General features: G+C 41.4%; 63 protein-coding genes, 2 pseudogenes and 1 riboswitch (1 of these 66 running past the window's edge). Of the genes and pseudogenes, 41 read left to right on the top strand and 24 right to left on the bottom strand.

The genetic code is table 11. The features are described from left to right. Together G9F50_RS18190 and G9F50_RS18185 are read right to left on the bottom strand one after the other, a co-directional pair. Positions 1-585, bottom strand: partial view of an alpha/beta hydrolase gene (locus G9F50_RS18190; RefSeq protein WP_060563134.1) — the 5' portion only. Its footprint begins 363 nt before the window's first position; the window shows 585 of its 948 coding nt (coding positions 1-585); its start codon is at positions 583-585; its stop codon lies off the left edge, out of view. A gap of 90 nt (positions 586-675) precedes the next feature. After that, entirely contained in the window at positions 676-1095 is a 420-nt protein-coding gene (locus G9F50_RS18185; RefSeq protein WP_060563135.1) for an organic hydroperoxide resistance protein, read from the bottom strand. Positions 1096-1436: 341 nt separating this feature from the next. Here G9F50_RS18185 and G9F50_RS18180 point away from each other — a divergent pair, with 341 nt between their 5' ends. Both G9F50_RS18180 and G9F50_RS20730 read left to right on the top strand, forming a co-directional pair. Beyond that, on the top strand, positions 1437-1877 hold the full coding sequence (locus G9F50_RS18180) for a MarR family winged helix-turn-helix transcriptional regulator (protein ID WP_060563136.1): 441 nt from the start codon (positions 1437-1439) through the stop codon (positions 1875-1877). Positions 1878-2017: 140 nt separating this feature from the next. Continuing rightward, positions 2018-2101, top strand: a pseudogene (locus G9F50_RS20730) (cystatin-like fold lipoprotein); the annotation flags it as partial. A gap of 164 nt (positions 2102-2265) precedes the next feature. Here G9F50_RS20730 and G9F50_RS18170 read toward each other — a convergent pair. Next, on the bottom strand, positions 2266-2709 hold the full coding sequence (locus G9F50_RS18170; RefSeq protein WP_060563137.1) for an Rrf2 family transcriptional regulator: 444 nt from the start codon (positions 2707-2709) through the stop codon (positions 2266-2268). 198 nt (positions 2710-2907) lie between these two features. Between G9F50_RS18170 and G9F50_RS18165 the strand changes: the two genes are divergently transcribed. Both G9F50_RS18165 and cspC read left to right on the top strand, forming a co-directional pair. Further along, complete coding sequence (locus G9F50_RS18165; protein ID WP_060563138.1) at positions 2908-3546, top strand: NAD(P)-dependent oxidoreductase; 639 nt, start codon at positions 2908-2910, stop codon at positions 3544-3546. 561 nt (positions 3547-4107) lie between these two features. Further along, on the top strand, positions 4108-4311 hold the full coding sequence (cspC, locus tag G9F50_RS18160) for a cold shock protein CspC (protein WP_003156143.1): 204 nt from the start codon (positions 4108-4110) through the stop codon (positions 4309-4311). A 601-nt stretch (positions 4312-4912) separates the two neighbouring features. Here the strand turns inward: cspC and G9F50_RS18155 are convergent. Further along, the gene (locus G9F50_RS18155; protein WP_060563139.1) at positions 4913-5374 is read right to left on the bottom strand and encodes a CarD family transcriptional regulator; all 462 of its coding nucleotides are present in this window, start codon (positions 5372-5374) and stop codon (positions 4913-4915) included. A 570-nt stretch (positions 5375-5944) separates the two neighbouring features. Between G9F50_RS18155 and G9F50_RS18150 the strand changes: the two genes are divergently transcribed. Further along, the gene (locus G9F50_RS18150; RefSeq protein WP_060563140.1) at positions 5945-6625 is read left to right on the top strand and encodes an aspartate/glutamate racemase family protein; all 681 of its coding nucleotides are present in this window, start codon (positions 5945-5947) and stop codon (positions 6623-6625) included. A gap of 106 nt (positions 6626-6731) precedes the next feature. Here G9F50_RS18150 and G9F50_RS18145 read toward each other — a convergent pair whose 3' ends face one another. The 3 genes from G9F50_RS18145 to G9F50_RS18135 all read right to left on the bottom strand — a co-directional run bounded on the left by G9F50_RS18145 (position 6732) and on the right by G9F50_RS18135 (position 8937). After that, complete coding sequence (locus G9F50_RS18145; RefSeq protein WP_060563141.1) at positions 6732-7301, bottom strand: DUF2812 domain-containing protein; 570 nt, start codon at positions 7299-7301, stop codon at positions 6732-6734. Next, the gene (locus tag G9F50_RS18140) at positions 7288-7605 is read right to left on the bottom strand and encodes a PadR family transcriptional regulator (RefSeq protein WP_012116900.1); all 318 of its coding nucleotides are present in this window, start codon (positions 7603-7605) and stop codon (positions 7288-7290) included. The genes G9F50_RS18145 and G9F50_RS18140 overlap by 14 nt, the downstream gene beginning before the upstream one ends. A 366-nt stretch (positions 7606-7971) precedes the next feature. Continuing rightward, positions 7972-8937 (bottom strand): patatin-like phospholipase family protein, encoded by a 966-nt coding sequence (locus G9F50_RS18135; RefSeq protein WP_060563142.1) that lies wholly within the window; start codon positions 8935-8937, stop codon positions 7972-7974. 200 nt (positions 8938-9137) lie between these two features. Between G9F50_RS18135 and G9F50_RS18130 the strand changes: the two genes are divergently transcribed. Together G9F50_RS18130 and G9F50_RS18125 are read left to right on the top strand one after the other, a co-directional pair. Beyond that, positions 9138-9614, top strand: coding sequence for a DinB family protein (locus G9F50_RS18130; protein WP_060563143.1), 477 nt, complete (start codon positions 9138-9140; stop codon positions 9612-9614). 35 nt (positions 9615-9649) lie between these two features. After that, a complete protein-coding gene (locus G9F50_RS18125) occupies positions 9650-10015 on the top strand; it encodes a cupin domain-containing protein (protein ID WP_015416896.1) in 366 nt (121 codons plus the stop codon). A 104-nt stretch (positions 10016-10119) separates the two neighbouring features. Here the strand turns inward: G9F50_RS18125 and G9F50_RS18120 are convergent, their stop codons facing one another. Continuing rightward, on the bottom strand, positions 10120-11316 hold the full coding sequence (locus G9F50_RS18120; RefSeq protein WP_060563144.1) for a diaminopropionate ammonia-lyase: 1197 nt from the start codon (positions 11314-11316) through the stop codon (positions 10120-10122). Between the two features lie 141 nt (positions 11317-11457). Here G9F50_RS18120 and G9F50_RS18115 point away from each other — a divergent pair, with 141 nt between their 5' ends. The 4 genes from G9F50_RS18115 to G9F50_RS18100 all read left to right on the top strand — a co-directional run bounded on the left by G9F50_RS18115 (position 11458) and on the right by G9F50_RS18100 (position 15238). Then, a complete protein-coding gene (locus tag G9F50_RS18115; RefSeq protein WP_060563145.1) occupies positions 11458-12123 on the top strand; it encodes a GntR family transcriptional regulator in 666 nt (221 codons plus the stop codon). 139 nt (positions 12124-12262) lie between these two features. Beyond that, entirely contained in the window at positions 12263-12640 is a 378-nt protein-coding gene (locus G9F50_RS18110) for a RidA family protein (protein WP_060563146.1), read from the top strand. A 77-nt stretch (positions 12641-12717) separates the two neighbouring features. Beyond that, positions 12718-14028, top strand: a complete 1311-nt coding sequence (locus G9F50_RS18105) for an aromatic amino acid transport family protein (RefSeq protein ID WP_202274281.1) — start codon at positions 12718-12720, stop codon at positions 14026-14028. 49 nt (positions 14029-14077) lie between these two features. Next, positions 14078-15238 (top strand): M20 aminoacylase family protein, encoded by a 1161-nt coding sequence (locus G9F50_RS18100; protein ID WP_060563147.1) that lies wholly within the window; start codon positions 14078-14080, stop codon positions 15236-15238. Positions 15239-15277: 39 nt separating this feature from the next. On the opposite strand, the gene G9F50_RS18095 is transcribed toward G9F50_RS18100, so the two are convergent. Then, positions 15278-16174, bottom strand: a complete 897-nt coding sequence (locus G9F50_RS18095; RefSeq protein WP_060563148.1) for an AraC family transcriptional regulator — start codon at positions 16172-16174, stop codon at positions 15278-15280. A 126-nt stretch (positions 16175-16300) separates the two neighbouring features. Here G9F50_RS18095 and G9F50_RS18090 point away from each other — a divergent pair, with 126 nt between their 5' ends. The 7 genes from G9F50_RS18090 to G9F50_RS18060 all read left to right on the top strand — a co-directional run bounded on the left by G9F50_RS18090 (position 16301) and on the right by G9F50_RS18060 (position 24069). Beyond that, positions 16301-17548, top strand: coding sequence for a Zn-dependent hydrolase (locus tag G9F50_RS18090; RefSeq protein ID WP_060563149.1), 1248 nt, complete (start codon positions 16301-16303; stop codon positions 17546-17548). Positions 17549-17787: 239 nt separating this feature from the next. Further along, complete coding sequence (locus tag G9F50_RS18085) at positions 17788-19176, top strand: aminotransferase-like domain-containing protein (protein WP_060563150.1); 1389 nt, start codon at positions 17788-17790, stop codon at positions 19174-19176. Between the two features lie 92 nt (positions 19177-19268). After that, a complete protein-coding gene (locus tag G9F50_RS18080; protein WP_101536310.1) occupies positions 19269-20567 on the top strand; it encodes an MFS transporter in 1299 nt (432 codons plus the stop codon). A gap of 328 nt (positions 20568-20895) precedes the next feature. Beyond that, positions 20896-21312 carry an NUDIX hydrolase gene (locus G9F50_RS18075; protein ID WP_060563152.1) on the top strand — a complete coding sequence of 139 codons (417 nt, stop codon included), beginning with the start codon at positions 20896-20898 and terminating at the stop codon, positions 21310-21312. Positions 21313-21558: 246 nt separating this feature from the next. After that, positions 21559-21693, top strand: coding sequence for a hypothetical protein (locus G9F50_RS18070; protein ID WP_231945417.1), 135 nt, complete (start codon positions 21559-21561; stop codon positions 21691-21693). Between the two features lie 308 nt (positions 21694-22001). Then, the gene (locus G9F50_RS18065; protein WP_015416897.1) at positions 22002-22322 is read left to right on the top strand and encodes a hypothetical protein; all 321 of its coding nucleotides are present in this window, start codon (positions 22002-22004) and stop codon (positions 22320-22322) included. Between the two features lie 400 nt (positions 22323-22722). After that, positions 22723-24069, top strand: coding sequence for an FAD-binding oxidoreductase (locus G9F50_RS18060; RefSeq protein ID WP_060563153.1), 1347 nt, complete (start codon positions 22723-22725; stop codon positions 24067-24069). A 73-nt stretch (positions 24070-24142) separates the two neighbouring features. Here the strand turns inward: G9F50_RS18060 and G9F50_RS18055 are convergent. After that, positions 24143-24556 (bottom strand): annotated as a pseudogene (locus G9F50_RS18055) (VOC family protein). Between the two features lie 192 nt (positions 24557-24748). Between G9F50_RS18055 and G9F50_RS18050 the strand changes: the two are divergent. Next, entirely contained in the window at positions 24749-25690 is a 942-nt protein-coding gene (locus tag G9F50_RS18050) for a cation diffusion facilitator family transporter (protein WP_060563154.1), read from the top strand. Between the two features lie 63 nt (positions 25691-25753). Continuing rightward, complete coding sequence (locus G9F50_RS18045) at positions 25754-26791, top strand: flavin-containing monooxygenase (protein ID WP_060563155.1); 1038 nt, start codon at positions 25754-25756, stop codon at positions 26789-26791. Between the two features lie 98 nt (positions 26792-26889). On the opposite strand, the gene G9F50_RS18040 is transcribed toward G9F50_RS18045, so the two are convergent. Next, positions 26890-27522 (bottom strand): hypothetical protein, encoded by a 633-nt coding sequence (locus tag G9F50_RS18040; RefSeq protein ID WP_032873053.1) that lies wholly within the window; start codon positions 27520-27522, stop codon positions 26890-26892. 271 nt (positions 27523-27793) lie between these two features. On the opposite strand from G9F50_RS18040, the gene G9F50_RS18035 reads away from it, so the two are divergent. After that, positions 27794-28327 (top strand): cupin domain-containing protein, encoded by a 534-nt coding sequence (locus G9F50_RS18035; RefSeq protein WP_060563156.1) that lies wholly within the window; start codon positions 27794-27796, stop codon positions 28325-28327. Between the two features lie 272 nt (positions 28328-28599). Here G9F50_RS18035 and G9F50_RS18030 read toward each other — a convergent pair whose 3' ends face one another. Further along, on the bottom strand, positions 28600-29127 hold the full coding sequence (locus G9F50_RS18030; RefSeq protein WP_223837449.1) for a DinB family protein: 528 nt from the start codon (positions 29125-29127) through the stop codon (positions 28600-28602). Between the two features lie 245 nt (positions 29128-29372). Here G9F50_RS18030 and G9F50_RS18025 point away from each other — a divergent pair, with 245 nt between their 5' ends. The 10 genes from G9F50_RS18025 to G9F50_RS17980 all read left to right on the top strand — a co-directional run bounded on the left by G9F50_RS18025 (position 29373) and on the right by G9F50_RS17980 (position 37929). After that, positions 29373-30167, top strand: a complete 795-nt coding sequence (locus tag G9F50_RS18025) for a dihydrodipicolinate synthase family protein (protein ID WP_060563157.1) — start codon at positions 29373-29375, stop codon at positions 30165-30167. Between the two features lie 143 nt (positions 30168-30310). Next, positions 30311-30514, top strand: a complete 204-nt coding sequence (locus G9F50_RS18020) for a hypothetical protein (RefSeq protein ID WP_023356738.1) — start codon at positions 30311-30313, stop codon at positions 30512-30514. Positions 30515-30665: 151 nt separating this feature from the next. After that, the gene (locus G9F50_RS18015; protein WP_007409549.1) at positions 30666-31715 is read left to right on the top strand and encodes a Cfr family 23S rRNA (adenine(2503)-C(8))-methyltransferase; all 1050 of its coding nucleotides are present in this window, start codon (positions 30666-30668) and stop codon (positions 31713-31715) included. 109 nt (positions 31716-31824) lie between these two features. Beyond that, positions 31825-32205 carry a hypothetical protein gene (locus tag G9F50_RS18010; RefSeq protein ID WP_060563158.1) on the top strand — a complete coding sequence of 127 codons (381 nt, stop codon included), beginning with the start codon at positions 31825-31827 and terminating at the stop codon, positions 32203-32205. A gap of 87 nt (positions 32206-32292) precedes the next feature. Beyond that, positions 32293-32396, top strand: a riboswitch (TPP riboswitch). 77 nt (positions 32397-32473) lie between these two features. Further along, the gene (locus G9F50_RS18005; RefSeq protein WP_042634877.1) at positions 32474-32938 is read left to right on the top strand and encodes a TIR domain-containing protein; all 465 of its coding nucleotides are present in this window, start codon (positions 32474-32476) and stop codon (positions 32936-32938) included. Beyond that, entirely contained in the window at positions 32935-33945 is a 1011-nt protein-coding gene (locus tag G9F50_RS18000; RefSeq protein ID WP_060563159.1) for a thymidylate synthase, read from the top strand. The genes G9F50_RS18005 and G9F50_RS18000 overlap by 4 nt, the downstream gene beginning before the upstream one ends. After that, entirely contained in the window at positions 33942-34700 is a 759-nt protein-coding gene (locus G9F50_RS17995; protein WP_007409545.1) for a class I SAM-dependent methyltransferase, read from the top strand. The genes G9F50_RS18000 and G9F50_RS17995 overlap by 4 nt, the downstream gene beginning before the upstream one ends. Positions 34701-34714: 14 nt before the next feature. Continuing rightward, positions 34715-35533: a bifunctional hydroxymethylpyrimidine kinase/phosphomethylpyrimidine kinase gene (gene thiD, locus G9F50_RS17990; RefSeq protein ID WP_060563160.1), complete on the top strand. Its 819-nt coding sequence runs from the start codon at positions 34715-34717 to the stop codon at positions 35531-35533. 8 nt (positions 35534-35541) lie between these two features. Continuing rightward, positions 35542-36780: an HAD-IIA family hydrolase gene (locus G9F50_RS17985; protein ID WP_060563161.1), complete on the top strand. Its 1239-nt coding sequence runs from the start codon at positions 35542-35544 to the stop codon at positions 36778-36780. A gap of 186 nt (positions 36781-36966) precedes the next feature. Continuing rightward, complete coding sequence (locus G9F50_RS17980; RefSeq protein WP_060563162.1) at positions 36967-37929, top strand: arsenic resistance protein; 963 nt, start codon at positions 36967-36969, stop codon at positions 37927-37929. A gap of 59 nt (positions 37930-37988) precedes the next feature. Here the strand turns inward: G9F50_RS17980 and G9F50_RS17975 are convergent, their stop codons facing one another. After that, complete coding sequence (locus G9F50_RS17975; protein ID WP_060563163.1) at positions 37989-39038, bottom strand: NAD(P)-dependent alcohol dehydrogenase; 1050 nt, start codon at positions 39036-39038, stop codon at positions 37989-37991. A gap of 159 nt (positions 39039-39197) precedes the next feature. Between G9F50_RS17975 and G9F50_RS17970 the strand changes: the two genes are divergently transcribed. Both G9F50_RS17970 and G9F50_RS17965 read left to right on the top strand, forming a co-directional pair. After that, positions 39198-39602: a MerR family transcriptional regulator gene (locus G9F50_RS17970; RefSeq protein WP_003156088.1), complete on the top strand. Its 405-nt coding sequence runs from the start codon at positions 39198-39200 to the stop codon at positions 39600-39602. A gap of 223 nt (positions 39603-39825) precedes the next feature. Beyond that, on the top strand, positions 39826-41115 hold the full coding sequence (locus G9F50_RS17965) for a Na+/H+ antiporter NhaC family protein (RefSeq protein ID WP_060563164.1): 1290 nt from the start codon (positions 39826-39828) through the stop codon (positions 41113-41115). A 30-nt stretch (positions 41116-41145) separates the two neighbouring features. On the opposite strand, the gene pdxR (G9F50_RS17960) is transcribed toward G9F50_RS17965, so the two are convergent. Then, a complete protein-coding gene (gene pdxR, locus G9F50_RS17960) occupies positions 41146-42528 on the bottom strand; it encodes a MocR-like pyridoxine biosynthesis transcription factor PdxR (protein WP_165406575.1) in 1383 nt (460 codons plus the stop codon). A 117-nt stretch (positions 42529-42645) separates the two neighbouring features. On the opposite strand from pdxR (G9F50_RS17960), the gene G9F50_RS17955 reads away from it, so the two are divergent. Then, positions 42646-43266: an FMN-binding negative transcriptional regulator gene (locus tag G9F50_RS17955; protein WP_060563166.1), complete on the top strand. Its 621-nt coding sequence runs from the start codon at positions 42646-42648 to the stop codon at positions 43264-43266. 47 nt (positions 43267-43313) lie between these two features. Here the strand turns inward: G9F50_RS17955 and G9F50_RS17950 are convergent, their stop codons facing one another. Further along, positions 43314-43676 carry a hypothetical protein gene (locus G9F50_RS17950; protein ID WP_042634883.1) on the bottom strand — a complete coding sequence of 121 codons (363 nt, stop codon included), beginning with the start codon at positions 43674-43676 and terminating at the stop codon, positions 43314-43316. Positions 43677-43882: 206 nt separating this feature from the next. Between G9F50_RS17950 and G9F50_RS17945 the strand changes: the two genes are divergently transcribed. The 4 genes from G9F50_RS17945 to G9F50_RS17930 all read left to right on the top strand — a co-directional run bounded on the left by G9F50_RS17945 (position 43883) and on the right by G9F50_RS17930 (position 46975). Next, entirely contained in the window at positions 43883-44491 is a 609-nt protein-coding gene (locus G9F50_RS17945; protein WP_060563167.1) for a class I SAM-dependent methyltransferase, read from the top strand. Then, entirely contained in the window at positions 44463-45149 is a 687-nt protein-coding gene (locus G9F50_RS17940; RefSeq protein ID WP_012116926.1) for a response regulator transcription factor, read from the top strand. Before G9F50_RS17945 ends, G9F50_RS17940 begins: the two co-directional genes overlap by 29 nt. Then, the gene (locus G9F50_RS17935; RefSeq protein WP_060563168.1) at positions 45146-46219 is read left to right on the top strand and encodes a sensor histidine kinase; all 1074 of its coding nucleotides are present in this window, start codon (positions 45146-45148) and stop codon (positions 46217-46219) included. The genes G9F50_RS17940 and G9F50_RS17935 overlap by 4 nt, the downstream gene beginning before the upstream one ends. A gap of 126 nt (positions 46220-46345) precedes the next feature. Further along, positions 46346-46975: a TVP38/TMEM64 family protein gene (locus tag G9F50_RS17930; protein WP_060563169.1), complete on the top strand. Its 630-nt coding sequence runs from the start codon at positions 46346-46348 to the stop codon at positions 46973-46975. Between the two features lie 90 nt (positions 46976-47065). Here G9F50_RS17930 and G9F50_RS17925 read toward each other — a convergent pair whose 3' ends face one another. Then, positions 47066-48256 (bottom strand): MFS transporter, encoded by a 1191-nt coding sequence (locus tag G9F50_RS17925; RefSeq protein ID WP_060563170.1) that lies wholly within the window; start codon positions 48254-48256, stop codon positions 47066-47068. A 258-nt stretch (positions 48257-48514) separates the two neighbouring features. Between G9F50_RS17925 and G9F50_RS17920 the strand changes: the two genes are divergently transcribed. Then, positions 48515-49093, top strand: coding sequence for a TetR/AcrR family transcriptional regulator (locus G9F50_RS17920; RefSeq protein WP_021495037.1), 579 nt, complete (start codon positions 48515-48517; stop codon positions 49091-49093). 77 nt (positions 49094-49170) lie between these two features. Here the strand turns inward: G9F50_RS17920 and G9F50_RS17915 are convergent, their stop codons facing one another. Then, positions 49171-50055, bottom strand: coding sequence for a DMT family transporter (locus G9F50_RS17915; protein WP_060563171.1), 885 nt, complete (start codon positions 50053-50055; stop codon positions 49171-49173). Between the two features lie 126 nt (positions 50056-50181). Here G9F50_RS17915 and pdxR (G9F50_RS17910) point away from each other — a divergent pair, with 126 nt between their 5' ends. Next, on the top strand, positions 50182-51570 hold the full coding sequence (gene pdxR, locus G9F50_RS17910; RefSeq protein WP_060563172.1) for a MocR-like pyridoxine biosynthesis transcription factor PdxR: 1389 nt from the start codon (positions 50182-50184) through the stop codon (positions 51568-51570). A gap of 65 nt (positions 51571-51635) precedes the next feature. On the opposite strand, the gene G9F50_RS17905 is transcribed toward pdxR (G9F50_RS17910), so the two are convergent. The 7 genes from G9F50_RS17905 to G9F50_RS17875 form a co-directional block, all read right to left on the bottom strand. Next, a complete protein-coding gene (locus tag G9F50_RS17905; protein WP_014417026.1) occupies positions 51636-51935 on the bottom strand; it encodes a spore coat protein in 300 nt (99 codons plus the stop codon). 15 nt (positions 51936-51950) lie between these two features. Next, positions 51951-52148, bottom strand: a complete 198-nt coding sequence (locus tag G9F50_RS17900; protein WP_007409327.1) for a hypothetical protein — start codon at positions 52146-52148, stop codon at positions 51951-51953. Positions 52149-52166: 18 nt separating this feature from the next. Then, complete coding sequence (locus G9F50_RS17895; RefSeq protein ID WP_069006886.1) at positions 52167-53303, bottom strand: zinc-dependent alcohol dehydrogenase; 1137 nt, start codon at positions 53301-53303, stop codon at positions 52167-52169. Between the two features lie 18 nt (positions 53304-53321). Continuing rightward, positions 53322-53690, bottom strand: a complete 369-nt coding sequence (locus G9F50_RS17890; RefSeq protein ID WP_015416918.1) for a spore coat protein — start codon at positions 53688-53690, stop codon at positions 53322-53324. 17 nt (positions 53691-53707) lie between these two features. Next, entirely contained in the window at positions 53708-53953 is a 246-nt protein-coding gene (locus G9F50_RS17885) for a hypothetical protein (protein ID WP_007409324.1), read from the bottom strand. A gap of 132 nt (positions 53954-54085) precedes the next feature. Next, complete coding sequence (locus tag G9F50_RS17880) at positions 54086-55300, bottom strand: MFS transporter (RefSeq protein WP_032866790.1); 1215 nt, start codon at positions 55298-55300, stop codon at positions 54086-54088. Then, a complete protein-coding gene (locus G9F50_RS17875; protein WP_165406574.1) occupies positions 55297-56334 on the bottom strand; it encodes an ROK family protein in 1038 nt (345 codons plus the stop codon). Before G9F50_RS17875 ends, G9F50_RS17880 begins: the two co-directional genes overlap by 4 nt. A gap of 146 nt (positions 56335-56480) precedes the next feature. Between G9F50_RS17875 and G9F50_RS17870 the strand changes: the two genes are divergently transcribed. Further along, a complete protein-coding gene (locus tag G9F50_RS17870; RefSeq protein ID WP_060563176.1) occupies positions 56481-57017 on the top strand; it encodes a sugar O-acetyltransferase in 537 nt (178 codons plus the stop codon). Positions 57018-57113: the final 96 nt, after the last annotated feature.

The raw sequence follows: 57113 nt of genomic DNA, 5'->3' as shown, positions 1-57113 counted from the left end.
ATCGAAAGAAGCGTCTGTTACCGGATAGAAAAGTAATTGTTGCCGGATATTCAAGTCACCTCGTGCTTTGGCCATTAGCGTGACAGCAGCAGCCATATTGCCTCCAACACTATCACCTGCAATTGTTAGACTCTCGGGAATCATGCCGTTCTCACGGCCATTTTCAGATGCCCACTTCACTACTGCATAGATTTCTTCAATGGCTGTCGGATATTTTGCTTCTGGAGATAAGGTGTAATTTGGAAAGACAATAGCAGCTTGTGCTCCGACTGCTAGCTCACGGATGAGCCGATCATGTGTATGCTCATTACCAAATACCCAGCCGGCCCCATGAATGTACACGATGACAGGAAGGTGCGCAGGTGCATTCTGCGGGCGCATTATTCTTACTGATACCTGTCCGCTCGGTCCTCCTGAAATCATAATATCTTCAATATCAACTGGCAGTTTATCAATTGGGTCAGATTGAACCTCATCTACAGCTTCTCGTCCTTTCTCAGGTCCAAGGTCGAATAGATAGGGTGGGTTCGCGGTTGCTTCTGCAAATTCTTGAGCTGCTTTTTCTAATTGTACTTTCTTTAACATCAATCTCACTCCTTATTTGAAGGCTGGTCACCTATATGTTTTAATCAAATTTTTTTATTCTATTGCCTATTGATCTTGGCATCTTTCGTCTTACATTGCTGTTGTAATGATTTGTACATCAATATTTCCGCGAGTAGCTTTAGAATATGGACATACTTGATGAGCTGCATGTGTTAATTCTTCCGCTTGCTCTTGAGATACCCCTTGAATTTCCACCTCCAGAACAACTCCGATTTTATAACCATTATCACTTTCATCTTTTAATAAACTTACTTTACCAGTAACAGCTGATTCGATTTTTAATCGTTGTCTTTGGGCCACTAAATGAAGAGCACTGTCATAACAAGCTGAATAGCCTGCCGCAAATAATTGTTCTGGATTTGTAGCAGTGGATACTTGATTTGGTTTTGGCATAGCTAAATCCAAATCAATAATAAGATCATTAGATGTTACATGACCTTCTCTTCCGCCTTTTGTTGTAGCTTCTGCTGTAAAATATACTGTCATCATCAAACACTCCTATAAATTAAATTTAACACAATTGAATTTTAATCAATATAATCAGCGTTGTCAATTAAATTTTTGAAAATTAAATTGTTCTCAATTGAAATTAGCAATTAAAATCCTCTAAATGATTGATTAGACTAAAATAAAGAACAGTTTTCCGCAGTTTAAAGTTAGTGTACATAATAACCATATTGAGAAAATAGGAGATCATATTATTGGTGATAGATTCTTTCTGATTTTGCATAAGTTATGATTAATTAAATTGTCAGTTATTCAATTTTACTTAATGTAATTCTTATGCTATTATGTGTAGTAATGAATATAAATATTGTGAGGGATTTAACATGAAGAATGATGATAAATTACTGTTAAGTAATCATCTATGTTTTGCGATTTATGCAGCTTCCCGTGAAATGATAAAGTTATACCATCCTCTCTTAAAAGAATTAGGAATTACGTATCCACAGTATTTGATTCTTCTTGTTTTATGGGAGAAGGAAAAAATATCTGTTAAAGGTTTAGGCGAAGAATTATATCTGGACTCCGGAACATTAACTCCAGTTTTAAAACGACTTGAGGAGCGAGGTCTTATTATAAGAGAGCGTTCAAAAGAGGATGAACGAAGTGTAATTATTACGTTAACAACTGAAGGGAATGAGTTTAAAGAAAAAGTCACAATGATCCCTAATGCAGTATTTGATAAAACCGGTTGTAATGAAGAAGAAATTAAAAGTTATAACAAGGAAATTCGTAATTTACTTCACATGCTGACAACTGAGCAATAGTTTTGTGAATATAGATGGCGGGCCCAGCGGATGAATAACCTGCGGAGGTTCAAGTCCTCTCGGCTGATCCTTATGATACCAAGGGTTTTGACACCTTTGGTATTTTTTGTTTATAGAAATTTATCTGTTACTGTCAAGTAATGCGAGCAGATTCAGATGAGTACAAAAGAGATAACGCCATAATTCTTGTATATGATGACGGGAAGTATATTCAGCTTGCGTTTTAGCAGCCGGAAGAAAATTCTCGCAAGCTTACTGCTTAAAAATCCATTTTTTTTTAATCAAAAAATCAATATCAATTCGGGGCTGGATTCAATATGATCCAGTCCCTTTTTGTTTTATTGATTTTTCTTATCCCCAGTCTTATAAAAGATTTTCTGTGAATCATTTAACAATTATCGGCCGATTTTTCTTTTTCGATAATATCCTTTACCACATCCTCAATTGTTATATGTCCAAGAGCTATTTCCAAGGCAGATTGGGCGATTTCAAATATTGGACCAATTGTACTTTGAATGTTCCGGCCTACAGGACATTGAGGATTGGGATTTTCATGTATACTAAACAATTCTTTATCTTGAACAACATTAACTGCTCTATAAACATCAAGTAAGGTGATTTCAGTTAAATCCTTCGCTAATTCAGCTCCCGCAATACCTGGCCGTACATTTACTAAACCTGCTTTTTTCAGCATCCCCATAATTTTTCTTATTAAGGCGGGATTTGTATTTACACTTCCAGCTAAAAATTCAGAAGTGCTAATTCCGTCTTCATTTATTTCAATAAGAGCCAATATATGAATTCCTACAGCAAAACGGCTGCTAATAGACATGATTTCTTCACCATCCTAATTACTTTACACTCTTTATAGTACACTTGTAACTGAATGTATTACAAGTTTATTTCACTCTAATATGCTCAATTAACAAGATGATAAAAGTATTGACAAATAAATAAGGTGTAACTAAAATTATTACATGTAATCAATATGGTTACATGTAAAATTTTGAATGATTAGGAGGACTTTAAATTGAAAATTGGAATCATTGGTGCAACCGGAAAAGCTGGAAGTCTTATCTTGAAAGAAGCGGTAAGCAGGGGACATGAAGTAACTGCAATTGTAAGAGATGCTGCAAAACTTAAAGAGGAAAAGGTTTCAATCATTGAAAAAAATATAATTGATCTTACATCGGATGATCTAAAAAAGTTAGATGTAATAGTTAATGCCTTCGGAGCTCCATTAGGAGAAGAACAGGCACATGTAGATGCTGGCCGGGCATTAATTAGGGCATTAAAAGGAATGGGTACAAGAGCCGTAATTGTAGGCGGAGCAGGGAGTCTTTATGTAGACGAAAATAAAACTGTCAGTGTAATGGATACACCTGATTTCCCGGAGATTTTTATTCCAACAGCTAAAGGGCAAGGTCGTAACTTGCAAGAACTAAAGGAAGCTTCTGATATTAACTGGACATTTATCAGTCCTTCAGCGTTATTTGACCCAGACGGGAAAAGAACTGGATTTTATCAGTCAGGAAAAGATCATCTTCTGGTGAATTCGAAAGGCGAAAGTTATATCAGCTATGCAGACTATGCAATTGCAGTATTGGATGAAATAGAAAATCCAAAACATATAAATGAACGCTTTACAGTTGTGGGAGAAGCTGAATAAGTTACTGAGTAGAAACAAAGGGTGCCATTAGCGTCATCGCTAATGGCATTTTCCTTTTAAGAATGTACGCAGACATTGAAAACTTTGCAATCAGAGTAGCTGATTATTTTTATGAAAAAGGGGATTTATCATGTTCCAATGAATATTATCGAGCTGATGACAGAGCAGGTGCTTAGTGAGTTGGATCAAAAAAATACGTATAAATAGCTCTGGCTAAAACCTTTGCGGGTTAGTTAGAGCTTTTGTAAACCCACTCGTTTTCATGAGTGGGCTTTTTAAAAATACACCTCTCAACATGATATTTATTATTAAGTACGGTAAGGGGTCCGTCAAAACTTCTAAATTACAAATGAAGGTTCTCACTAAAAAACCTGCCGCACGTTTAACAAATAAAACATGAATGAACATATTATTAATTTGCAGTTATTTCCGTTTCGTGCTATGATAAAGGAGAATTATTTTTGTTCGTGTAAAGGATAGTATGAATATCGACTTTTCGTCTTGATGATACTTTGGGCAAGGATAGTAATACAATGTGTAATACACTAGGAGGCAACAAAAATGGAACAAGGTACAGTTAAATGGTTTAATGCAGAAAAAGGTTTTGGATTTATCGAACGTGAAAATGGAGACGATGTATTCGTACACTTTTCTGCAATCCAAAGTGACGGATTCAAATCTTTAGACGAAGGTCAAAAAGTAACGTTTGACGTTGAGCAAGGTGCTCGTGGAGCTCAAGCTGCTAACGTTCAAAAAACTGCTTAATCTTCAATCGTTTATACAAACAGGCTCTTTATATAGGGCCTGTTTTTTTATGTTCTCTGTATCATACTGAATAAAAAACCCTACTCAACGTTCGAGTAGGGACAGATGCTACAAGGTAAGAAAAAGGTTTAAAACCTCAAAGGATTGTTTACAGTATAACATACCGGATTGACGATATGTGGAATATATATAAATGATTTGTTTTTATGTTCTCAAGGTAACTGTATGTTATTCTTTGTTACAATTCGCATATCTCTTTTATGAAAAGAAGATAAACAACTGCTATTCACTGTCGCAAGAGATGTAAGGAATTCTTAAAGATAAAGAGGGGAGTGGTTGTTTTTTCTTCCGGAAATAATCACTTAGACCTAAAACAATGAAAGCCCTGCCTCTCTTCCATCCTTACGGCTCCTTGTCCGTGCCAGTGTGAATCAGGATTACAAAAATCAAGTGACTATTTCATCGAGAATTCAAGTGTTCGTTGAAGAAAAAATAAAACAGATTAGATTGAGGAGTAATAAAAGCGGTTAATGTTTAAAAAGTAAGTTGAAGAAGTTGAATGTCTAATCGTAATATTCTGAAAAATTATCTATCATTAACCTTAACAGAAACTTTTTATTTGTTTTTCAGTGATTCCTTTAATGACTTCCAGTTCACTAATCAAAAATTCATATGCATTATCCAACATTTTTTTTTCGCTTGAGTTAAGTGCTTTCTCTTTCTTCATACGCATTAAATCACGTACAACTTCAGCGCCTTCTTGTATTTCACCCGTTTTTATTTTGTTCGTGTTTACTATATACCTTTGCTTCCACGGCAGTAACCTATCTGATTCTCCATGCTGAAAAATGTGTATAATGTGTTTTAATGCACGTATATCAGTAACTGGCCGTATATTTGAACTCGATATTTTACGCGTTGGAATCATAACTGTCATATTACTGATTGACATTCTTATGACATAATACTGTTGTTTTTCCTCTAAGAATTGTTTTTCTTCTATGGCTTCAATTGTACCTGCTCCGTGCATTGGATAAACAATGTTATCGCCAATTTGAAACATATAATCCACCTCCATATATGGGAACTTAACTTAAGGTTATCATATATGAAGTGAGATATCAAATTTTTAATGATAACATGGTCGTTTATTTGTGTCAATAACTTTTTTGAAAAAAACATCAAAACAAGAGGGAACCTGTGGGATTCCCAAAAAAGGAAAGATCAATTCAATTGGTCCGTGTATATCTTGGAATCTCGACTAATTAACAGAGATCAGTTTTTCGTTGAAAATGAGTTATTAAATCTCCTTTAGGAGTTCATGACTTGACATCAATGACACTTTACTAATCTATATGGGCACAATTTAATCACCGTTTTTTAACCATAATTCATGAAAACATATAGAAATGATGAAAGTGGAGGATAGAGAGTGTAATGAAAACAAGCTTTCATAACCTTAATGTATCTGCCATTCTTCTTCGTGCGGCGGAATTAGATATGATAATTCGATTAATGAAATGAAAAAATAGGAGAAGACAGCCAAAAAGAAATGAGAGCAGATTCAGATGCGTAACACAAGAATAACTCATCGTGATCGTATTCGTACACATTTTTACAGAGGAGGACAGTTATGATTGGAATACTGGCAGGAATGGGGCCAAAATCTACTGGGCCATTTGTAGAAAAGGTAGTAGACGAGTGCCAAAAAATATATGGAGCAATACATGACATGGATTTCCCTCATATGATGATTTATTCTTGTCCGACTCCTTTCTATATGAATAAACCTCTCAATCATACGGACATGGAAAAGGCAATTATTGAGGGGGCTGTAAAGCTTGAAAAAACGGGTGTTGATTTTATTGCAATCCCATGTAATACCGCACATATCTATTTTAACCAAATAAAAAAATCGCTTTCAGTCCCTTTACTAAACATGATTGATGAAACCATAAAAAAAATACCTAAAGGCTCCAAAAAAGCAGCTCTTTTAGCCACTGTTCCTACGGTTCAATCTGGAATATTTCAAAAAGCGTTAAACAGAGAAGGTTATGATTTTTTACATCAAGATAGTTGGCAAATCTATGTCGATCACATAATAGAAAAGATTAAACAAGGTCAAATCGATGAGGCTAGTACATTATATGATGAATTACACCGTGAATTAGCAGAAAAGGTTGATACGGTTATCATTGCATGTACGGATTTAAATATGGTCACGGATCAAAAAAGCAGCGAACTTACCTTTGTTGATTCATCAGCCTGTCTCGCTCAAGCCATTGTAAATAAGTATGTATTATTAACAAAATAAGCCGTCTGATTTATCAGCAAATTCAGGGCGCTTTTTTTCCGTTAAAGCGCCCGGCTTCGGCAAATACATGATCCTCGATTACTTCTTTGAATGTAACTTCCCCGCGTTATTGTTCTTTTAACATTGAATACTTTCGATACGCTTTATAGAAACTGCAGCCAAATAGAACAGCCATAAGGGCGGGAAGCGACCTCAAAAGGGCAAATGGAGTTTCAAATAAAAATGCTTTCCAAAACATTGCGCCTTCCATACTCCACAGACCTTCAGCTAAATACAAACCTGAATTCGTGTAAAGCATATTACAATAAAACAAGCACAGTAACCCAAAACAAGATGAAAAACTCATTAGTCTTTTATAATAATTACTCTTTGATTGGCGATCCGAGAAGATTTCATTTTGATCATCATCTTCTTTTTGCCAATATCGAGTTCCAAGCCCCCAAGGGCCATTTATATAAACCCAGCCGAAGTCTTCATAGATCTCTTTGTAATCTTTGAACTTTTTCTTTGATAAATAATCTTGATAATCCAGTCGCATCACATATTTTTTGTCGGTTTTTTCGAAAGTGTATATTCCTAATCCGCTGATATTTGTACAGCGATAGCCTTTTTGTAATTGCTCGTTCAGCCATTGCTCCTCTTTTTCAATATCAAAAAACATCTTAAATGTCTTCATTCGATTCACTTCCTTCGTACAGGGATAAAATATGAAGTAATCTGTTTTGTTCCATTTTCAAAATGGCGCTTCCTTCCGCAGTTATCATATAAACTTTTCTCCGGCCCGATTCTCCAACAGGTTCAATCCAGCCATGCTTATTCAAGTTTTCAATCGCGCCGTATAATGTGCCGGCTGCTAAAATAACAGTTCCGTTACTCATCTTTTCGATCTTCTGCATGGCGGCATAGCCATGAAGCGGCTCACGCAGAGCTAATAAAATATAATGCATGGTTTCAGACAGCGGTAATAATTTATGTTTCATATCCTCATCCTCTATTCAGTCTGACTATATAGTTAAACTTAATACAGTTCAACTGAATAGTCAATGGTCTTTTCAAAATTTGTCAAAGGAACTTGAAAATCAAATCTAAAAAGTCGCTTTTCTTACGTAATGGGAAGCGACTACTGAGTAGTCCTATTCAATTAAATGGCCCGATTGTTGGATGTAATGCTTAACTTCAGTGCTTGAAATGCCGGGTGGTAATAAGCTAAGCTTTCACTTTATCGAATGCCCAGCGTATAAACACCCCGTAAAGGTCCAAACCCTCTCGGCTGCATTAAAAATACCAAGGGTGTTGAGTCCCTTGGTATTTTTTGTTCATTGAATTATTATAAACTTCTAACTTAGTTAATGGTTGTTGTTCCAGTTTTTCTCTATAAATGTATTCACAGGCTGTAAGTTGGTTTTGTTCGCAATTTCAATGACAGCGGGAACCACGGAAGGGTCTGTTTTGGAGAAGTTAGGAATCCGCGGATCTAACCGGAAAAAGCGATCTCCCAGCAGATTCGCGCTGACCATGGATTCATAGTAGCCATTTCCGCCGGAGATCATCTGAAGAAATGGCAGTAAAGGTTCATTAGGCGACCTGTCCAAAAGGACTCCCCAATTTGGAGGAAGGTTCTTCAGATTTTCGGGACGTATGTTATCCGCACTTACCATTCCCCACCCCCTCGTATCTCTCCTTAACCGAGTCGGGGCTTCACCTGTACCGATGGATAGCGCCGCAATTTGATCCAATGGCACGTTGGCTTTACCAACCGCAAACGCGATACTGGCCGTACTGGGGTTGGTTGCCACTACATATCCGTCCACGTAATTTTGATAGGCTCGCTGCGTCGCGGGAGCACCGCTGCTCCGCAGTATGACATCGCTCACTTTCTCATTTAAATAGGGAGAGCCGGGAAAGTTGTGAAATAATACGGGCGTCCAACGATCCAGTGCTGGGGAGTATAATTTGAATGAAGGGACAACAATTCGTTTTCTTACATCTTTAAGACGAAGGCCTGGCGGGAAAAAGTTTCGTACCGCTTTAATAAAACCGGAGTATGGTAATTGCTGATTGAAAACAGGTCCGCCCGGCCGGGAAGTGCTGAATGCGGGCAGGATTTCATCCTCAAAATACTGAAGTGTTTCCTTCGGAGATCTTCCGCTTGCTAATGCAAGGGCAGTAAACGAACCGATTGAATTTCCCGCAAATACATGGGTTCGGCTTATTAATGCTGGATTTTTTTCAGCCAGTCTGTTCAATAGCTGTAAACTTAAAGCACCTAAGGTACCGCCCCCGTCAAAGGTCATGATCCGATATTTTGCCAAAGCTGATTTCTCCTTTCTGATGAAAACTATCATTCAGTATATGTTCAACCAGAGTCTATTGTATGGATGAATGAATCTCTTCTTATCTTAAAAATGGTTTGATTATCAATCCGGCGAGTCGGGAAAGAATATGTTTTTTATTTGAAGAGGTTTTTTCCGGGAAGAAGGAGAATTATTTAAAAATAAAAGGGGGAAAACACTTGAATACAATTGACCTTATTATTTTACATTTTGAAGAGGTAAGACGGCGAAGCATCAAGTTATGGACAGCTATACCTGAGGAAAAAATGGACTGGCGCCCGGATTCCGAAGCCATGTCGTGTAAAGAAATGATAAGACACATATTAGAAGCGGAATTTCTTTATCATCAAATTTTAATGAAAAACATGAGTGAGTTTTCAGAGGAAACTATTAATCCTTATGATTCAAAAACGTTTACCACAGTAAACGAAGAATTAGAATTTGCAAAACCGTATCGGGCCGAGTTTTTGACATTCATCAAATCGTTAAACGAAACAGATTTAACAAATATAAAGATTGACAGGTCTGATGTTGGATATATTCGCGAACTAGGAGACATGTTATTAAGAATCGCTTACCATGAGTCCGTACATACCGGTCAGCTTTTAGACTATCTCAGAACTGCTGAGGTTGACAGGCCTTTAATTTGGGACTAGTTAAATAATTGAGTTTTACACGGGAAGGGGAAAGAATGGAATATAAACCGATTAATTTTCAAGAGAAATTGGCTGCGTTCCAAGATCAATGGTCTCCAAAAGTAATCGCTGAAATGAATGATTATCAATTTAAACTTGTTAAGGTACAAGGGGATTTTGTTTGGCATAAGCATGACGAAACAGATGAAGTCTTCATTGTCATTAAGGGTAATTTAATCATTGAATTTCGTGATGGAGAAGTAACATTAAATGAAGGTGAAATGTTTGTCATTCCGAAAAATGTTGAACATAAACCTTATGCAGAATCAGAGTGTAACATTTTGCTTGTAGAACCTAAAGGTGTTGTGAATACCGGGCAGGAAATAACTGATCAAACAGCTGAAAATGATGTCTGGGTCTAGCCTGTAACAAAAAACGATCAAAACTCCGAAAGACTCGGAAGCCTTAACTTCACCCAAAGTTAAGGCTTTTTATAAATTGTTAAAACAAACATGTTGCCGTTGTTTTAATGATCTGTTCCCCAAACCGCTTTCCGATAATTTTCCGGATCAGTATCACCTTCTGTATTAATGATTAACACATTAGATGATTGATCTAATTCTAATTTCTTCTTTATCTGTTCCATTGAAGTATTTCTACTTAACTCATGCAGCAAACCTAATGGTACGGAACCTGACTCACCAGAAATAATCTTTGGATCAGGATCAATAGGATTACCCAATATTCTCATCCCCAATGCGCTTATCTTGTCATTACAAGAAAAGAAATAATCACTGCATGTTCTCAAAATGTTCCAACCGAATGGGTTGGGTTCGCCGCAGGCAAGCCCAGCCATCATTGTAGAAAGATCACCGTATACTCGGACAGGTGATCCAGAGGCGCTTTGGGCTGACCGGTACAGACAATTTGCGCTTTCGGGTTCAACTATGGAGATTTTGGGCTTATTCCCGCTTTTTGCATTTAATAGGGAAGCTGCCATTGAAGCAGCGAAAGATCCCACTCCAGCCTGAAGGATAACATGACTGATTGTATTGAAGAAATCTTCATTTTGTTTGTATATTTCTGCAATAATTGTTGTATATCCTTGCATGATAGAGAGAGGAATTTGCTTGTATCCTTCCCAAGCCGTATCCTGAACTAAAATCCAATGATGTTTCTCAGATAAATCTGCCGCCATTTGAACAGTGTCATCATAATTTAAATCTGTAATGTACGCCTCAGCACCTAAATGTTTAATGGCTTCCAATCTCGCGGGAGAAGAACCTTTCGGCATATATACCTTTGCTTTCTGTCCAAAAAGGGAAGCCGCCCATGCCAGTCCCTTTCCGTGATTACCGTCGGTAGCTGTAGCAAATGTAGCAGAAGGAGCGCTTTTTACAAGTTCAACCAATTCGTTAAAATGAATGGAATTAAGGTCGATTTTAAGTTTTTCACTATAGTAAGAAGCAATCGCATATGAAGCACCCAAGCTTTTAAAAGCATTAAGGCTAAAGCGTTTAGATTCATCTTTGACATAAAGACTGTTTATGCCGAGATATTGTGCGAGACCTCTTAACGAGTGAAGCGGTGTTGCTTGATAGCCGGGAATGCCGGAATGAAAATGAAGCGCTTTTTTTGTTTCCTCTGCAGAGAAATAGGAAGATTCCTGAGGTAACGTATCAGATCTGAAATGATTCGAAACCCAATCAATATTCGCAAACAAATTTCTTCACCCTTCCAATATGTGATATATCACATTATACATGGATCGGAATGTAAAGCAACTCTTCTTTTTCGCAAACGATATACTAAAATGTGGTATATTACATGTAAAATGATGTTTTAAAGAGGTGGAAACGTGACAATGAACCAACAGCACCAATTAAAACGAACATTTATGAAAGTTGAAGCTTATCAGTTTCTGAGAGAGTGGATTATAACAGGTAAGCTTGAGCCGGGAGAAAGACTGAGAAATCAAGATCTATCTGAGACACTCGGAATCAGCCGCACGCCGGTCCGGGAGGCGCTGCTTCAGCTTGAAAATGAAGGTCTTGTCATAACGAAAGCTAATCGGTGGACAGTGGTAGCACCTATTGACCTGGAAAATGCGAAAGAGGTTTACTCGGTCGTTTGGTCTCTCGAGTGTCTCGCTTTTGAGCAGGCACTTTCAAGATTTACGCAAGATCATATAGACGAGATGGAAAAATTAAATAAGCAAATGAATGCAATAATGGAGATGGATGATAAGGTAAAAGCGCTGGAATTGGATAATGCCTTTCATCAAAAGATCATTGAAGTCTCAAATAATACTGAACTGCAGAAATTATTGCAAGGACAAAAAACGAAAATACAGAGAATTGAAATTCGGTATTTCAGTCAAAATCATGCAATGAATGCATCCTGCAGTGAACACAATCAAATATTAGACGCAATAAAGAATAAAGATCTTAAACAAGGACTGAATGCCATAAGGAGTAATTGGGAAAACAGTCTGACTCGAATTATTTTAAACAGCCAATTAAAAGCCTGACAACTCGTCAGGCTTTTTTGTATGAATATTCTGTTTGACTAATATGAGATATGTGATATATTACTCTTAACTGAAAGCAATTCAGTTTTTTTGCGAAGAATATTTTGAATTTTACATCGATAAGGAGAAGGTGATTATTATGTTAAAAGCAGTTTTCACAGAAAAAGCACCAAAAGCGATCGGACCTTATTCTCAAGGCATTAAAGTACAAGATTTTTTATTTTTATCAGGACAGCTTCCTGTTAATCCAAACACGGATGAAGTTCCGGCTGATATTAGGGAACAAACGATTCAAGTCTTAAAAAACATTGAATCTATTCTGAAATCAGAGGATTTAAAAATCGAAAATATAGTGAAAACGACTATTTTCCTTGAAAATTTAGGTGATTTTTATGCTGTTAACGAGGAATATGGTAAATATCTTGGAGACCATCGTCCTGCGAGATCCACAATTGAAGTAAGCCGGTTGCCTAAAGATGTGAAGATTGAAATTGAAGTCATCGCGTATTCCGGATAAATATATACGAGTGAAAAGCTGCCCGGCTTCATGGTAATTCGTGATATTCCAGAGCATGACATACTTTTTTCGGGAGGATAAATATGTCTATAGAACAGGATGTGGATGTGCGGTGCCGGAGTTCTTCATCGAATAATGCCTCTTATGAAGATCCGGCTAAATGGTGCAGGCAAAATACAATTTGGGTCTTAGGCCTGTTTGGCACAGCAATAGGCGCGGGCGTGCTTTTTTTGCCAATTAATGCGGGAATAGGGGGCATTCTGCCTCTGATGATCATCACTGTTCTGGCTTTTCCGATTACGTACTTTTCTCACAGAGCTTTGGCCAGATTTGTTTTATCAGCAGGTTCTGCAACAGACGGGATTTTAGCGGTGACAGGAGAATACTTTGGAGCGAAAGCAAGAAGAGTATTCACTGTCATTTATTTTCTTGCGATTTACAGCATCCTGTTAATGTATTCAGTTGCCATTACAAATACAGCTCAAAGCTTTATTGTGAATCAAATGAACATGTCAGAGCCGCCAAGGGGTTTAACTGCCGGATTTCTAATAGCAGGATTACTGTTTATCGTGCGTTTTGGTCAGGATGCGATCATGAAGACTATGAGTTTGTTAGTTTATCCATTTATAGGTTCGTTATGTCTGATGGGGATCTATCTGATACCTAAATGGAATACAGCCATTTTGGATGTCACACACCTATCATTATCCGGATCAGGCCAAGGGATGTTCATGACGGTATGGATGACATTCCCTGTCCTGGTGCTTTCATTTAATCATTATTCAATGATTTCACCATTCGTTGTAGCTCAAAGGCAGTGTTATGGAGACAAATTTGCTGATGATAAATGTGCCCAAATACAAAAATACAGTTATATATTGATGATACTTACTGTTTTATTTTTTGTATACAGCTGTGTATTCAGTTTGTCGCCGGCAGATCTTGCTATGGCAAAGAAACAAAACATCTCAATTCTCACTTATCTCGCCAACCATTTTCATTCAGCGTTTATTGCCTGTCTTTCCCCGATTATCGCATTTGTCGCAATTACGAAATCCTTTTTAGGACATTATATAGGAGCCTATGAGGCCATGCGGGATATCATTGTTGAGGTTTTTCCATCAAGAAATAATAAGAAAAAAACAGATTTTATCATTCTGTTTTTTATGTTTGTCACTTGCTGGCTAATAGCTTATATCAACCCAAGTATTCTAGGCATCATTGAAAGCATCAGCGGACCGATAGGGGCTGTTATTCTATTGTTGCTCCCTATGTATGCCATTCGTAAGCTGCCCGTATTAAAAATATATCGAAATAAAATCAGTAATGTTTTTGTTACGATTATTGGTGTCATCACTGTTTCGGCAATTATTTTTGCTTTATTTTAATTATTTGTGTAAACGCTTTCTATTTAATGATTACATTGGAGTGGTCTTTATGAATGATATCACAATGAAAGATCAATTAATAAAATGGAGACATGACCTCCACATGATACCTGAAACAGCTTTTGAAGAACACATGACCTCAGCGTATATTGCTGAAGAATTCAAAAAAATGGGAGTAAGTGTTTGTTCGGGTCTGGGCGGCACAGGTATAGTCGCCACCTTAAAAGCGGGAGAAGGTTCAAAGGTCATAGGAATCAGAGCGGAACTGGACGCATTACACTTCACTGAAGCAGCAGATCATTCGTATGTGTCTAAAAATAAAGGAAAAATGCATGCCTGCGGTCATGACGGACATATGGCAATCCTTCTTGGGGCAGCTAAAATATTGAGTGAAAGACAACATTTTAACGGCACCGTGCGTTTTATTTTTCAACCGGCGGAAGAACCGGGCAAGGGTGCGAGGGCTATGATTGAGGATGGACTTTTTGAACAATTTCCGCTCGATGAAATTTACGGATTGCATAATATGCCTGGATTGCCGGCGGGTACTTTTGCAACCCGCCCCGGGGGAATTATGGCCGGTGAAGATAACTTTGTCATCCGGATTAAAGGAAAAGGCGCTCATGCAGCCCGCCCCCATATGAGTATTGATCCATTGGTCATAGCGTCGCAAATTATTCTCGCCTTACAGACTATTGTGTCCAGAAATTTAGATCCAAGCGTTCCTGCCGTTATATCCTGTACGGAAATCGTAACAGACGGGGTGAGGAATGCGATTCCGACTTATGTGGAAATCAAAGGTGATACGCGGAGTTATTCTCCTGACACCCGACGTTTTCTCGAAGAAAAAATGAGGACTATCAGTTCCGGGATTTGTGAGATGCATGGTGCGGAGTGTCAGTTTGAGTATACACATGAATTTGCTCCAACGACGAATTGGGAAGAATATGTCGGGTTTACTGTTGAAGCTGCTGCCAACACAGCGGGAAAAGAGAATGTCACTTCTAATATAAATCAGATGATGATTTCAGAAGATTTCTCGGCTTTTTTAGAGAAGGTTCCCGGTGTATTTGTTTTTCTTGGCAATGGTGATGAGAATGATCAAAAGGGCCATATTCCATTACACAGCCCGTCATATGATTTTAATGATGACATTCTTTTAACCGGTGCAGCGTATTTTGCGGAATTAGTTAAAATTCGCTTATCCTAAAACACATGAAACAAAGAAAAACAGCAATTACTGAATCAGTCAGTGCTGTCTTTCTTTGTTTTTTTGTTTTTTATAAGCCAGCGGCGTCATCTTCATGGCATGTCTGAACCTGCTGATGAAATAACTTGTGCTGTTAAAACCAACTTGATAAGAAATGTCTGTCACACTCGCATCTCTTTGCTGCAATAAATATAAGCTTTTTTGAATTCTGTAATCTATAACGTAGTGTAACGGAGAACATTTTAAAAAGCGCTTGAAATAGCGGCAGCACTCAGAACGGCTTAGCTGCCCGGCTTTCGCAATATCCACCAATGTGATTTTTTCAGCATAATGCTGATGGATCCAGCTCAGCATATTCTTCATCCTTTGGTTCTTCAACCATTCTGTTTCGATACATTCAAGGTGGAAGCAATTGGCGATTAAGTGTTTCCAAACAGACGTAAGTTTCATTGTGATATCTATTTCATAAAAGGGTGATTTTTGCTCGATGCATTTGTGGATCTCTAATACAGCCTTCAGAATGTTTTTTTCTAAAGGATCGTCTGCGTGGATATATAAGTAAGGGACATTCGTTGCGTGAATCAAAGGTTTTACATAGGTCGTGCAGAGTTCCTGTGATAAAACGAAATGCGGGGAGACATTTAAACAGATATAAAGACAATCTGAACCGCCATGCTCCTTTGTCATATGCAGGCAGCCGCTGTTAATAAACAGACCGTCGCCTTGACGGACAACCACCCATTCCTCATTTACTTGGAATAGCGCTTCTCCTTTTATTATAAGCACGAATTGAATTTCATCATGCCAATGAAGGGGAATATATCCGTGCAAATGGTTCTTAATGGTTTTTTCATAGCAAGCAACCGGCATAACAATTGTATGGTGTTTCGTCAAATCTTGCAGACTGTCATCCATCAGAAAGTTTTGCGTTTGCATGTTAAACACCTCAATATACTTATATTTTTAAATCCAATATTGGTATTAAGATGATGAATTCTTATATATCATAACATTATTGTTATATCAATGAAGCGATTGACTCAGTACAGGGAGGAATGCAAAATGGCATCTGAACATGTGAACCTTTACATTAATTCTGAACGTTTACTCAGCCGTCTTAAGGAGCTTGGTGAAATCGGACGTGACCGCCATGACAGACTCACAAGGTTAGCTGCTTCCGATGAAGATAAGGCGGGACGGGACTTATTGGTAACATGGATGAAAAAAGCAGGCTTAGAGGTTATGATTGATAAAATCGGAAATATTTTCGGGGTATGGTACGGTTCTGATCAGAATAATAATGCACCCATTATGATCGGCTCTCATATCGACACGGTCATCAACGCGGGTATTTACGATGGATGTTACGGGGTTATTTCGGGACTTGAAGTCATAACCACTTTAAAGGAGTCCGGCTTCAAACCGGAGCGTCCGATTGTCATTGCGGCTTTTACCAATGAGGAAGGTGTGCGATATACTCCAGATATGATGGGATCACTCGTATTCGCCGGAGGACTTTCTTTAGAAAAGGCGCTTCAGACCTGCGGTACGGATGGGACGAAACTGGGTGAAGAACTTAAGCGTATAGGATATGAGGGAACAGAAAAGCCCGGCTTTTTAACACCGCACGCCTTTATTGAGCTTCATGTTGAGCAGGGGCCGATTTTAGACAAAACAGGCATTCCGGTCGGTGCCGTTGAGAATTTGCAAGGGATTTCCTGGCAGCGTATAACGGTTCAAGGCGTTCCAAATCATGCCGGGACAACTCCGACTGATATGCGTCAGGATGCCGGGCATGCAGCCGCACAAATCATAACGTATTTGCGCAAACGTGCCAATATGTCTAACGGCCAAACTGTCGCCACGGTCGGAACAATCAGTTTTGAGCCTAATGCTATTAATGTCATTCCATCATTGGCAGCACTTACAGTTGATTTGCGAGATCCGGACGAAAAGAGACTTCAAGAAGAAGAATCAGCATTGGCCGATTACCTGAAAGATTTGGAAGAGGCTGAAAACGTATCTATCACATCTGAACAATTAGTCCGTTTCAATCCCGTTGTATTTGATAAAAACATTGTTACATTAATTGAGCGGGCTGCAAATAAACGGGGACTGGAATCAAAACGGATGACTTCCGGTGCCGGGCACGATGCACAAATGATGGCCCGCATCTGTCCGACGGCTATGATTTTCGTTCCAAGTATAGAGGGGATCAGCCATAATCCTGAAGAATACACGAAAGATCATGACTTGGCTGCAGGTGTCAATGTATTATTAGATGTCGTTCGTGATCTTTCTTCTAACTAAGGAAACGGGAACATAAAGGAATACAAATCGAGATAAAGAGTGAAGATAGAGAGTGTCGTACAGAAAAGCTCTCCTCATCATTGATATCTCTGATGAAAGTTCAATTTTTCCCGGCGTATCAATCATGCCAAAGGTTTAACCGCCCTTGGCTTTTTTTTATGTCAACTTTTGCGTCTGGTAAGTGAAAATTGTTTTATAAACGGTGTGATCATATAATTGAATGAAAAAGGATGCATATCATGCCGATCAATTCTTTTGAAAACTATCCGATGAGCTGGAAGCCGACGATTGATAAAACGGAAAAACCCATTTATAAAGCAATTGCAGAGAAATTAGAACAGGATATATTACAAGAAGTTTTATTACCCGGAACCAAACTGCCTCCTCAGAGAGAACTGGCTGATTTTTTAGATTTAAATGTAAGCACCATTTCAAAGGCTTTTAAAGTCTGCGAGTTAAAGGGTCTGCTGAGTGCCTCTGTCGGGAGCGGGACTTTTGTTGCTTATGATGCATTATCGAATGCGTATCTTCTGGAGGATACAAAGCCGAAGCATCTGATTGAAATGGGGGCGACGCTTCCGGATCAGGCTTCTTATGAGCCGCTGCTGCTCCAGCTGAAAAGTATGCTGCAAGAGGAAGATTATGAAAAGTGGTTTGGCTATGGCCGGACGGGTGAAAGTCTTTGGCTGAAAGATGCGGCTGTCAAGCTGATTCGAAGAGGCGGATTTGAAACATCCGTTGATCACATTTTATTTGCAAACGGCGGACAAAATGCGATTGCCGCCGCATTGGCAAGTCTTTGTAAACCGGGAGACCGCATTGGAGTTGATCACCATACATACCCAGGCTTGAAAACGGCCGCTTCAATGCTGAGTGTGCAGATTGTGCCGATCAAATCAGAGAACAATGAAATGAGCCCTGCCTCATTTGAATATGCGTGTAAAAATGAAAATATTAAAGGCATCTACCTCATCCCGGATTATCATAATCCGACAGCGTCCTTTATGTCTGTTGAGAATCGAAAAATGATCGCGGAAATTGCAAAAAAATATAACCAATTCATTATTGAAGATGCCTCGTACCATCTTCTTGGCAAGAATCCGCTTCCGGCCATCGCATCATTTGCACCGGAACAGGTCATTCACATTGCCGGACTATCAAAATCACTGGCACCAGGGTTAAGGATGGCGTATGTCGCCGTCCCGAGTCAATATAAGGAGCCGATTTCAAAGGCGCTTTACAATTTAAATATAACCGTTTCCCCGTTGTTAGCAGAACTCACTGCACGCACGATCGTATCGAATCAATTTGAAATCTTAATTGACAGTCATCGTGAACAGACTATTCGAAGAAACAAAATGGTCGATCAATATTTAACCGGCTATACGTGTGCAGGTGCTGAGACGGGAATCTTTCGATGGTTGCTGTTACCCGGAAATATGACAGGTGCTGCATTTGAAAAATCAGCCGCACAGCATGGAGTGCAAGTGTACGCGGCTGAACGTTTTGTCGTCGGGAACAGTTGTCCGGAAAGGGCTGTAAGGGTGTCTGTCTGTGCACCGAAAACGCTTGGGGAGCTTGAGCAGGGACTGCTGATTCTTAAACGCCTGCTGGATGAGCATATCTAATATTGTCCGCCATACAATTATAATATTGTATGGTTTTTTTGTGCGTGTTATGATAATCCAAATCTGTTGGAGATTATAGAAAGGCAGGTCGGATTATGCTTCACAAAGACAGTGCAAAAGGGTCGGGTACTCAATCGGCATCATTTCAGCAATTCATAGGTTCTCCTGATAAACAAAAAAGATTATATAAGCGGACTTTATTTGTCGTCAGTCTTTCACAAATTTTCGGCGGCGCAGGGTTGGCGGCAGGAGTGACTGTCGGTGCGCTTATTGCACAGCAAATGCTTGGTACAGATGCGTTTGCCGGTGTGCCTTCTGCTTTATTTACATTAGGATCAGCGGGCGCCGCATTATTTGTGGGGAGGCTTTCTCAGCGTTACGGCCGCCGGACAGGTCTTTCAGCCGGATTTATGATTGGCGGACTGGGAGCGGCAGGAGTCATCATGGCAGCTATTTTAAATAGTGTGTTTCTGCTGTTTGCTTCTTTGATTATTTATGGTGCGGGAACAGCGACAAATCTGCAGGCCCGTTATGCGGGTACGGACTTGGCAAATCATAAACAGCGGGCGACTGCTGTCAGTATGACTATGGTTTTTACCACATTCGGTGCCGTTGCAGGCCCGAATTTAGTGAATGTAATGGGGAACTTCGCTCGCTCCATTGGTGTTCCGTCACTGGCGGGCCCATTCATTTTAGCGGCGGCAGCATATATATTGGCGGGTGTTACTCTTTTCATCATGTTACGTCCTGACCCATTAGTCATAGCAAGAACAATAGAAATGGCCGGCCAAAAACCTGATGATAGAGGACAAGTGACCGCCGACGAACACACAGAGAACAAAAAAGGTATTATTGCGGGCGCGGTTGTTATGATTCTTACTCAAATTGTAATGACTGCTATTATGACAATGACACCGGTCCATATGAGACATCACGGCCATGGTTTAGGAGCGGTAGGTCTTGTTATCGGTTTTCATATAGGCGCCATGTATCTCCCTTCTTTGGTGACAGGTGTGCTTGTGGATAAATTAGGCCGTACTGTAATGGCTGTATCTTCTGGAATAACGCTGCTTTTGGCAGGGCTCATATCAGCATTTGCACCGGGAGATTCTATGATTCTTATGGTCATTGCTCTGTCATTGCTCGGGTTAGGATGGAATTTTGGTTTAATAAGCGGAACGGCACTTATTGTTGATTCAGCTGAAACGTCAACACGGGCTAAAACCCAAGGTACTGTGGATGTTTTGATTGCGTTGTCCGGAGCTGCCGGCGGAGCCTTGTCCGGAATGGTCGTAGCAGGTGCCGGTTACCTGACATTATCACTTGGCGGAGGGATATTATCGTTATTATTAATTCCGATGGTGATATGGTCGCTTGGAAGTAAGGAATAGTATTTTATGTTTAAAAGCAGTGCGAGGCTCCCGTGGTTGAAAAACCCATGAAGCATAAGTCCTCCCGGCTGCATCTCAATGATACCAAGGGTTTAACGGCCTTTGGTATTTTTTGTGTTCTCTTTTATTTTTAAAGTTGTCTCTATTTGCTCTGTTCAATAGACTGTCGTTTTTAAAAAAGGTTCTAAAACGATACAATGATGTGTTTGAACGGTTGTAAGTTTGATGTATTACAAAAAATAGCTGTTATATCTCTTTATATTCTTTATAGTAAATATATAGAAAATAAATAAGCGGTTAAAAAATATTTTTAGTAAAGGAGAGTCATATGGAAGAAGTTAAAGTTGTATACGCAGTGATTAAAAATGAGTTCAATCAGATAGTAATGGTAGATAATCATGAGGGGCATTGGTCACTTCCAGGCGGAAGAGTTAAGCTTAATGAAAATCTAATAGAAGCAGCTGTACGTGAGGTATATGAAGAAACAGGGCTGGAAGTTGAAATTGGGAATATACTGGCTGTTAATGAAGCGAAATTTATAAAGAGAAATCATCACGCCATATTTTTTACATTTGAAGCAAAAGTTACGGGAGGGAAAGAAGGAATTAAAAATCCTCAAGAAATATTGAAAATAGAATGGGTTGATATTGAACAGGCAAGTCAGCGATTGCCTTATTACACCGAAGGGATTAAAAAGCTTATGAAAGGAATTGCGCTGTATAACAATCGGGGAACAATACACTGATAATTCCGTACTTTGATTAATGGTTGTGGAGGGTGAAGCGGTAAGGTACTCGTTCTTCAAGGAAAAAACGAAATAGTAATAATGATTTTTACTTGAACGACACTTAAGAAAAGATTAAGGTTAATTGTTGAAAAATTTTGTTAATATTATAATACATTGTTTGGAAATGTAATCATTTTATAAGGAGTTTTCTAATTGCGTTGGAGTAAATGGTTCAATATTTTTTGCATAGCAGCATTGTGATCGATATATGGCTATAAATTGTTTACTAACCAAGAAGTCAGTACGACTCGTGTAATCATAGCTGCTGCAATTATCTTGTGGAACGTTGTCGGACTTTTTAGCAAAGAACCAGTAAAACAAACACAGCAAGCAAACTAAAAGCCAAAAAACACTTTCCAATCGTTCAACAAAAAGTTGGTACAGAAGGATGCTGCAGCGCGCAGCATCCTTTTTATCATTTTCACAAAAAACCAAGAGTTTAACCCCTTGGTTTTTTCGTAGTCTCCCTTTTTACGCTGCTTATTATAATCGTCAATCATTCAAGTTTCATCAAGCATCCAGAATCTGTTGTATCGATAAATGAAAATTGCCCTAAAATGTGCCGGTTCATCAAAATACCAGTCCAAGCTGCAGTTATTTCTTTACATAGTATGTAAAGATTAAAAGATGAGAGAAGGAGTGGCGTAATGTATTATAACGAAGGTGAAGATCAACAGTACGTTCAGAAGAAAAAGCCATACAACGAAGCCTGTGACCTTGGCCATGATTTTGATATGGCGGAAGACGAAGCAAGAGCAGAAGCAGCAAGAGAAGCAGAAGCGAGAGCCAGAGCGGAAGAGGCGATAGCAAGAGCGGAAGAAGCAAGAGCCAGAGCAGCAGAAGCAGCAAGAGCAACGGCAGAAGCAAAGGTAAAAGCGGCAAAATTAGCAGCAAAAGCGAAATGTAAAAAACGTCATAAGAAAGAGAAAAAACAGGATTGCAAACGTAAGCACAAGAAGAAAAAATAAGAGCTTTTCATCATGTAAAAGATAAGATTCAATGTGTATTGATTTTATCCGTACAGGGGTACAAAAACGATAAAGAATAAGATTCTTGTCGGGGGATCAAGCAGAAAGATTGCTCAGCCGGTGTCTCAGCAGAACCACGCATGGCAGGGCAAACATAATTTTCTATGGACTTCCATAGTTTGGTCGGGATATCACGCCAATAAATGTAAGTGCCTATCATGATAAAAAAGGCAGGAGAGACAAGAGTTTCGGCAGCTTGCCGCTCTTGTCTTTTTTTTGTTTTTATATCATCTTCGCGTATATGTATCTATTTTTAAGTTTGCAGAACATCTGTCTAAGAATTTGTCCCATTCCTACATATACTGGTATCGGAATCAAATGCTTATTGGGAGTGAAATAGATGGGATCAGCACAGTTAACAGGACGCGTCATCTTCAAAGGGGACCCCGGCTATACACAGGCGGTTAAGAATTGGAACCCTTATGTTGATGTCTGTCCGCTTGTCTTTGTTTTTGCACAAAATTCATACGATGTAAGTAATGCTATTAAATGGGCTCGTGAGAAGAATGTGCCTATGCGTGTCAGAAGCGGCCGCCATGCTCTGGATAAAAATCTTTCCACGGTAAGTGATGGGATTGTTATTGATGTGAGTGACATGAATAAAGTTTTCTTAGATGAAAAAAACGCGGTAGCAACCGTTCAAACCGGCATTCACGTCGGCCCGCTTGTAAAAGGTTTAGCTCGGGAAGGTTTTATGGCCCCATTCGGAGACAGTCCAACCGTCGGAATCGGAGGAATCACGATGGGAGGCGGATTTGGAGTGCTTTCCCGATCGATCGGCCTGATAAGCGATAACCTTCTCGCACTGAAAATGGTAGATGCCAAAGGCAGGATTATTCAAGCAAATCAATCCCGCAATGAAGATTTACTGTGGGCTTCCAGAGGCGGCGGGGGAGGCAATTTCGGATATAACACCCAATATACATTCAAAGTTCACCGTGCCCCTAAAACCGCAACCGTCTTTAATATTATTTGGCCGTGGGAACAGTTAGAAACGGTATTTAAAGCGTGGCAAAAATGGGCGCCGTTTACAGACGAACGATTAGGATGCTACCTTGAGATTTACAGCAAAGTAAATGGCTTGTGCCATGCGGAAGGATTGTTCCTCGGTTCAAAACCAGAGCTGATTCAATTATTAAAACCTTTATTAAATGCCGGAACGCCGGCACAAACAGTAATCAAAACATTATACTACCCGGATTGTATAGATTTCTTAGATCCTGACGAACCGATTCCCGGCAGATCTGATCAGAGTGTTAAATTCTCCTCGGCGTGGGCGCTCAATCTTTGGCCGGAAGAACCTATTGCAGTAATGAGACAATTTTTAGAAAAAGCGACTGGGACAGAAACCAATTTCTTTTTTATCAATTGGGGCGGCGCGATAAGCAGAGTTCCAAGCAGTGAAACAGCCTTCTATTGGCGCCGTCCGTTGTTTTATACGGAATGGACGGCTAGTTGGAAAAATAAATCACAAGAAGCTTCGAATCTTGCATCAGTTGAAAGAGTGCGTCAGCTGATGAAACCATATGTAACAGGTTCATATGTGAATGTTCCGGATCAAAATATCGAGAACTTCGGAAAAGCATATTATGGCTCAAACTTTGCAAGGCTTCAAAGAATAAAGGCGAAATACGATCCCGAAAATGTATTCCGTTTTCCGCAAAGCATCCCGCCATCGTATAAATAGTTTGATCGTTTTGGGAAACAAATAAAAAACACACCAGAACTTTCAGGTGTGTTTTTATTGTTACTAAATTTGGTTATTCAATTGCATCCCAGTGCGGATTCCAAACGATTTCCCATAAGTGTCCATCGGGGTCTTGGAAGTGACCGGCGTATCCGCCCCAAAAAGTATCATGAGCGGGATCAGTTATCGTTGCTCCTGCCTGTTTTGCCTGTTCTATGACTTTATCGGCTTCAGCTTTACTGCCAACATTATGTCCTCATGTAAATTCTGCAGGGCTTGGCGCAGTTAACGTAATGTTTGATTCATGTGCGATGTCTTTGCGGTCCCAAAGGGCAAGTTTCAGTCCCGTTTGCAAGTAAGCAACTGTGCCATGTCCAAATCTGTACCGGCTGTTCCTTCTGTAGGCAGACCCAAGCCACCCGATAGAAGTGCAGGATTTTTCTAAATTGTCTGCGCCTAAAGTAATTACTGTAATCCGCGGCTTCATAGCAATCATTGATTAAGAGCAATATAAAGTTTTGGACATTTTCATTGAAAAGATTTTGACATTTCAGTAAAGAACCTATATATTCGTATATGAGCACATAATCATATAAGGTTATTTTTGTGTCCATGTTAGAATGCTTCATAACAGAAAAGAAATAATAAATGCAGTGTATGAGATAAGGAGGAGATTTTTATGGGTCACAATCACAATCACGCTGGCGGATCCAATAAGAAGGTTTTATTGATCTCTTTTATCATAATTACAGGTTATATGATAATAGAAGCGATAGGCGGATTTTTAACCAATAGTTTAGCGCTTTTGTCAGATGCAGGCCATATGCTGAGTGACTCGATCTCATTAATGGTTGCTCTGATTGCTTTTAAATTGGCCGAAAAAAAGGCAAGTCATCATAAAACATTCGGCTACAAACGATTTGAGATTCTCGCAGCTGTGATAAACGGTGTTGCATTAATATTGATTTCCCTTTACATCATTTATGAAGCAATCAAACGTTTCTCTCATCCGCCGGAGGTAGCAACAACCGGCATGCTGACGATTAGTATCATCGGGTTAGCTGTAAATATATTGGTCGCTTGGATTATGCTGAACGGCGGAGATACAAAGAATAACCTGAACATAAGAGGGGCTTACTTACATGTGATAAGTGACATGCTCGGATCTGTAGGTGCCATACTGGCTGCGATCCTTATCATCTTCTTCGGGTGGAGCTGGGCAGATCCAGTGGCCAGTGTCATTGTGGCTATTCTTGTTCTGAGAAGCGGTTACCATGTGACGAAAGACTCCATTCACGTATTAATGGAAGGAACTCCGGAAAATATCGATGTCACTGACATCATTCATACAATTGAAGAGACAGAAGGAATTCAAAGCATTCATGATTTGCACATATGGTCTATCACAAGCGGATTGAATGCTCTTTCCTGCCACGCTGTTGTTAACGATGAACTGACCATTTCTGAAAGTGAAAGTATTTTACGCAAAATTGAACATGAACTTGGAGATAAAGGCATTACACATGTAACCATTCAAATGGAAACAGCAGCGCATAATCACGACAATACGATTCTTTGTCAGGCCCAAACTGAGAATCCGCGTGACCATCATCATCATTAAAGGAGGAAATAGGGACTCACTTTGTCTGCTGACAATTAAGATAAAACCTGAGGGGGGATTCATATGTACGACACGATAGTAATCGGAGCCGGTCAGGCAGGAATCTCAGTAGGATATTATCTAAAGAAGTCGAAACAAAAGTTTATCATTTTGGATAAAAGTCATGAAGTGGGAGAAAGCTGGAACAACCGGTATGACTCATTGGTTTTATTTACTTCTCGAATGTACAGCTCTTTGCCTGGAATGCAGCTTGAAGGAGACAAGCATGGACTCCCTTCAAAAAATGAAATTGCTGCTTATCTGAAAAAATATGTTGAAAGATTTGAAATCCCGATCCAATTACGGACAGAAGTAATAAGTGTCCAAAAATTAAAGAACTATTTCTTAATAAAAACAAATCGGGAAGAATATCAAACGAAGAATCTTGTGATGGCCGCAGGTCCTTTTCATACCCCTAACATTCCATCAATATCAAGGGATGTAGCCGATCATATTCATCAATTACATTCTTCACAATATAAACATTCAAAACAACTGGCGCCTGGGAATGTACTGGTAGTCGGCGGCGGGAATAGCGGGGCTCAGATAGCTGTTGAATTATCCAAAGAAAGAGTTACATATTTGGCTTGCAGTAATAGACCGGTTTATTTCCCTTTATGGATTGGAAAAAGAAGCATCTTTTGGTGGTTTGATAAATTAGGAGTTTTACATGCAAGTCATACATCAATAGTAGGCAAGTTCATTCAGAAGAAAGGCGACCCCATATTTGGGTATGAATTAAAACATGCAATAAGACAGAAGAAGATCATCTTAAAAGAAAGAGTCATAGCCGGAAAGCAAAATGAAATCATTTTTAAAGATTCATCTTCATTAGAAGTAAACAATATCATTTGGGCAACTGGTTTTAAGAATCCGCTTTGTTGGATGAAAATAGAAGGTGTTTTGGATAAGGAAGGCCGAATTATACATCACCGGGGTGTTTCAGCTGCGGAAGGATTGTACTTTATTGGTTTGCCTTGGCAGCATAGGCGAGGTTCAGCGCTGCTTCAAGGTGTAGGAAATGATGCTGAATACATTGTAAAACAAATGAACGGCGGATAGACAGAGGAGAGCAGTAACTTACGTGTTTACTGCTCTTTTTTGTGTTGAATAAGTCCGGTTATGTGAATGTGTAAAGCCGAAAAAATCTTTTGGCTTAATTAATAAGAAGATCCCTGACTCATTGATTGTGCAACATTCTGACGTACTTCCCGAGCTAACTGCGCGGCACGTAAGGAAGCCTGCCAAATAGCCGGACTCACTGCAGATTGACTGATGGATAATGCCTGTTGTGTGGCTGGAACCATTGGTCTTAGGAGATTTTCCGCCTCGTCTACAGATGACGCGTATTGGTGACCGGCTGCTCTTCGCAGGTCTGCTATCGCTGCGGGGAAGTTTGACCATAGACGAAGTATTGAATTCATGCAGCCTACCATAAGAGGAAAATGAGGAGCCCGGCCTTGTCCGGAGGCGAGAAGCTCTGCTGCGCCTAAAGCGGAATAAACGTGATAGCTCAACGGAGTAAGATATTTCGCGTGTACAATATGAAGTTCTCGTAATCCCCAAGTGTCTGGAAGAAATCTGAATTCTGAACTCATACCGCATCCCAGAGCGAGTGCTCTGCTGACAGCCTGCAAGTGTTTCACTACCGCAGCCATTGATTGTTGAAAGGAGGATGAGTGTATTGGAATTTGTTGAATCGCAGATAAATGGCTTCGCATTTTATGATTTGCCTGACTTAAATCAGGCTGCTGTCTGTAATCATATACATAATACGGATAATAATAATACATATCTAAACTCCCTTTATGAATGACTTTTAGGAGCAGGATATGCACCCAGATTGTTTTTGATAAGGGCATGTGCCTAAATTATCCATCAGTGCAACGATTTTAGTCCGCGCATATTCAGTTGGTATTTTTTATGCAAACGGATTTTGTGGCCAAAACGTTTCCGCTAACTTAAGTCTTTTAGGCTGAACAAGGGAATTTCTTAGTACGGCACACTCTCATTACAAAAAGCATAGGGTAATATCACAAAAATTTAAAATTGCGGGGATGACAAATGTATTATATACCTTTTTCGCATCAATGTTATTATTGTGTGAATGTACCGATGTATAGTGATGGAAGATCTGTTTATTGGACTTTTCCAAATAACTATGATCCTTCATACGAAGATAGAAACCTTCTCTTGAAAGACTATGGACCAAAACCATTCGTTGTGAATATCAATAAAGCCGCAAAACAAAACAATACATTCCGTACGGCTCTATGGACGGGAAAACATTTTCAAATTACTTTAATGAGTATCGGCATTGGAGAAGATATCGGTTTGGAAATCCACCCCCACGTAGATCAATTCTTACGGATTGAGCAAGGCCGGGGGATCGTTAAAATGGGTAAGAGTAAAGATAATTTAAGTTTCCGAAGAAATGTCTATGATGATTATGCCATTGTTGTCCCTGCCGGCACTTGGCACAATGTTGTGAATACGGGTAATACGCCGTTAAAACTGTATTCAATTTATGCTCCTCCCAACCATCCGTTTGGTACAGTTCATGTGACAAAGGCCGATGCAGCGGCTGCGGAAGATTAGTATAGGATTCCAGAGGACTTTACTGCTGCAAAGACTATAAAAAAAATCGTATTTGGACAGCATGATGAAATAAAGCGATTGAATGGCTGAAACACAAAATATTAACGTTTCAGCTTGTCATAGTGCAGTTGATGCGATGCTTTATTCCACAACTTTTCAACAGCAAATGTGGTTTTTTGTCTGTACATTTTAATTGATTGGCAGTCAATGAAAATAGACAATCCGCAGGGAATTTGTAATAAATTTATCCTTGCTCCTCCTAATAAGCGGCTTTAACTGCCAAGTTTCTGTTTCTCTTCAAACCATTTGCGAAGCTGATGAATATGAGCTTGATGATATCTATTATGGTCTGCCATATGCCATATTCCCCATTGAATGGTTGCTTGTTTTTCTGCTTCATAATCTACTGTATGATTCAGCTGATCGTCAGTTAACTGATAACAAACAGACTTAAACATGCTGAATACTTCTTCATAATCAGTGAGAATTTGTTCTAATGAAACACCGGAAATGAAAGGGAGCTTATTGTTCTGATCTAACATTGGTCCATACTTCTCTTCAAGCTGCTTTGGTATCGGTTCACCCTTTATTCTGAATATCCAGTTGAGATCAACATATGCTAAGTGTCTTATTAGCTGAGCTGTACTATTGTATGTTTGATTTGGTCCTTTATAATCAATCTCCTGCTGTGACATGTCTGACACAATTGATATTAAGCGGCTGTAATTTTCATTAACGGCAGAATACAGCATTCCCACAAGATGATCCATGTGCGGTTCACCTTTTAAATCTAAAATCATTAACCCCACCTCATTAGCACAATTTTTATATTCAGTTTGCCTTATTACTCATATTTGTCAAGTAATCCAGAGAATGGGCCGCTGTAAGACGAAGCTATGAAGCAGGCTCTCTTTGCCTGCTTTTTTGTGTGTCGGCCTTTACATCTGACATGCTCAGTTATCTGAAACTGTACCTTTTTAAATGTCAGACAGTGTTATATGATACTCTGCAGATATTCAAGAATATGTACTTGGAGGACATTCTCATGCGAAATTTTAATGTTGCTATCCCTACGCCTTTTCATGAAGATGAAAGTTTATATTTAGAAGGATTTGATGCTATTGTCGAACATTTGAAAAACAGCGGTATCCATTCGCTACTCATATGCGGCACGACTGGTGAACAGCATTCACTCAGCATAGATGAGCGTCTTCAGATTATTGAGTATGTTCATCAGCGAAAATTTGAAGATGTTGAACTGATGTTCGGTGTTTCAGCCGTAAGAACCAGTGATGCCGTCAAACTGATGAAACACATCGAGAAAACCAATATTGATTCTGTACTGATTGGTTTTCCTCCTTATATAAGACCGACACAGCAGCAAGCCGTTTATTACGTTGACGAACTTCTCAGTCATACCTCTAAAGAGGCTGTGCTTTATAATAACCCCGGCCGGACCGGTTTTAATCTGAGTGAGAAAGCGCTTAAAGACTTAATAAGCCGGCATCCCGGGATAAGGGGGCTGAAAGAAGGAGGAGACGTTCTGCGTCATAAACAAACAGAGTTCCCTGATCACTTTATTTTGTTTGCGGCAGGAGACGTTGAATTTCCGAAGATGATGAGTAACGGGTGTAACGGCCTGTCAAGCATGGCCGGAAATGTCTATCCTGAAGAAATCAGAGAAAGCTTCAGCAGCTTATCAGAAAATAAACCGATTAATCTGGATCGAATAAACGACCTGATTGCTGAAGTGACAAATCATCATACTGTCATGAATATAAAAAATCACTATAAGAAGATTGGGATTCAAGCAGGCAGCTGCCGGTCACCCATTATATAAGAAATGTTCCGTCGCGGATAAGTGAAAAATGTGATCAGCGCGCTTTCTGTACTTGGATTAGGCTTAATAAGCAAGTTATATAATACTGTCATTAGCGGGGGCGTAAGCATTTGTTTAGCTTTACATAAGGGAAACCTTATGATATGGTGATTATTGCTAATATTGACAAGAAAGAGGTGAAAGCGATGATAACGATTTATGGAATTTTATATGGTAAAAACGCAAAAATTGGAAACATCTTGGCGGACAAAGGGAGCAGTCTGTCCTTTTTTAAGCCAAATCGCCATACAAAAACAGTTATCGGTGCTTTTTCTCTATGTCAAATAAACGATAATCCAATGACATAATGTCCTTGTTTATTTGTGCATGATGTTATTTAAGCGTAACACCGATAATTGTGTCGGTGTTTTTTTGTGCCTGATTTTAAAAAAAGGTTAGATTGATAACTCCCTTCTATTTACTCAAACAAACAAGAGTATTATGGAAGGATGAGAAAACATGCAACAAAAAAACAAGTATATAAGAATTCAAGAGTTCCTGAAGCAAAATAAATTTCCTGATTTTAGAATGAATCAAATCAAAAATGCTGTATTCCAAGGGAGAATAAATCATTTCAATGAAATAACGGTTCTTCCTAAATCCCTGAGAAAATTGTTAATAGAGGAGTTCGGAGAGTCAATTTTAAATATTGCTCCTTTAAAAGTGCAGCATTCTGAGCAAGTTACAAAAGTCTTATTTGAAATTTCAGGAGACGAAAAAATAGAAACGGTTAATATGAAATATAAAGCCGGTTGGGAGTCATTTTGTATATCCTCGCAGTGCGGCTGTCATTTTGGCTGTAAATTTTGTGCAACAGGAGATATTGGTTTAAAACGCAATTTAACGTCAGATGAAATGACTGACCAAATTTTGTACTTTCACTTAAAAGGACATTCAATTGACAGTATTTCTTTTATGGGAATGGGAGAAGCATTAGCGAATGTACAAGTTTTTGATGCTTTACATGTGCTTACAAATCCGAAGTTGTTTGCTTTAAGCCCTCGCAGGTTATCTATTTCGACCATAGGTATTATTCCGGGCATTAAAAAAATCACTCAGGATTATCCGCAGGTCAACCTGACGTTTTCATTACATTCTCCTTTTAATGAACAGCGAAGCAAGTTAATGCCGATTAATGAACGCTACCCGTTATTGGAGGTAATGGACACATTAGATGAGCATATACGTGTGACCTCAAGAAAAGTTTATATTGCTTATATTATGCTGCCGGGAGTCAATGATTCTATTGATCATGCGAATGAAGTAGTAAATCTTTTAAGAAGCAGATATAAGAGAGGGAACTTGTTCCATGTAAACATCATTAGATATAACCCGACTGTTAGTTCACCTATGAGATTTGAAGAAGTAAATGAGAAACAAGTTGTAAATTTCTATAAAAAATTAAAGTCAGCAGGAATTAACGTGACCGTCAGAAGTCAATTTGGCATTGATATAGATGCTGCTTGCGGACAATTATATGGAAATTATCAAAAAAATAAGAACCAATAAATCAGGTGCAGAACTCAGTTTGACTTCATATTATTTCATTTGTTAACATAAAATGGTTATCGTGATTGAAAAAAAGATACCCGTTTTTATAAAAAAAGGAGTCATAACGTTGCTGAAAAGGTTTTTTCTTGTTTTTCTTACGCTGATAATGTCTATATTTGCTGTATTCGCGGCTGCTGAAGAGTCTCCCGGTGATCATGTCATTTCTTTTGACGAGCCTAAGATTTTATTGATCTCACTCGGAATCATCTTATGTTTGTTCATTCCCCCATTCGTCATGTCCTTTTTTGGCAGTTTGGTTGTGAGAATCATATCCGGAGTCTATCAATGTTTTATCGTCCTCACGTTTGCGGGGCTCATTCCGATTGGATTTCTGATTCCCAATGGCTTTTTGACAATTCTTGCTGCCGTACTGGGGACTTTGGTCAGTTCAGCCAGTGTTGCCGTGACCTTATTCGTTGGCAGGAAAAAAGAGGCCGGAAGGTTTTAAAACTAGTGGGTAAGCTGCAATATTGAAGGGAAAGTCATTGTTTGACTATTTATATGGAATAGCATAGAATTAAAGTAAATATTTATAAAAAGTCACTAGGGGAGCTTTAATAGCTGAGAAGAGACAATACGTCCTGACCCTTTGAACCTGATTTGGTTAATACCAGCGTAGGGAAGTGAAAAATTAGAGAGATTCTTTATCTTATCTATATTTAAGCCACTTTCCATAGAGGAAAGTGGCTTTATTTATTTTGAAAGGGTGATATGAAGTGGCGACTAAAAAAGTTTTTCTGGCAGGGCCTTTTAAAAGTTTAGTAGATGAGAAAACTGGATTGATGAGTACGTATGAGAGGGGAAAGCTGGAATCATTAATTTCCTTTTTTGAGAATGAAGGATGGCTGGTTCATAATGCTCACAAGCGGGAAGGGTGGGGGAAAGATTTCATGACACCTCTTCAATGCACTAAAATTGATTTTGATGAAATAAGTACTTGCGACCTTTTTGCAGCATTTCCCGGATCACCCGCTTCTCCTGGAACACATATAGAAATTGGATGGGCTTCCGCCTTGAAAAAAAAGATCGTGCTATTTCTAGAAAAGGACAAGGATTATGCTTTCTTAATTCAAGGGTTACATGCAGTGGCGGATGTTGAGTACATCAGCTATAAAGATACAGATGATTTATTAGAGAACATTAAAAATACCTTTGCAGCATATAAGGCGGAATCTCAATGAAAAAGAAAACTTTTCATGAAGCATATACGGAAACGCTGTATGACATCTATCACAACCCTGAATTTTTCAATTCACCGCGCGGACAAAAAAGCAGAGAACAATTGAACTACCATCTGACTCTGGAAAATCCAATAGAACGTGTCACTTATTTATCCTCAAGAAAAACCAATATCGTGTTTAATTTTGCTGAAGTGCTATGGTATTTATCGGGGAGTAACGACTTAGATTTTATCAGTTATTACAATAAAAAAATGCCTTCATACTCAATGAATAAAAAAACATTAACAGGCACTGCGTACGGGCCTAAAATATTCGAATTCGGAAATGCAAAACTAAATCAATGGAATAGAATAAAAAATCTTTTGACACAAGAAGATATTGATTCAAAAAGGGCATTTATTCAAATATTCGATGCTTCGGAACTCTTCGTTTTAGAAAATATAGATGTTTCCTGCACAATCGGTTTGCAGTTTTTTGTGAGGGAAGGCGAATTATACATGTCTTCTGTCATGCGTGCAAATGATGCTTTTCGCGGGATGATCAGTGATCTTTTCTCATTTACCTTCATGCAGGAATTAATGGCCAGAGAACTGCGTGTAGAAGTCGGAGAATATTTTCATAATGCGGGATCAATCCATATTTATGATTCAGATCATGAATGGGCGAAAACGGTGCTTGAAGAAGCTGAAAATCACCATGATATTCCGGAATTTGAATTTCCGAAAATGCCTGAGGGAAATAACTGGCCGTCCATTGAAACAGTCTTAAAGTACGAAGAATTACTTAGGAAAGATCAAATTTCTATGACTAAAAACGATATTGAAATGCTTGATTTACCTGATTACTGGAAACAGATTCTTTTCCTTTTCAGTATATACCAGCATATTGCATATAAACGGGATATGGATCATTCTCTATTTCAAAGTTTACTTCCTGTATATCAATTTTTCGTCAGGAATAAGTGGCTTCATTATTTCTCAACTGAGCAAAAGGAGGAAATTCAATGAAAACTTCATGGAAAGAAGACAGCGTTGCTGGTAAATTCGATGCTTATAACGACGTTTTAGAACAAACGTTAGGTTTTGAGTTTGTTTTTCGTACTTTTGATAAAGCGGAGATTAAAAAGGTGCTCGATTTCGGATGCGGTCCAGGAAAGGTAGCTTATAGGCTGGCTGACAGAATAGGCTGCAATGTGATCGCAGTCGATGAATCAAGGAAGATGTTAGATATAGCAAAGGCAAAAAGACAACATCCTCATGTGGACTATCATTTAATTGAACACGATAATCTTTCCTTCTTACCAGATCACTCAGTTGATGCTGCAATGGCCTGTTATGTTTTTATTAATACGGATAGTGACCAGCGTATCAAAGGTATCATAGATGAAATTTTTCGCGTGTTAAAACCAGGAGCTTCATTTGTCATACTCGATACGAATCCTGATTCAACCGGAATTGAATTTTCAACCTTCCGCAATGGAATACCGGGGAAAGAATATTCTTACGGAGAAGAAAGAAATGAATGGCTCCATGTTCCCGGACAAGCAGATTTAATTTTAAATGATTTTCATTGGCCGAAGTCAATGTATTATAAACTATTAACTCATGCAGGTTTTGAAAATGTAACTTTATCAGAACCAACGTTAAACGATATTGACCAAGAGCATGTAAAAGCCATAGAGAAAGAGTTTCAATTTAATAATTGGAAATGTGAAAAGGAATATCCGCCTTTTGTCATTTTTAAAGCAGTGAAACCTGCCTGAAGGAGGAGTGTAAGTTGACGGATATTTATAAAGCGCTTTCGATTGCTGGGACTGATCCTTCCGGAGGGGCGGGAATTCACGCGGATTTAAAAACATTTCAGGAACAAAAGGTATATGGAATGGCAGTTATTACATCAGTTGTTGCACAAAACACACTTGGTGTGAAAAGTTTTGAGGAGATGTCTCTTCAGAATATATCTCAGCAAATAGACTGTGTCATGGATGATATAAAACCGGATGCTGTCAAAAGCGGTATGCTTGCAAGTATAGGAATTATTGAATTGCTGGCAGAAAAGTTAAAAGACGCAAATATTCAATCGTATGTGATGGATCCGGTTATGATTGCTAAAAGCGGACATCATCTGCTCCATAAGGACGCCATTGATCATTTGAAGAAATTATTAATCCCCCAAACAACTGTTATTACACCGAACATTCCGGAAGCGGAAGTAATCATCGGCAAATCAATCGAGACTGTACAGCAGATGCGTGATGCGGCGAAAGAAATAGTGGAGGTATACGGGGCAAAAAGTGCTGTCGTAAAAGGGGGGCACCTGAACGGAGAAGCCCGTGATATTTTGTACTTTGACGAGGACTTCGAGGAATTTGTTTCTCCCCGCTTTGATACAAAGCATACTCATGGAACAGGCTGTACGTTTTCAGCTGTGATAACTGCAGAGCTGGCAAAGCAGCACAGCATACCGGAATCAGTGGCAACTGGAAAGGAATTCATTTCAGCAGCCATTAAACATCCTTTAGGAATCGGGAAAGGACAAGGCCCTACAAATCATTTTGCGTATCGCTCAACTATTAACCAAGAGACAACCGCTTAAGGAGTGTTATGATGATCTCCAAGAATTATGATGTATTTTTATTTGATTTAGACGGAGTGATATATATAGGAGATAAAGCTTTACCAGGAGCTGCGGCCTCTTTAAAACGACTCCGTGAAGAAAAGAAAGCCATTCGCTTTTTAACGAATGATCCTTGTGTTACAAGAGAAACGATTGTGAAACGCCTTCATAAACTGGGGATTTCAGCAAGTATTGATGAAGTGTTTACTGCGGGGTGGGCAACAGCTGATTACCTTGTCAGTGAAGGAATAAAGAAGGCATATATATTGGGAAATGACCAACTTAAAAGTGAAATTCAAAAGGCCGGTATTGATCTTACGGAAAATCAGGCGGAGGCTGTTGTCATTGGATGGGATCAAAATATTACATTTCAGGATGTGCATAAGGCAGTAAACCTCATCCGCTGCGGGGCTTCATTTATCGCTGCAAACGGGGATAAAACATTTCCTGCCGCTAACGGACCAGCTCCCGCGACAGGCGCTATAGTCGCGGCTGTTAAAACAGCAGCTGCTAAAGAGCCGATTATAATTGGAAAACCGGCGTCTTCAATATTTGAAAAAGTACTCGAGTCTTTTGAAGATAAAGAGAGATGCGTTATGATTGGGGATACGCCTGAAACAGATATTGTCGGAGCAAACCAAATAGGCATCACTTCCGTATTAGTTTCTGAACAAAATACTTTATTTCCTGCAAAACATGATTTTAGAAATCCGGATGTTGTGATCCGCGATCTGAAAGACTTGTTCGATAATGAAATAAAGGCAGAAGTACGGAAAAAACCGGATTTCCAATGGACAGAACAAGTGAAAGCCGGAGTCGCTGGAATTATAATTAAAGAATCAAGTTCCGTTTTATTAATGAAGCGTGCTGATAATGGTTTATGGGGCATTCCTTCAGGACATGTGGAACCTGGTGAAACAGTTGAACAAGCAATTATAAGAGAAATAGAAGAGGAAACTGGATTAGTAGTGAAAGTCTCTAAAATGATAGGCGTTTATTCTGATCCGAGTTCACAAACCTTTATATACCCTGACGGCAGAGTCAGCCATTTTATTACCAATTGTTTTCAATGTGACGTCATCGGCGGCACTTTGAAAAAGTCCACAGAGGAAGCTATGGAAATCAGATATTTTGATATCCATGAATTACCTGAACATCTCTTGCCGATGCACCCGAGATGGCTGGATGATGCTTTGGAAATGAAAGAGAATGCTTTTATTCGATAAGGAACAGTATGTCAAAAATACTTTTTGGGGGTTATTTACAAATTAACGGTTTTCAACCCATATTTCTCGGCCGCGTTCCAAAAACACCAAGTGTCACAGACCCTTGGTGTTTTTTAATTCCGGCAGAACCATAATGCAAGAGCGGCAGAAAAGAAGGTATAATGGGCGGGGAAGAGGTGTCAGCCAATGAAAATAACCAGAGAGACATTAGAAAAACAGCAAATTTGGATATATGGTGTGACTCTTGTAATCGGCGGAATAGCGGGGATGGCCGGGAAAGATTCAGGACTTCGCTGGGGATGGACGATATCACCGCTTATCGCTGTTCTCATGTATGCCATGTTTGCCCAAATCCCATTCTTGAAGCTGAGGGAAGCCATGTCAAACCTCAAGTTTATGGCGGCTTTATTGATCGGTAATTTCTTAGCTGTACCTGTCGTTGTATGGGTGTTAACCGCCATTTTTCCTCAATCTCCTCCTATATTATTAGGGGTTTGTTTGGTATTGCTTACACCTTGTATTGATTACGTCATCGTCTTTACTCAGCTCGGCAAAGGAAATGAGAGATTAATACTGGCTTCCACGCCGGTTTTGTTCGCCGTTCAGATGGTATTGCTTCCGTTATACTTGTGGCTGTTTATCGGGAAAGAAGTGATAGGGGCTGTTCATGCGGGGCCGTTTCTGGAAGCATTCTTATGTTTAATAGCGGGACCGCTGCTGGCGGCAGTGATGACACAATTGTGGGCTGATAAGAAGCCGGCTGGAGAAAAGATGTTAGAGTGGACGGCCTGGCTGCCTGTTCCTTTGATGGCTCTGGTCTTACTGGCGGTCGTCGCCACACAAATCGGAAAGGTCATCAGTGATGCTGGCATCATTATATGTGTGATTCCGATCTATCTGTTATTCCTGCTCATTATGCCGTTTGTCTCCCGGTTTATCGCATATGCGTTCCGTCTGAATACAGGTGAAGGAAGAGCATTGATCTTCAGCACGGGCACAAGAAATTCTCTCGCAGTCCTTCCGTTAGCGCTGGCTTTGCCGGATGCTTGGGCCTCATTAGCCGCCGCTGTTATCGTCACACAGACGATCGTTGAATTGATAGGCGAATTGGTTTACATAAAAGCGGTGCCCGGATGGCTGCTGAAATAAAAAATAATTTGAACTAAAAAAAACATACCAACAAATATTGGTATGTTTTTTTATGTCGATTATAAAGTTGAAATATCAATGACGAAACGGTAGCGGACATCGCTTTGGAGAACCCGTTCGTACGCTTCGTCAACTTGATTGGCCGGTATCACTTCAATTTTAGGAGCAATGTCGTGCTCGGCGGCGAAATCAAGCATCTCCTGAGTCTGCGGAATACCGCCGACGAGTGAACCCGCAATGCTGCGGCGGCCCGTGATTAAGGAGAACACACTGTATGAGTCCGGCTTAGCGGGCGCTCCCACATTTACCAATGTACCGTCAATGCGAAGCAGGGATAAGTAGGCATCTACGTCAAGGTTCGCGGATACTGTATTTAAAATAAGATCAAATCGTCCGGCCAGCTCAGTAAATGTATCCGGATCGCTTGTTGCAAAGTAATGATCGGCTCCAAATTCAAGCGCTTCGTCTTTTTTGTTCATTGAGCGGCTGAGGACGGTGACCTCTGCGCCTAAAGCGTGCGCGAATTGAACGGCTAAATGTCCGAGCCCGCCCATTCCGACAATCGCCACTTTTTTGCCGGGGCCGGCATTCCAGTGTTTCAACGGAGAATAGGTGGTAATGCCCGCGCACAATAGCGGGCTGGCAGCATCCAAATCCAGCTGATCCGGAATCCGGACAACGAATCTGTCAGTGACAACTATTTTCTGGCTGTAGCCGCCGTACGTAGGATTTCCGTCGTAGTCCAGGTTATTATAAGTCTGAACAACGCCTTTTGTGCAATATTGTTCGTCTCCGTTCAGACAGTATTCACATTCCCCGCAGGAGTCTACAAAACAGCCGACACCCACACGGTCGCCGACGGCAAATGTGGTGACTTCTTCACCCACGGCTTCCACAACTCCGGCAATTTCGTGTCCGGGAACCATCGGAAAGATTCCGCCGCCCCATTCATCGAATGCACTGTGGATGTCTGAGTGACAAATCCCGCTGTACTTAATATCAATCAGGATATCGTGCGGCCGTAATGCTCTTCTCTCAATCGTTGTCCGCTCAAATTTAGCTTTTGCATGCGGAGCGCTTAATACACGAGTCGGATGATTATTGCACATGGTTATCTTCCTTTCCAAGATAAAGTGATGAATCCTCTGTTCGATTTTACTTTAAATGTTAAAGCGGACTTTAAGTCAAGGAGTTTGGTTTATTTTTTTATGAAATGATATTCTATAATGGCACGCTTATGAAAGGTATGAAGGACGGGTGGTAAAAATATGAAGATTGCGCAGGCTGCAAAGCAGGTTGAGTTATCAGCCGCAACGCTTAGGTATTATGAAGGTATAGGACTGATTCCTCCGGTAAAACGCGATGAAAGCGGCATCCGCGATTATGACGAAGATGATGTGAATTGGATTCAATTTATAAAATGCATGAGAAGTGCCGGGCTGTCGATTGAGGCGCTGATTGAATATACCGCTTTATTTATTGAAGGAGCCGATCATACGATCGAACCCCGAAAAAACATCCTTATAAATGAAAGGAAAAGGCTGACGGAGAAACAGAGGGAAATTGATGAAACCATAAAACGATTAAACAGGAAGATTGAGGATTACGAAGATATCCTTGAAAATGAAGCGAAACTTAAAAACAGATTGAAAGCTGAATGTATTTCTGAATGAAGAGAAGGTGTCCCGGACGCGGGGCCGCATGAAATGTACCAAGGGAAACGAGCCTTGGTTTTTTTATTTTCTAAAGAGTGGAAACAAAACAGCTTTTTCTATCTTATCAATCATTACTTATCCTTTTTTCAGCTTGACTTTTTTACTGCAGACTTTTAAAGTGTGAAATGTTGCTTAGACTGTGATTAGCGACTTTAATGCTGAAAAGAGGTGGTTTACCCAGATGAACAATAAAAAGAACCCTTGGGCGTTATTGCCTTTAGTCTTATTCGTAGGGCTTTTTGTCGGCTCTGGTCTGATGACCGGAGATTTTTATAAATTGCCGATCTTGATTGCCGCGATCATTGCGTCAGCTTTTGCGCTGTTATTTAACCGGAAGAAATCGCTCAATCAAAAAATAGAATGGTTCGCTTCCGGTGCGGGACATCCTGATATTATCATTATGGTTATGATTTTTATATTGGCAGGTGCCTTTGCTTCAGCGGCTGAAGCGATGGGAGCGGTGCATTCAACTGTCAATCTTGCTTTGAGCGTTATTCCGCAGCAGTTTTTGCTGCCGGGGCTGTTTATCATTGCTTGTTTTATTTCTATATCGATGGGAACATCAATGGGCACGATTGCGGCGGTTGCGCCGATCAGCGCGGGTCTGAGCGGAGAGCTTGGAATCTCCGGCGCGATTACGATGGCGGCTGTGGTCGGCGGAGCTATGTTCGGAGATAATCTTTCTTTTATTTCTGATACGACCATCGCGTCAGTCCGGACGCAAAAAACACAAATGATGGATAAATTCAAAACGAACTTTCTGATTGTTTTGCCTGCTGCCATTGTGACTGTTATTATCTTATTTTTTATTCCGGCAGGCCACGCCGGCCATACGGGTGCTGAATCTTACAGCTGGATTAAGGTGCTTCCTTATGTCGCCGTGTTGGTTTTTGCGTTAATCGGTATTAATGTGATGGCTGTCATATTCGGCGGATTGGTTTTGACGGGAATCATCGGATTAGCGGGCGGCAGCCTGACGCTTGACTCTTATTTTAAGGCGATTACGGATGGAATTGCCGGAATGAGCGATCTGATCATCCTGTCCATGCTGATCGGCGGGATGGTCGGCGTGATGAAACAAAACGGCGGGATCGACTTTTTACTGGAGTTCATCACGAAACGAATCCGTTCGAAAAAAGGCGCCGAAGCCGGCATTGCCGGACTGGTCAGCGTGACGAATCTGGCTGCGGCCAATAATACGATCTCGATTATCGCAGCCGGGCCGATTGCAAAGAATATCGCTGATAAATTCAACATCGACAACAGAAAATCGGCAAGTATTCTGGATATCTTTTCGTGTATGATACAAGGATTGATTCCTTACGGCGCGCAGCTGTTATCAGCCGGGAAATTCGGGAATATTTCACCCGTCAGCATCCTGCCATACTCTTTCTATCCCGTTTTAATCGGAATCTGCGGCATCGCCGCCATTATGTTTGGACTGCCGAAATTCACAAGAAATACGAAATAAAAAAAGGCGCCGTTCGGCGCCTTTTTTCTTTCATGACAGCCAAGCATTTCTCAAAAGCTGTACGCCATGTGTGATCTGATCCGTATCGAGATGGGCGAAACCCAGCTTTATGATCGGCGGTTCGGGTTTTTCGGCAACGAAATAAACGGCGGTAGGGTATACCTTCACTCCGTACTGAAAAGCGCGTTCGATTAATGTTTCTTCTGTATAGTTCAGGTGAACTCTCACCAATATATACAATCCCGACTGCTCGCCGATGATCGTCACATGATCGCCGAACTGCTGCTTTACATGTGAAATCAAGTGCTGCATTTTTCGCCTGTAAACAATGCGCATGCGCTTAATATGGCGGGTCCATTCACCGGCCTTCATCAATTCAGCCATGGTCAGCTGGTTAAGCGAAGAAGCGGTGCTTTCGAAATGAATAAACCGTTCTTTATACCGGTGCAAAAGGCGCTGCGGCAAAACCATATAGCTTATGCGGATGCCCGGAAGAAAGGATTTTGAGAAATTCCCTAAATAAATCACCCGGTCTGATTGAATGGAAGCAAGAGCGGGAAACGGCTGCTGTGTATAACGGAATTCACTGTCATAATCATCCTCAAGAATATAACCCTCTCTATGATTCACCCAATTGATCAGAGTTTGGCGCTGCTGAATGGACATGCTTACGCCGTAAGGGCTGTGATGGGATGGGGTCACATAGATTAATTTTTCTTTCATTGCATGTAATTGAGAAAAATCAGCTCCGTTTTCATAGACAGGCATCGTTTCCAGAGATAGCCCGTGAAATTGAAAAGCCGCTCTGGCACCGTCAAATCCCGGGTCTTCAACGATCATTCCCGAAAAATCCTCTTTCAGAATCCGGCTGAGATATATCAGCATCTGCTGCGTGCTGCTGCCGATGATAATGGAATCCGCATCTGTTTTCACTCCGCGGGATTCCAAGAGATAAGCGGCAATTTGTTCACGCAGGTCTCTCTCGCCGAACGGTTCACCGTACAGGAAGCTTTTCTCTGATGTTAAAACTTGATTGTATAATTTTCTCCATGTTTTCAGAGGAAAATGCTTTTGATCGACGGCTCCGGCGCGAAAATCAATCAGGATCGGCTGAGTTGATTCGGTTTTTTCAGCGTAAACAACATCGTTTTCTTTTTGAAATATAGAAGGTTCTACTTCATTTACAAAATAACCTTTGCGTGTTTCTCCGCGAATGTATCCCTCCGCTAAAAGAAGATCATAAGCCATCAGCGTTGTATTACGGCTTACCCGCAGGGAATCTGCCAGCTCCCGAATCGAAGGCAGCCGCTCATCTGCCTGAATATTTCCCTGCTCAATCAATGTTTTAAATTGCTCGTAAATTTGTTTGTATTTCGGGGTATCGCTTTCGAAAGCGAAAATCATATTTTTCATCAGATGTTCTCCTCTGACATGTGTATTTATTCCTAACTGTACCTTTTTAAATGTCAGGTGATATCTTATTATAGCGGAAAGCGCTTTATCAATCCATGTTCGAGAGGAGAGTTTTGTATGTATATTCCGGCTCCATTTCAGCTGAGTGAAGCTCAAGCGTGCGATGTCATCAAAGAGTATGGTTTCGCAGCATTGTTTTCAACGGCGGAAGGCATGCCGTATGCAACCCACCTGCCATTGATGATGAGTAAGAATAACGAATGCTTATACGGTCATTTTGCATTGCCGAACCCCCAATGGAAAGAGATTGATGGCCAAAGCGTGTTAGCCGTTTTTCAAGGGCCTCATTGTTATATCTCGCCTAAATGGTATGAGACGCATCAGGCCGTTCCCACTTGGAATTATGTGGCGGTTCATGTTTACGGAGAGGCGGAGCTTTTGGATGAGGAAGAAACCGTGCAGTCGATGAGTGATCTCGTATTGAAATACGAAAGCCCCGACGGCCCGTACAAATTAGAGGATGTCGATGCGAAATTGCTGGCAGGCATGAACAAAGGGGTAAAAGGCTTTAAAATCAAAATCAGCAAAATAGAGGGGAAAGCAAAGCTGAGTCAAAATCATTCAGCTGCAAGACAAGGGCTGGTCGTACAACAGCTCAAACAGATTCCTCATACAAACGAACAGCTCATTTCCGGCTTGATGGAAGAAAACATCAAACGGATCACTGCGAACAACTGACAAGCATGTTAAAAACATACCGGCAGCATGCGGTATGTTTTTTCAGGTTATGAAGCTTTTCTCAGGATGAATAACGACTCAAACAGCACATAAATCAACGGCGCCATTAAAATGAAGAAAGAATGAAAAATAGCATACGGTATGAGTAAGTAAACGATAAGTTTCAATAGAATGGTAGACGGTTTATTGAATGTCCAGCGGTTCTTCAAGATATCAGTCATACAAGCTAAAACAAGGCCGACCGTCAAATATCCGGCTGCTATGTAAAGATAAATAAAAAGGTAAAACGGGTAAGAAGACAACGGCGGTGTGTCTTCCTGTGTCATTTTTAAACCCACATAAAAGACCAATAAAAAGCAAACGGACGAAACGAGAGCTAACAAAAGGTGTTTATATAAATACTTCTTCATGTGTTCACCTGCCTATGGCGCAATTATTTCTTAACATATTATGACATGGTTTTACCGCTGCTGAAAGAATCGGCAGCTGAAAAAGACGGCAAATCCCGCCGTCTTTTTTTATATCTTAAGATTTCTTAAGAACTTTCACCGCTTTTTCTTCAGGTTTTGAATGTAGAGTGTGTTTTATAAATTCAAAACAAATGGAGAGATTAAAGATGAAACGTCTGTTATTTTTATTTCAATATATTATGAATCCCAGATCGGTCGGCGCCGTTCTGCCCAGCTCGCGTTTTCTTGCTGAGAAGATGATGGGAAAAATTGATTTTCATAAAGCTGAATACATTGTTGAATACGGGCCAGGTACGGGAGTATTTACAAAAAAGCTGCTTGAAAAACGGCAGCCTGGGACGATGATCTTATTGATAGAACAAAATGAGGAATTTTATGCTTTGCTGCAAGAAAAATATAAAGAGGAACAGAACCTATTTATTGTACATGGATCGGCTGAACATATTGAGAGTCATATGAAGGAGCATGGAATTCCTTATGCCGACTATGTCGTCTCCGGACTTCCTTTTGCAAGCCTTCCGAAAAAAGTGTCTGCTGATATTTTGACGAATACGGCTAAAATCTTAAAAGATAACGGAGAATTCATTACGTTCCAATATACTCAATATAAGAAGGCATTGATTGAGCAATTCTTTCCGAAAACAGAAGTAAGGAGAGAATTCAGGAATATTCCGCCGGCTTATGTTTTCAGCTGTTCATTGCCGCAAAAAACGAGGGAGGATTCATATGGGGACAAGCATTCTTATCGTGGATGATGACAAAGATATCCGAAACCTGATCTCTGTCTATTTAGAAAATGAAGGAATAGACACACAGAAGGCGGAAGATGCTGCTGAAGCATTGAAATTATTGGAGCAAAAGGAGTTTGACCTGATTATTTTGGATATTATGATGCCCAATATGGATGGGATTGAGGCATGCATGAAGATCAGAGAAGAACGCAATCTGCCCATCATCATGCTTTCCGCCAAATCGGAGGATATGGATAAAATTCAAGGACTGGCCTCCGGCGCAGATGATTATTTAACGAAACCGTTTAACCCATTGGAATTGATCGCCAGAGTGAAATCGCAGCTGAGAAGGTATAAAAAATACAATACAGATACGATCAGCACGGCGAACGTCATTGAAATCGGTGATTTGACCGTTAATACGGATACAAGGCAGGTGTGGGTGCGGGGGAAAGAAGTCAGGCTCACTCCGAAAGAGTTTGATATTCTGGAGCTGCTTTCGAGAAACAAAGGAATTGTCATGAGTGTTGAAAAAATATATGAGGCGGTATGGAAGGAAGACTTTTTTAAGTCGGACAATACCGTAATGGTCCACATCACAAAGATCAGAGACAAGATAGAAGAGGATTCTAAACATCCGATTTATATCAAAACGGTATGGGGAACGGGATATAAAATATGAGGAAGTTTGGAAATAAGCTGATTGTCAGGCTTCTGATCGCGATCGCAATTAGTTATCTTGTTGCATTTGGTGTGTTGATTCTTGTTATTTTATCTATCTCATATCTGTACAAAATAAATTATTTAACAGATGTGAGCCAGGGAAACGCTAATTTTAGGATACTGATTCAATTTACTGCAGCTATTTTGACCTTTATTGCGGTTTTTTTGTTATTGGTGCGGAAAAAAATATTATATTTGAAACACATTACGGAGAGTGTTCACCATATTGCCAATGGAAATTTAGGCTTGACCATCAGGACTGAAAGCAGGGATGAATTGACACAGCTTGCACAACATATCAATTATATGTCCGAAGAATTAGAGAATAAATTTGAACATGAAAGACAATTAGAACGAGTGAAAAGTGAGCTGATCTCAAGTGTATCTCACGATTTAAGGACCCCGTTAACATCAATTATCGGATATTTGGATCTGCTTAAAAAAGAACAATACAACAGTAAAGCTCAATTTCAGGAGTACCTTGAAACGATTTATTCCAAATCGCAAAGGCTGAAATATTTAATTGATGAACTGTTTGAATATACACATTTATCGAGTCCGGACGTTACTTTGAACCGCAGCAAAACAGACTTGTCTGCCCTATTGGAACAAATCACCGGAGAGTACATTCCCATTTTTGAAAAGGAACAATTAACTGTCCGAAAATCAATTACGGAAGAACATGTTCCCGTCTGTATTGATATAGAAAAGATGGTTCGCGTTTATGATAATCTTTTTATGAATGCGCTGAAGTACAGCATCAAACCATCTGAATTGTTCATAAACCTAGAAATAAAAGATGAAAAAGCAATTTTGCAAGTGTCAAACAAGGCCGAACATCTCCCTGCTGACGATATCAATCAATTGTTTGAACGGTTTTTCAGAGGGGATAAGGCTAGGACGGGTCATCAAGGTACCGGGCTCGGACTTGCCATTTCAAAGAGAATTGTTGAGCTTCACAGCGGCCGTATCCATGCGGATTACAGCGGCGGATGGCTTCGTTTTTCTGTTGAACACCCGATTGACTAGAGCTTGCGGGACAAACGTTCCGTAAGCTTTTTTCTTAGAATAACTTAAGAATCCTTAAGAATTTTACCGGCTGTTTCTTCATTTTTTTTGCTTATGATGTGATGGAAAGCGAGGAGAGCGGAGAAATTGAAAAATAAAATGATTTTATTATGTATATGGTTTTTAGGCGTTTATTGTTTGAAGGAACTGGACGTGCTGTCATTTGATATGAATGATGTAACGGACTTTATATCAGGGCATGCGGAATACGCGATGCTGCTGTTTTTGGCTTTGTGGGTCGTCAGGCTTCTCTTTTTTATTCCCGGCATGACGCTGATGTTTTTGGGCGGAATCTGCTTTGATCCGATGGTCAGCATTTTATTATCAATGGCCGGCCTGTTTATAAGCGAAACATTGGTTTATCTTTTTTCAAAGAAATTCGCCAGCGAAAAAACGACTCAATTACTGGAAGATAAATATCCTGACTTGAAAGTGTTATTGGAGGCGTACAATTATAAGTTTTTGGCATTGGGGATGATTTGTCCGGCAGCTCCTACGGATGTGATTTGTTTTTTATCCGCTGCAGTCGGGTTAAAGTATTCTGCCTACATGTTAACTGTATTGATTTCAAATATTCCTATGGTGCTATTGTCCGGCTTTGTCGTTATCAACTTCAGTGAGTCAATGACAGGTATTGTGTTAGTAATCGTTTCGTTTCTATTGATTACGATCTTAACGGTGAGAATGTGGAATCGTATGAAGCAAAATTTTTCATGAGTCCGGATTTTTTGTTCGGATGGATGTAAAGAAGAATACACCAAAAAAAGCTGTCAGCTTGGTCCTGACGGCTTATTTTTGGTGAAAGGCTTATTTCTCCGTTGTGAAATAAAGCAATGCGATGACCGGAAAAGCGATTCCAATCCATAATGTGATATTCCACCCGCCTGAGGCGTATGCCCATCCTCCGATTGATGATCCTATAGCACCGCCCAGAAAGAAGATGGCCATAAATAATCCGTTTAATCGGCTGCGAAATTCAGGTGCCAACGAAAAAATGGCACGCTGACTGAGTACGAGATTGGCAGATACCCCCATATCCAACAGGATAGCTGCGGCCACCAGAACTGCTATTCCGACGGGGGAGCTGCTCTGAATCATGAGCGGGAGTAATAAAGAAACGATGACAGCACCGAGAGCGATTCCGGTGGCAAGCCGGGTCAGGCCGCGATCAGCCAGACGGCCGCCTATCGGTGCAGCCGCTGCACCTGCAATGCCCGCTAATGCATACAGCGCGATTGCCTTTTGAGAAAAATGAAAAGCAGGACCGGACAATAATAAAGGTACAGTCGTCCAGAACAAGCTGAAAGCTCCAAATACAAACGCATGATAAATGGCACGGCGGCGTAAGACCGGAGTCGTGCGCAGCAGCTTCCACATTGAACCGAGTAAGACGGTGTAGCTTGTGTTTGCTGTTGGTTTTCTGGCAGGAAGCACTTTTGATAAGACGATTGCCAGCACAACACTTAACGCGGCGGATAAAGCAAATATGGCATTCCACCCCCATATATCAGCGACCAGACTGGATATCGGACGGGAAAGCATAATACCGAGCAGCAGGCCGCTCATCACATTGCCGACAACCCGGCCGCGTGCGGCGTCCGGTGCAAGGTATGATGCAAACGGAACAAGCACTTGGGCTGCAATTGATCCCAGTCCGATGAAAAACGCAGCGGCTAAAAACAGTGTTCCATGCTTCGCAAATGCTGTCAGTGTCAAAGCGGCTGCGCTTAGAAGGAGCGATACAACGACAAGTTTTTTGTTTTCGATAATGTCTCCCAAAGGGACGAGAAACAGTAAGCCGGCAACGTATCCGATTTGAGTCAGTGTGACAATCAATCCTGCGCTGCTTGGAGAAAGCCCGATTGCCGCACTAATGAATCCTGCCAAGGGCTGTGCATAATAAAGATTAGCGACAATGATACCGCATGCCGTTGCGAGAAGAAGGGTTAAACCAGGTGAAATTCCCTGATCTGCTGTCTGTTTGTTTTCTTTAGCCATATGAATGAACTCCTTTTTAAGTGGGTTTTATGATGCTTGATAAATGATTTGCTGATTCATCTCCTTTACGCAGAGGCTTTGGGAGTCTATGTTTCATCAAAACTTCCCTCAAGTTATTTTATAAACTAAACGTTTAGTTTTATTATAAACAAATAATATACTAAACGTTTAGTTTTGTAAATGGGTTTCTGTTTTCTTTTTTTATACAGGTTAAGTATACTGAACGTATCGTTTATAATTCGGGAAGGAATGATTCATGTGCAGAGTAAACGAGGACGGCCGCGCGATGAAGGAACACATAAGGCGATTCTTTCTGCAGCGTATGACCTATTGTTGGAAAATGGCTTTGACGCGGTGACAGTCGATAAAATTGCTGAGCGTGCCAAAGTAAGTAAGGCAACGATTTATAAATGGTGGTCAAACAAGGCTGCCGTTATCATGGACAGCTTTCTTTCGACCGCTACGGACAGACTGCCTGTGCCAGATACAGGATCAACAGTGCAAGATATATTGACCCACGCCACGAATTTAGCAAGATTTTTGACAAGCCGGGAAGGAACCGTTATTAAGGAATTAATAGGTGCTGGACAGCTGGATGCAAAATTGGCGGAAGAATATCGCACGCGATTTTTCCAGCCCCGCCGCCTCCAAGCGAAAGGCCTTCTGGAAAAGGGAATTCAAAAAGGTGAATTAAGAGAGAATCTTGATATTGACGTAAGCATCGATCTCATTTACGGACCGATTTTCTATCGCCTGTTGATCACAGGTGATGAGGTGAATGATTCCTATGTGCATGATCTGGTGATGAGTGCGTTTAAGGGAGTTCAGCCTGCCTGAAAAATAGCCGGATCATGTGAAAGAGATACAGACTTCTGCTGCCTACGGGCGGAATATAATGAAAAGGCCGAACAAGTTCATTGTTCGGCCTTTTCTGATTGATTTGCGAACTGCCGGGCGGCCGCCACGCAAGCGATAACGCCGACATTCACCGCCGCAAGTTCCCATCCTGCTTTTTCATGGAGAATCATGGCGGCCAGTAACAGTCCGAAGAAAGGCTGCAGAAGCTGCAGCTGTCCGACCGCGGCGATGCCTCCCTGGGCGAGTCCGCGATACCAGAATACGAAGCCGATCAGCATGCTGAATATTGAGACATATGCAAGACTGAGCAGTGCGGGCGCGCCGATGTTTGACCACGAGTCCGGCATGAAGCAGAAAGACAGGATGAACATAAGGGGAAGCGATAAAACGAGTGCCCAAGAGATCACCTGCCAGTTGCCAAGCCGCCGGGAGAGGCGGGCGCCTTCGGCATAACCGAGACCGCACACGATAATCGAAGCGATCATGTACGTATCACCGAGCGGAGAGGATTCTCCTCCTTGCAACAGAGCATATCCGGCTACGAGGATGCTGCCGGCAGCCGAGAAAATCCAAAAGACCGGCCTGGGCCGTTCGCCTCCGCGCATGACGCCGAAGATCGCCGTCGCAAGCGGGAGAAGTCCGATGTAGACAATGGCATGAGCGGATGTGACATGCTGAAGCGCTAAGGCTGTAAGCAGCGGGAAACCGATCACGACGCCGAGCGCTACTGTTATTAGTGAAATGATGTCGCTTTTGGCAGGGCGTTTCTCCTGAAAAATGAGGAGCAGAGCGCCTGCCAATATACCGGCTATCGCGGCGCGGCATACGGTGAGAAATACCGGGTCAAAGTCCGCTACAGCCAAGCGGGTCGCGGGAAGCGAACCGCTGAAAATGAGCACGCCGATAAATCCGTTAATCCAGCCGTTTGCGGCTTTATTCATTCCAATCACTCCAATATATATTTCTAAACACATTTTCAAAGTTTATAATGACTATAAACTGAAATTGACCTTATACAAATGGCCAGTTTTTATAAAAAGAAGAATGCCAGTTTGGAGGGAGTAAAAATGGATATCACGCCATTTTTAAATAGAGATCTGGATATTCCGCTTTATCAGCAGCTTTATCGGCATTTTAAGGAAAATATGCATCAGGGCCGTCTTCCTAAAGGACTGAAGCTTCCTTCAAAAAGGCTTTTGTCAAGTCAGCTTTCCGTCAGTCAGACGACTGTGGAGCGTGCCTATGAACAGCTTGCCGCCGAAGGCTATATTGTCAGTAAGCCGAGAAGCGGATGGTTTGCCGATTATGACTCGGACGCCGTCTATGTGAAAAAGCCGGGCGCTTCGCCTGTTCAAACAAAGGCGAAGGAAGACCGCCAATGGATTGATTTTCACTACGGCACTGTGGATGCCGCTCATTTTCCGTTTTCGGCATGGCGCAAAAGCATGGTTGCAAGCTTAGATCAATACGGGCACGAGCTGTATCGGTCCGGGGATGATTTGGGCGAGCTTGAACTGAGAACGCTCATTTCGGAGTACTTATATCAGTCGCGCGGGGTGAATTGCCGTCCTGAACAAGTGATAGTCGGCGCCGGGAACCCTGCTCTTTTGCAAATGCTGTGCAAAATATTTGAATCAAATCTATCCATCGGATATGAAGATCCGGGTTATCCGAGAGCGAGGGAGATTTTTAAAGCCAATCACATGAAGATCATTCCGATACCCGTCGATGATGAAGGAGTCTGTATCCGGAAGCTGAATGAAGAGCGGCCGCGTCTTGTATATGTCACGCCTTCTCATCAATTTACGTTAGGAACGATTATGCCGGTAAACAGAAGGATTCAGCTGCTGAAATGGGCGGAGGAACATCAATCGTTCATTATAGAAGATGATTATGACGGTGAATTCCGATACACCGGCCAGCCGATCCCATCATTGCAGGGGCTTGATCAGCATCACCGTGTCATTTATATGGGAACGTTTTCCCAATCTCTGCTTCCTTCGCTGCGCATCAGCTATATGATTCTTCCTTTGCCGCTTATTGAAAAAGGCAGGGAAATCGCTTCTTTATATAAACAGACCGTTTCCTGCCACAGTCAGCTGACGCTGGCTCAATTTATCAAAAGCGGAGAGTGGCAGAAACATATTAACAGAATGAGAAAGCTGTACCGGAAAAAAAGAGCGGTATTATTAGAGGCTGTGCGGCGCGAGCTGCGACAATACGTCAGGATTCGCGGAGAAAATTCCGGGCTGCGGATTTTACTTGACGTTCATCTGCCTTTCAGCGAAAAAGAGCTGATTGAAAAGGCGGAGGAACAAGGCGTCAAAATCTATCCCGTGTCTCTCACCTATCAAAAACAGGTTCCTGAAAAAACAGTTTCCCTCGGATTCGCGGGGGTTTCTGAAACCGATATACAAGAAGGCATAAAAAAACTGAGAGCCGCCTGGGCGCTGTAAAAGGCAGCTCACAGTTTGAAATACTGAAGCTTGAGTCAGGGGTGCAGTCTCAGCAGCAAAACAATTTATAGGACGGGCAGGCGGAGCGCCGTATCAATATTTTGCAAATTGAGCCGGACTTGTTCATTTGTGTTCCACGGGTGATACCAGCCTTTTTCCATCATATAGCGTGAGATTTGCTCGTGCATGTCAAGGGCTTCTTCTAAGTGCCGGGTGAGGATCGCTTTCACTTCAGGCGTTCCGGCTTCCGTCGCCGCCATCGCATAGTTTCTGACACCGCTTTTTGCCGAATTCAATAAATCCATTGCGACAATTTGGTCTGTCAGTGCATTCATTCCCGTCAAGTATTCAATAATCGGATTCATTCGTCATTCATCTCCTCATTCATGCTGTGCATCAGATAAAATTGAGGCAAATTCCTGTAATTGCCTTGTTGATGTATCCGCATCCTGCTGCATGATTTCTTTCAGCTGCGGATCGGATACGAGCGCTTTCATGGTTTTAGATTTCGTCAGACAAAGTGACTTAAAAGAAGCCATCTCCTGAATTTCGAGTAATTCATGTAAGGCGCTGGCCATTTCTGTAGCCTCCGTTCTTTAAGGTTTGAGTACAACTTTAATACAATCATCTGTTTTCGTGTCAAACATCTCATAGCCGTGCTTCGCTTCACTAAGCGGAATGACATGGCTTACAACATCGCCCGGATCAATTTTGCCGGTTGACACCAATTCAAACATATACGGCATATAGTGGATGACCGGAGCTTGTCCTGATCGGATATTGACGTTTCGCTGCATGATATCGCCAAGGGGGAACCCGTTGTATCTGCCGCCGTACACGCCCGTAATCTGGATCGTTCCGCCTTTTCGCACCGCTTGGGAGGCAATGACTAAAGCGCTCATCGCCCCGCCCTGAAGTTTTAATCCGCTGGCGAGGAACTCAAGGTCTGTCATTTTCCCGTCCATGCCGACGGCGTCAATGACAACGTCGGCGCCGCCTTTGGTGATTTCCTTCAGGTAGCTGCCCGTATTTTCGTGGTCTTCGAAGTTCACGATTTCCACTTTATTCGTCCGTTTCGCATGCTGGAGACGGTAGTTGACATAGTCTACGGCTATTACGCGTTTTGCTCCCTTTAACCAGCAGAATTTTTGAGCGAAAAGGCCCACGGGCCCGCAGCCGAGAACGATAACTGTATCGCCTTCTTTTACGCCGGCATTGTCAACGCTCCAAAAGCCGGTTGTCATCGCATCGGAAATAACACTCAGTTTCTCATCCGGCTCTTCACATGTTTCGGGAACTTTAAAATGAGTAAAGTTCGCAAATGGAACGCGCAAATACTCCGCCTGGCCTCCCGGATAGCCGCCGGCATTTCCTGAATAGCCGAAATAAGCGCCTATATCGCCGTTCTCATTTGATTGATCACATTGGCTTTCCAGGTGATTTTTACAATAAACGCATTCTCCGCAGGCGATATTAAAAGGAATAATGACGCGGTCCCCTTTTTTGACTTTCGTCACGCCGGGACCGGTTTCTTCCACGATGCCCATCGGTTCATGCCCGATGATGTAGTCTTCCTGCAAGTTCGGGATGAGTCCGTGGATTAAATGTAAATCTGATCCGCAAATTGCCGTACTTGTGACTTTTATAATCATGTCATCGTGGTTTTCAATCTTCGGATCAGGCACGTCTTTCACAACGACGTTTTTCACTCCTTGATACGTTACGGCCTTCATGCTGTAATACCTCCAGTGTTAGTGTTCATCAGGTGTGCGGTCAAACATCCCTTTTCTGTTCGTTTCAACGGGAAACAGATTCATATTTCCGACCATGAGGGTATTTTTCGCAGAGAGCTGATCCAATTTATACTGTTCGCTCAGATCATGCGGGTGAAACCACTTTTTGCTGACCATCAAGTCTGTTATCTCCTGATGCATCGTGATTCCCTGCATGAGCTGTTTGCGAAGCAAAGCTCTTACATCAGGTGAAGCGGTTTCTGTTAAAGCAACGGCGGTATTTCTGACGCCTTCTTTGGCGCGTATGAGAAAATCCATTGCGAATGTCATATCCGCAAGTTCAGGGACATGTAATGAATTGATCGGATCTAAATGGTCATGATTCAATGATGCTTACCTTCCTTTCAATTGATGATCGAAGTCGGCCGGTTTTGAGGAACGGGAGCCTGAAACGTTGCCCGTTCATAAACCGCCTGCAGATCAGCCAGGTCTTGAGAGGCTTGCTGAACGTCTTTTTCCATTAACGTTTTCAGATCCTGATCAAACACAAGCCCTTGCATGAGCTTGGATTTCGCTACACAAAGCGTCTTGAAGTTAATGATTTCATGTAAGTCAAGCGACTCGTGAGCCGCTAATTCACGCTTTTCCATAATCGTCTGAAACCTCCCTTTGTAGAAATACGTAGTTAATTTCCCCTGAGAAAAGCGGTCTAGTCTTACAAATTTTGTTTATCAGATAAAGCGGAGAGTCAAAAAAGAGGAAGCACAATCGCTTCCTCTTGTTCACATGGAATGGCTGTTGGTGTCATGAACATTTTTCTGATGCGCGGGCGGTTTTGCCGCGCGGGAGACGAGACCGCTGAGCAAAATGCCGATCAGTACGATGATCAGTGCTTTAACAAGGCCGAATTCTTCACCGAGCAGTCCGAGAACGGGAGGGCCGACTAAGAAGGCGCAGTAGCCGACGAAGGAGATTGCTCCGACCCGCTTAACTGCTCCTTTTGGGTCATCGCCGGCTGCGGAAAGGCCGACCGGGAAGCCGAGGGAGGCGCCGATTCCCCAAAGAAAGACGCCGATTACGGCTGCTGTGAGGTTTCCGCTGAAAATCACAAGGGAAAGTCCGATGACACTGATGGCGGTGCAGAGACGAAGAACGGGCACGCGTCCGTACCGGTCCAAAAATGCCCCGCCAAAGATGCGGGCGATCAGCATAGCGGTGAGGAAGACGCCGTAAACCGCCGTGCCTTGCGCGTGCGTCACGTGAAAACCATCCGTCATGGTGAGCGGAAGCCAGTCATTGGCCGACCCTTCTGCGAAAGCCATTCCGAGCACGATGAGCCCGATCAGCAGCGTGCGCGGCTCTGTCCAGACGTTTACCGGCTTTTCGCTTGAAACTTCCTGCCACCTTGAGACGGCATCTTCTTTCCCGGTGTCCTCGGGCAGAAACCGGAAGAAAGTAAAAATCAGGATAAACTCAATTCCGGCAATGAGCAGCAGGTGAACGAGAACGGGAACCTTGAATAAAATAGCGAGAGAGGCGAGTCCCGCGCCTAGCAATGTGCCGGCGCTGAATGATGCGTGCAATGCGGGCATCATGGTTTTCCCGGCGGCGCGTTCAAGGGCGGAACCATCTACATTAAGGGCCACTTCCGCAAGTCCGTAGCCGAGCCCGAAGATGATCAGTCCGGCAAATACGATGCTTTTGAAAGCGGCAAAAACACCTGCGCTGATGACGAATATCCCGATAATGACAATCAGAACGCTGATCAAAGCAACGAATCTGGTGCCTTTCCGCGAGATGATCCGGCTGGCGCTTAACAGGCCGATCAATGAGCCGCATGCAAGCCCGAAAATAATCAACCCCATCATTGACGTCGAGGCTTTCAGCGTTTCTCTGACTTCAGGCGTGCGGGAAATCCAGGATGAGAAAGCAAGTCCGGGCAGCGAAAAAATAATAAAAAGGGAAAGTTTCCATTTTTGAATGCCCTGTTTACTCATGAAATCAGTTCCCTCTCTGCCAAATGAAGCGGAAAACGCAGAGATTTTAAGGTGATGGCAATCAATCCTTTTTGATAATAGGGCTGGATGTCATCAATGAGAATCAGCTCGGGCATGTGTTCTTTCGGGACAAAAGCGGAGCATGCTTCATAAACCTGTTCCATATCCAACCCTTTTGATAATTCTCCGATAAACGCAATGGCCTGCGGATTGATGATTGAAATCATGGCGCTTGTCATCTTAACAGCCAGTTCCGGAAAAGAATCCGGTGAATAGAGCTTTTCAAGCTGCTGCTTGCGTGTCGATTCAAATGGAATATAAGAAATTTCTCCGGCGAATTGTGTATTGCCTTTGACTAAGCGCCCGTCTATAACAAAGCGCGCTCCCGGAGGATTGTCTTTGACAAATGCGGCCATGGCGATGGTTTTCGGGACGGTATATTGCTGATCGCGATAAAATCCGTACAAAGCGTAATGCATCTCGTTTTCTACATTGACTTTGACAGAATGTCTGGCTTCAAGTCTTTCCTGCATCGGGATATCACACAGCTCTTCAGTGTCACAAATGCCGATGACGCCGTGGCTGACCACACCCTGAACCCCTATGCCGATCGCCTTTATATTGGGAAACCGCCTTATCCATTCGTCAGTAAGCCGTTCGATGAGGTCATAATTGATGACATCATAAAAGCGGCTGTCTTTTTCAACATAGTCACCGTGCCAATCTGCCAGCGCGACGTCAATCGAATGGACGCCGCCTTCTGTTTTAACGGATATGCCGAGTACCAAATGACTGTCCGCATTTAACGTAAACTGCCTTGCTTTTCTTCCGCCTGTTGAGGCGCTCGGTTCCATTTCCATGACTTCGCCGCGTTCTTTTAATTCATGTAAAATGTTTCCGCACGTGGCGGCGCTGAGCCCTGTTTGTTGAGAGAGAAAGGAAATGGTGGCCGCATCCGTTTTCAGCAGCGCTTCAATGATGGTTTCTTCATTCGTTTTTTTTACAATGGATGTATTATTAATGGTATTCGCCATGATTCCGCACTCCTTTATTAATCACTTTTTAAAAGACTTATTAAAAGTAGTTTAAAATATACTTCCCGAATCAGTCAAGACGGTTTAAAATTGTTTTCAAACGGAGAATAAATAGAATATCCTTGCTGAGAATGGAGGCTCGACACATGAGTTCTGATAACAAAATCTATTATGAACGCGGAACGGAAGAGCTGAGGAAGAAAAACATCCGGGCGCATAGGCTTGTCCGGGAATTAAACGACGCCGATTCGGAAGCGTTTGAAACAAAAGAAGCGATCATCAGAGAACTGTTCGGGACGGCGGGAGAGAAACCGAGCATTGAGCATAACTTTCATTGTGATATCGGAACCAATATTCATGTCGGCGATCATTTTTATGCCGGCTATAATTGCACCATTTTAGACATGGCTGACGTGCGGATAGGCGATAACTGTATGATAGGGCCGAATGTCGGGATCTATACAGCCGGGCATTCTCTGCAGCCGGAAGGAAGAAATAAAAGCGGTTACGGCATTCCGATTACGATCGGCAGCAATGTATGGATCGGAGGAAGCTGTGTCATTTTAGCAGGCGTCACCATCGGCGAAAACTCCGTCATTGCGGCCGGTACAGTCGTTACGAAAGACGTCCCGCCAAATTCCGTCATGGCCGGAAACCCGGGAAAGGTCATAAAAAAGATATGAACAAAAAAGCAGCTTGCGAGGGACTGCCCCCCCGTTTTTGAGACAGGGGTCAAAACACCTTTTAAACAGCCAATTGCCGATAGTTTATCGGTGATT

Origin of the sequence: Bacillus sp. EKM206B, assembly GCF_011066015.1 — a bacterium.
Lineage (GTDB): Bacteria > Bacillota > Bacilli > Bacillales > Bacillaceae > Bacillus > Bacillus velezensis.
Note: the sequence above shows the minus strand (reverse complement) of the source record. Positions and strands in the feature narration are given on the sequence as shown.

Coding starts and splice junctions, on each gene's coding strand:
- G9F50_RS18185 (WP_060563135.1), bottom strand. CDS start 1,095: ATGATGACAGTATATTTTACAGCAGAAGCTACAACAAAAGGCGGAAGA.
- G9F50_RS18180 (WP_060563136.1), top strand. CDS start 1,437: ATGAAGAATGATGATAAATTACTGTTAAGTAATCATCTATGTTTTGCG.
- G9F50_RS18170 (WP_060563137.1), bottom strand. CDS start 2,709: ATGTCTATTAGCAGCCGTTTTGCTGTAGGAATTCATATATTGGCTCTT.
- cspC (WP_003156143.1), top strand. CDS start 4,108: ATGGAACAAGGTACAGTTAAATGGTTTAATGCAGAAAAAGGTTTTGGA.
- G9F50_RS18155 (WP_060563139.1), bottom strand. CDS start 5,374: ATGTTTCAAATTGGCGATAACATTGTTTATCCAATGCACGGAGCAGGT.
- G9F50_RS18150 (WP_060563140.1), top strand. CDS start 5,945: ATGATTGGAATACTGGCAGGAATGGGGCCAAAATCTACTGGGCCATTT.
- G9F50_RS18145 (WP_060563141.1), bottom strand. CDS start 7,301: ATGAAGACATTTAAGATGTTTTTTGATATTGAAAAAGAGGAGCAATGG.
- G9F50_RS18140 (WP_012116900.1), bottom strand. CDS start 7,605: ATGAAACATAAATTATTACCGCTGTCTGAAACCATGCATTATATTTTA.
- G9F50_RS18125 (WP_015416896.1), top strand. CDS start 9,650: ATGGAATATAAACCGATTAATTTTCAAGAGAAATTGGCTGCGTTCCAA.
- G9F50_RS18115 (WP_060563145.1), top strand. CDS start 11,458: ATGAACCAACAGCACCAATTAAAACGAACATTTATGAAAGTTGAAGCT.
- G9F50_RS18110 (WP_060563146.1), top strand. CDS start 12,263: ATGTTAAAAGCAGTTTTCACAGAAAAAGCACCAAAAGCGATCGGACCT.
- G9F50_RS18100 (WP_060563147.1), top strand. CDS start 14,078: ATGAATGATATCACAATGAAAGATCAATTAATAAAATGGAGACATGAC.
- G9F50_RS18095 (WP_060563148.1), bottom strand. CDS start 16,174: ATGCAAACGCAAAACTTTCTGATGGATGACAGTCTGCAAGATTTGACG.
- G9F50_RS18090 (WP_060563149.1), top strand. CDS start 16,301: ATGGCATCTGAACATGTGAACCTTTACATTAATTCTGAACGTTTACTC.
- G9F50_RS18085 (WP_060563150.1), top strand. CDS start 17,788: ATGCCGATCAATTCTTTTGAAAACTATCCGATGAGCTGGAAGCCGACG.
- G9F50_RS18075 (WP_060563152.1), top strand. CDS start 20,896: ATGGAAGAAGTTAAAGTTGTATACGCAGTGATTAAAAATGAGTTCAAT.
- G9F50_RS18065 (WP_015416897.1), top strand. CDS start 22,002: ATGTATTATAACGAAGGTGAAGATCAACAGTACGTTCAGAAGAAAAAG.
- G9F50_RS18060 (WP_060563153.1), top strand. CDS start 22,723: ATGGGATCAGCACAGTTAACAGGACGCGTCATCTTCAAAGGGGACCCC.
- G9F50_RS18050 (WP_060563154.1), top strand. CDS start 24,749: ATGGGTCACAATCACAATCACGCTGGCGGATCCAATAAGAAGGTTTTA.
- G9F50_RS18045 (WP_060563155.1), top strand. CDS start 25,754: ATGTACGACACGATAGTAATCGGAGCCGGTCAGGCAGGAATCTCAGTA.
- G9F50_RS18040 (WP_032873053.1), bottom strand. CDS start 27,522: ATGTATTATTATTATCCGTATTATGTATATGATTACAGACAGCAGCCT.
- G9F50_RS18035 (WP_060563156.1), top strand. CDS start 27,794: ATGTATTATATACCTTTTTCGCATCAATGTTATTATTGTGTGAATGTA.
- G9F50_RS18030 (WP_223837449.1), bottom strand. CDS start 29,127: ATGATTTTAGATTTAAAAGGTGAACCGCACATGGATCATCTTGTGGGA.
- G9F50_RS18025 (WP_060563157.1), top strand. CDS start 29,373: ATGCGAAATTTTAATGTTGCTATCCCTACGCCTTTTCATGAAGATGAA.
- G9F50_RS18020 (WP_023356738.1), top strand. CDS start 30,311: ATGGTGATTATTGCTAATATTGACAAGAAAGAGGTGAAAGCGATGATA.
- G9F50_RS18015 (WP_007409549.1), top strand. CDS start 30,666: ATGCAACAAAAAAACAAGTATATAAGAATTCAAGAGTTCCTGAAGCAA.
- G9F50_RS18000 (WP_060563159.1), top strand. CDS start 32,935: ATGAAAAAGAAAACTTTTCATGAAGCATATACGGAAACGCTGTATGAC.
- G9F50_RS17995 (WP_007409545.1), top strand. CDS start 33,942: ATGAAAACTTCATGGAAAGAAGACAGCGTTGCTGGTAAATTCGATGCT.
- G9F50_RS17985 (WP_060563161.1), top strand. CDS start 35,542: ATGATGATCTCCAAGAATTATGATGTATTTTTATTTGATTTAGACGGA.
- G9F50_RS17980 (WP_060563162.1), top strand. CDS start 36,967: ATGAAAATAACCAGAGAGACATTAGAAAAACAGCAAATTTGGATATAT.
- G9F50_RS17975 (WP_060563163.1), bottom strand. CDS start 39,038: ATGTGCAATAATCATCCGACTCGTGTATTAAGCGCTCCGCATGCAAAA.
- G9F50_RS17970 (WP_003156088.1), top strand. CDS start 39,198: ATGAAGATTGCGCAGGCTGCAAAGCAGGTTGAGTTATCAGCCGCAACG.
- G9F50_RS17965 (WP_060563164.1), top strand. CDS start 39,826: ATGAACAATAAAAAGAACCCTTGGGCGTTATTGCCTTTAGTCTTATTC.
- pdxR (WP_165406575.1), bottom strand. CDS start 42,528: ATGAAAAATATGATTTTCGCTTTCGAAAGCGATACCCCGAAATACAAA.
- G9F50_RS17955 (WP_060563166.1), top strand. CDS start 42,646: ATGTATATTCCGGCTCCATTTCAGCTGAGTGAAGCTCAAGCGTGCGAT.
- G9F50_RS17950 (WP_042634883.1), bottom strand. CDS start 43,676: ATGAAGAAGTATTTATATAAACACCTTTTGTTAGCTCTCGTTTCGTCC.
- G9F50_RS17945 (WP_060563167.1), top strand. CDS start 43,883: ATGAAACGTCTGTTATTTTTATTTCAATATATTATGAATCCCAGATCG.
- G9F50_RS17940 (WP_012116926.1), top strand. CDS start 44,463: ATGGGGACAAGCATTCTTATCGTGGATGATGACAAAGATATCCGAAAC.
- G9F50_RS17935 (WP_060563168.1), top strand. CDS start 45,146: ATGAGGAAGTTTGGAAATAAGCTGATTGTCAGGCTTCTGATCGCGATC.
- G9F50_RS17925 (WP_060563170.1), bottom strand. CDS start 48,256: ATGGCTAAAGAAAACAAACAGACAGCAGATCAGGGAATTTCACCTGGT.
- G9F50_RS17915 (WP_060563171.1), bottom strand. CDS start 50,055: ATGAATAAAGCCGCAAACGGCTGGATTAACGGATTTATCGGCGTGCTC.
- pdxR (WP_060563172.1), top strand. CDS start 50,182: ATGGATATCACGCCATTTTTAAATAGAGATCTGGATATTCCGCTTTAT.
- G9F50_RS17905 (WP_014417026.1), bottom strand. CDS start 51,935: ATGAATCCGATTATTGAATACTTGACGGGAATGAATGCACTGACAGAC.
- G9F50_RS17900 (WP_007409327.1), bottom strand. CDS start 52,148: ATGGCCAGCGCCTTACATGAATTACTCGAAATTCAGGAGATGGCTTCT.
- G9F50_RS17895 (WP_069006886.1), bottom strand. CDS start 53,303: ATGAAGGCCGTAACGTATCAAGGAGTGAAAAACGTCGTTGTGAAAGAC.
- G9F50_RS17885 (WP_007409324.1), bottom strand. CDS start 53,953: ATGGAAAAGCGTGAATTAGCGGCTCACGAGTCGCTTGACTTACATGAA.
- G9F50_RS17880 (WP_032866790.1), bottom strand. CDS start 55,300: ATGAGTAAACAGGGCATTCAAAAATGGAAACTTTCCCTTTTTATTATT.
- G9F50_RS17875 (WP_165406574.1), bottom strand. CDS start 56,334: ATGGCGAATACCATTAATAATACATCCATTGTAAAAAAAACGAATGAA.
- G9F50_RS17870 (WP_060563176.1), top strand. CDS start 56,481: ATGAGTTCTGATAACAAAATCTATTATGAACGCGGAACGGAAGAGCTG.